The 55,945-nt window shown below is 72.7% G+C and carries 50 protein-coding genes, 1 pseudogene and 2 CRISPR repeat arrays (1 of these 53 cut by a window edge); of the genes and pseudogenes, 25 read left to right on the top strand and 26 right to left on the bottom strand.

The genetic code is table 11. The features are described from left to right. The 7 genes from BGM09_RS29355 to BGM09_RS29385 all read left to right on the top strand — a co-directional run. On the top strand, positions 1–1,612 hold a 1,612-nt coding region (locus BGM09_RS29355), incomplete at its 5' end, for an FtsX-like permease family protein (RefSeq protein WP_188284745.1). A 172-nt stretch (positions 1,613–1,784) separates the two neighbouring features. Then, positions 1,785–2,597, top strand: a complete 813-nt coding sequence (locus BGM09_RS29360; protein ID WP_188284746.1) for a response regulator transcription factor — start codon at positions 1,785–1,787, stop codon at positions 2,595–2,597. An 84-nt stretch (positions 2,598–2,681) separates the two neighbouring features. After that, complete coding sequence (locus BGM09_RS29365; protein WP_188284747.1) at positions 2,682–4,565, top strand: serine/threonine-protein kinase; 1,884 nt, start codon at positions 2,682–2,684, stop codon at positions 4,563–4,565. Positions 4,566–4,599: 34 nt separating this feature from the next. Then, positions 4,600–5,382 carry a hypothetical protein gene (locus BGM09_RS29370; protein WP_188284748.1) on the top strand — a complete coding sequence of 261 codons (783 nt, stop codon included), beginning with the start codon at positions 4,600–4,602 and terminating at the stop codon, positions 5,380–5,382. Between the two features lie 268 nt (positions 5,383–5,650). Then, on the top strand, positions 5,651–6,364 hold the full coding sequence (locus BGM09_RS29375) for a peptidoglycan recognition family protein (protein ID WP_223187773.1): 714 nt from the start codon (positions 5,651–5,653) through the stop codon (positions 6,362–6,364). Positions 6,365–6,523: 159 nt separating this feature from the next. After that, complete coding sequence (locus BGM09_RS29380; protein ID WP_188284749.1) at positions 6,524–7,150, top strand: RraA family protein; 627 nt, start codon at positions 6,524–6,526, stop codon at positions 7,148–7,150. 207 nt (positions 7,151–7,357) lie between these two features. After that, positions 7,358–7,675: an SCO0607 family lipoprotein gene (locus tag BGM09_RS29385; protein WP_411158379.1), complete on the top strand. Its 318-nt coding sequence runs from the start codon at positions 7,358–7,360 to the stop codon at positions 7,673–7,675. Positions 7,676–7,727: 52 nt separating this feature from the next. On the opposite strand, the gene BGM09_RS29390 is transcribed toward BGM09_RS29385, so the two are convergent. Next, positions 7,728–11,219, bottom strand: coding sequence for a phosphodiester glycosidase family protein (locus BGM09_RS29390; protein WP_188284750.1), 3,492 nt, complete (start codon positions 11,217–11,219; stop codon positions 7,728–7,730). A gap of 351 nt (positions 11,220–11,570) precedes the next feature. Here BGM09_RS29390 and BGM09_RS29395 point away from each other — a divergent pair, with 351 nt between their 5' ends. Next, a complete protein-coding gene (locus tag BGM09_RS29395; RefSeq protein ID WP_188284751.1) occupies positions 11,571–12,311 on the top strand; it encodes a hypothetical protein in 741 nt (246 codons plus the stop codon). 304 nt (positions 12,312–12,615) lie between these two features. Here BGM09_RS29395 and BGM09_RS29400 read toward each other — a convergent pair whose 3' ends face one another. Next, positions 12,616–13,749 carry an N-acetylmuramoyl-L-alanine amidase gene (locus BGM09_RS29400; protein ID WP_188284752.1) on the bottom strand — a complete coding sequence of 378 codons (1,134 nt, stop codon included), beginning with the start codon at positions 13,747–13,749 and terminating at the stop codon, positions 12,616–12,618. 377 nt (positions 13,750–14,126) lie between these two features. Here BGM09_RS29400 and BGM09_RS29405 point away from each other — a divergent pair, with 377 nt between their 5' ends. Continuing rightward, entirely contained in the window at positions 14,127–16,796 is a 2,670-nt protein-coding gene (locus BGM09_RS29405) for a lamin tail domain-containing protein (protein ID WP_188284753.1), read from the top strand. Positions 16,797–16,985: 189 nt separating this feature from the next. Continuing rightward, positions 16,986–17,503: direct repeats of the CRISPR family, unit length 29 nt; unit sequence CTGCTCCCCGCGCACGCGGGGATGACCCC. A gap of 435 nt (positions 17,504–17,938) precedes the next feature. Here the strand turns inward: BGM09_RS29405 and BGM09_RS29410 are convergent. After that, positions 17,939–18,604 (bottom strand): peroxiredoxin-like family protein, encoded by a 666-nt coding sequence (locus BGM09_RS29410; RefSeq protein ID WP_188284754.1) that lies wholly within the window; start codon positions 18,602–18,604, stop codon positions 17,939–17,941. Positions 18,605–18,726: 122 nt separating this feature from the next. Here BGM09_RS29410 and BGM09_RS29415 point away from each other — a divergent pair, with 122 nt between their 5' ends. Then, the gene (locus BGM09_RS29415) at positions 18,727–19,344 is read left to right on the top strand and encodes a TetR/AcrR family transcriptional regulator (RefSeq protein WP_188284755.1); all 618 of its coding nucleotides are present in this window, start codon (positions 18,727–18,729) and stop codon (positions 19,342–19,344) included. A gap of 177 nt (positions 19,345–19,521) precedes the next feature. Beyond that, a CRISPR array of direct repeats spans positions 19,522–20,101; the repeat unit is 29 nt; unit sequence CTGCTCCCCGCGCGAGCGGGGATGACCCC. Positions 20,102–20,698: 597 nt separating this feature from the next. On the opposite strand, the gene BGM09_RS29420 is transcribed toward BGM09_RS29415, so the two are convergent. The 4 genes from BGM09_RS29420 to BGM09_RS29430 are packed head-to-tail and all read right to left on the bottom strand — an operon-like array spanning position 20,699 to position 22,001. Continuing rightward, a complete protein-coding gene (locus BGM09_RS29420; protein WP_188284756.1) occupies positions 20,699–20,911 on the bottom strand; it encodes a DUF397 domain-containing protein in 213 nt (70 codons plus the stop codon). 25 nt (positions 20,912–20,936) lie between these two features. Continuing rightward, on the bottom strand, positions 20,937–21,149 hold the full coding sequence (locus BGM09_RS29425; protein ID WP_188284757.1) for a DUF397 domain-containing protein: 213 nt from the start codon (positions 21,147–21,149) through the stop codon (positions 20,937–20,939). Continuing rightward, positions 21,146–21,391 (bottom strand): Scr1 family TA system antitoxin-like transcriptional regulator, encoded by a 246-nt coding sequence (locus BGM09_RS38610; RefSeq protein ID WP_317452942.1) that lies wholly within the window; start codon positions 21,389–21,391, stop codon positions 21,146–21,148. The genes BGM09_RS29425 and BGM09_RS38610 overlap by 4 nt, the downstream gene beginning before the upstream one ends. Then, positions 21,306–22,001, bottom strand: a complete 696-nt coding sequence (locus BGM09_RS29430; RefSeq protein WP_262928426.1) for a helix-turn-helix domain-containing protein — start codon at positions 21,999–22,001, stop codon at positions 21,306–21,308. Before BGM09_RS29430 ends, BGM09_RS38610 begins: the two co-directional genes overlap by 86 nt. A 125-nt stretch (positions 22,002–22,126) precedes the next feature. Between BGM09_RS29430 and BGM09_RS29435 the strand changes: the two genes are divergently transcribed. Continuing rightward, entirely contained in the window at positions 22,127–22,618 is a 492-nt protein-coding gene (locus tag BGM09_RS29435; RefSeq protein ID WP_223187775.1) for an ATP-binding protein, read from the top strand. 263 nt (positions 22,619–22,881) lie between these two features. Here BGM09_RS29435 and BGM09_RS29440 read toward each other — a convergent pair whose 3' ends face one another. Continuing rightward, complete coding sequence (locus BGM09_RS29440) at positions 22,882–23,562, bottom strand: formylglycine-generating enzyme family protein (RefSeq protein WP_188284905.1); 681 nt, start codon at positions 23,560–23,562, stop codon at positions 22,882–22,884. Between the two features lie 196 nt (positions 23,563–23,758). Here BGM09_RS29440 and BGM09_RS29445 point away from each other — a divergent pair, with 196 nt between their 5' ends. Beyond that, positions 23,759–24,460 (top strand): cytidylate kinase family protein, encoded by a 702-nt coding sequence (locus BGM09_RS29445; protein ID WP_188284759.1) that lies wholly within the window; start codon positions 23,759–23,761, stop codon positions 24,458–24,460. A gap of 15 nt (positions 24,461–24,475) precedes the next feature. Here BGM09_RS29445 and BGM09_RS29450 read toward each other — a convergent pair whose 3' ends face one another. Then, positions 24,476–25,327, bottom strand: a complete 852-nt coding sequence (locus BGM09_RS29450; protein ID WP_188284760.1) for an SDR family oxidoreductase — start codon at positions 25,325–25,327, stop codon at positions 24,476–24,478. Between the two features lie 129 nt (positions 25,328–25,456). On the opposite strand from BGM09_RS29450, the gene BGM09_RS29455 reads away from it, so the two are divergent. Next, positions 25,457–25,819 carry a winged helix-turn-helix transcriptional regulator gene (locus BGM09_RS29455; protein ID WP_188284761.1) on the top strand — a complete coding sequence of 121 codons (363 nt, stop codon included), beginning with the start codon at positions 25,457–25,459 and terminating at the stop codon, positions 25,817–25,819. A 268-nt stretch (positions 25,820–26,087) separates the two neighbouring features. On the opposite strand, the gene BGM09_RS29460 is transcribed toward BGM09_RS29455, so the two are convergent. The 3 genes from BGM09_RS29460 to BGM09_RS29470 form a co-directional block, all read right to left on the bottom strand. Further along, positions 26,088–26,312, bottom strand: coding sequence for a helix-turn-helix domain-containing protein (locus BGM09_RS29460; RefSeq protein WP_188284762.1), 225 nt, complete (start codon positions 26,310–26,312; stop codon positions 26,088–26,090). Beyond that, the gene (locus BGM09_RS29465; RefSeq protein ID WP_188284763.1) at positions 26,312–26,896 is read right to left on the bottom strand and encodes a DUF2975 domain-containing protein; all 585 of its coding nucleotides are present in this window, start codon (positions 26,894–26,896) and stop codon (positions 26,312–26,314) included. The genes BGM09_RS29460 and BGM09_RS29465 overlap by 1 nt, the downstream gene beginning before the upstream one ends. A gap of 103 nt (positions 26,897–26,999) precedes the next feature. Further along, positions 27,000–27,467, bottom strand: a complete 468-nt coding sequence (locus tag BGM09_RS29470) for a DUF1772 domain-containing protein (RefSeq protein WP_188284764.1) — start codon at positions 27,465–27,467, stop codon at positions 27,000–27,002. A 91-nt stretch (positions 27,468–27,558) separates the two neighbouring features. Here BGM09_RS29470 and BGM09_RS29475 point away from each other — a divergent pair, with 91 nt between their 5' ends. Both BGM09_RS29475 and BGM09_RS29480 read left to right on the top strand, forming a co-directional pair. Continuing rightward, complete coding sequence (locus BGM09_RS29475; RefSeq protein WP_188284765.1) at positions 27,559–28,164, top strand: TetR/AcrR family transcriptional regulator; 606 nt, start codon at positions 27,559–27,561, stop codon at positions 28,162–28,164. A gap of 1,439 nt (positions 28,165–29,603) precedes the next feature. Continuing rightward, entirely contained in the window at positions 29,604–30,104 is a 501-nt protein-coding gene (locus tag BGM09_RS29480) for a GNAT family N-acetyltransferase (protein WP_188284766.1), read from the top strand. Between the two features lie 904 nt (positions 30,105–31,008). Here BGM09_RS29480 and BGM09_RS29485 read toward each other — a convergent pair. The 4 genes and pseudogenes from BGM09_RS29485 to BGM09_RS38085 form a co-directional block, all read right to left on the bottom strand. Further along, complete coding sequence (locus BGM09_RS29485; protein ID WP_188284767.1) at positions 31,009–31,821, bottom strand: maleylpyruvate isomerase family mycothiol-dependent enzyme; 813 nt, start codon at positions 31,819–31,821, stop codon at positions 31,009–31,011. A gap of 270 nt (positions 31,822–32,091) precedes the next feature. Continuing rightward, positions 32,092–32,580, bottom strand: coding sequence for a molybdopterin-dependent oxidoreductase (locus BGM09_RS29490; RefSeq protein WP_188284768.1), 489 nt, complete (start codon positions 32,578–32,580; stop codon positions 32,092–32,094). Between the two features lie 210 nt (positions 32,581–32,790). Continuing rightward, a complete protein-coding gene (locus tag BGM09_RS29495; protein WP_188284769.1) occupies positions 32,791–33,255 on the bottom strand; it encodes a type II toxin-antitoxin system VapC family toxin in 465 nt (154 codons plus the stop codon). Beyond that, positions 33,245–33,382: pseudogene (locus tag BGM09_RS38085) on the bottom strand (prevent-host-death protein); the annotation flags it as partial. The pseudogene BGM09_RS38085 and the gene BGM09_RS29495, both read right to left, overlap by 11 nt. 231 nt (positions 33,383–33,613) lie before the next feature. Here BGM09_RS38085 and BGM09_RS29500 point away from each other — a divergent pair. Then, positions 33,614–34,381, top strand: a complete 768-nt coding sequence (locus tag BGM09_RS29500; protein ID WP_188284770.1) for a GNAT family N-acetyltransferase — start codon at positions 33,614–33,616, stop codon at positions 34,379–34,381. Next, complete coding sequence (locus BGM09_RS29505; RefSeq protein ID WP_317452943.1) at positions 34,378–35,184, top strand: lysophospholipid acyltransferase family protein; 807 nt, start codon at positions 34,378–34,380, stop codon at positions 35,182–35,184. Before BGM09_RS29500 ends, BGM09_RS29505 begins: the two co-directional genes overlap by 4 nt. 10 nt (positions 35,185–35,194) lie before the next feature. On the opposite strand, the gene BGM09_RS29510 is transcribed toward BGM09_RS29505, so the two are convergent. The 4 genes from BGM09_RS29510 to BGM09_RS29525 all read right to left on the bottom strand — a co-directional run bounded on the left by BGM09_RS29510 (position 35,195) and on the right by BGM09_RS29525 (position 43,899). Continuing rightward, on the bottom strand, positions 35,195–36,379 hold the full coding sequence (locus BGM09_RS29510) for an LPXTG cell wall anchor domain-containing protein (protein WP_188284771.1): 1,185 nt from the start codon (positions 36,377–36,379) through the stop codon (positions 35,195–35,197). Positions 36,380–36,606: 227 nt separating this feature from the next. Continuing rightward, entirely contained in the window at positions 36,607–37,959 is a 1,353-nt protein-coding gene (locus BGM09_RS29515; protein WP_223187776.1) for a M1 family metallopeptidase, read from the bottom strand. A gap of 366 nt (positions 37,960–38,325) precedes the next feature. After that, positions 38,326–42,411: a Pls/PosA family non-ribosomal peptide synthetase gene (locus BGM09_RS29520; RefSeq protein WP_188284772.1), complete on the bottom strand. Its 4,086-nt coding sequence runs from the start codon at positions 42,409–42,411 to the stop codon at positions 38,326–38,328. A gap of 522 nt (positions 42,412–42,933) precedes the next feature. Then, a complete protein-coding gene (locus tag BGM09_RS29525) occupies positions 42,934–43,899 on the bottom strand; it encodes a helix-turn-helix transcriptional regulator (RefSeq protein ID WP_188284773.1) in 966 nt (321 codons plus the stop codon). 121 nt (positions 43,900–44,020) lie between these two features. Between BGM09_RS29525 and BGM09_RS29530 the strand changes: the two genes are divergently transcribed. Next, the gene (locus BGM09_RS29530) at positions 44,021–44,440 is read left to right on the top strand and encodes a VOC family protein (RefSeq protein WP_188284774.1); all 420 of its coding nucleotides are present in this window, start codon (positions 44,021–44,023) and stop codon (positions 44,438–44,440) included. Next, on the top strand, positions 44,437–45,543 hold the full coding sequence (locus BGM09_RS29535; protein WP_188284775.1) for a winged helix DNA-binding domain-containing protein: 1,107 nt from the start codon (positions 44,437–44,439) through the stop codon (positions 45,541–45,543). The genes BGM09_RS29530 and BGM09_RS29535 overlap by 4 nt, the downstream gene beginning before the upstream one ends. Here the strand turns inward: BGM09_RS29535 and BGM09_RS29540 are convergent. The 4 genes from BGM09_RS29540 to BGM09_RS29555 form a co-directional block, all read right to left on the bottom strand. Continuing rightward, positions 45,527–46,099, bottom strand: a complete 573-nt coding sequence (locus BGM09_RS29540; protein ID WP_188284776.1) for a 3'-5' exonuclease — start codon at positions 46,097–46,099, stop codon at positions 45,527–45,529. The genes BGM09_RS29535 and BGM09_RS29540 overlap by 17 nt on opposite strands. Positions 46,100–46,349: 250 nt before the next feature. After that, positions 46,350–47,549, bottom strand: a complete 1,200-nt coding sequence (gene tgmC / locus BGM09_RS29545) for an ATP-grasp peptide maturase system methyltransferase (protein ID WP_188284777.1) — start codon at positions 47,547–47,549, stop codon at positions 46,350–46,352. A gap of 259 nt (positions 47,550–47,808) precedes the next feature. After that, the gene (locus BGM09_RS29550; protein ID WP_188284778.1) at positions 47,809–48,042 is read right to left on the bottom strand and encodes a hypothetical protein; all 234 of its coding nucleotides are present in this window, start codon (positions 48,040–48,042) and stop codon (positions 47,809–47,811) included. Between the two features lie 29 nt (positions 48,043–48,071). Then, entirely contained in the window at positions 48,072–48,608 is a 537-nt protein-coding gene (locus BGM09_RS29555; RefSeq protein WP_188284779.1) for an ATP-binding protein, read from the bottom strand. A 219-nt stretch (positions 48,609–48,827) separates the two neighbouring features. Here BGM09_RS29555 and BGM09_RS29560 point away from each other — a divergent pair, with 219 nt between their 5' ends. Together BGM09_RS29560 and BGM09_RS29565 are read left to right on the top strand one after the other, a co-directional pair. Next, positions 48,828–49,670, top strand: coding sequence for a helix-turn-helix domain-containing protein (locus BGM09_RS29560; RefSeq protein WP_223187777.1), 843 nt, complete (start codon positions 48,828–48,830; stop codon positions 49,668–49,670). A gap of 23 nt (positions 49,671–49,693) precedes the next feature. Then, complete coding sequence (locus BGM09_RS29565) at positions 49,694–49,894, top strand: DUF397 domain-containing protein (RefSeq protein WP_188284780.1); 201 nt, start codon at positions 49,694–49,696, stop codon at positions 49,892–49,894. Between the two features lie 85 nt (positions 49,895–49,979). Here BGM09_RS29565 and BGM09_RS38090 read toward each other — a convergent pair whose 3' ends face one another. Next, a complete protein-coding gene (locus BGM09_RS38090; protein WP_223187796.1) occupies positions 49,980–50,870 on the bottom strand; it encodes a cysteine/serine endopeptidase inhibitor in 891 nt (296 codons plus the stop codon). Between the two features lie 105 nt (positions 50,871–50,975). Beyond that, a complete protein-coding gene (locus BGM09_RS29575) occupies positions 50,976–51,677 on the bottom strand; it encodes a TetR/AcrR family transcriptional regulator (protein WP_188284781.1) in 702 nt (233 codons plus the stop codon). A 258-nt stretch (positions 51,678–51,935) separates the two neighbouring features. Here BGM09_RS29575 and BGM09_RS29580 point away from each other — a divergent pair, with 258 nt between their 5' ends. From BGM09_RS29580 to BGM09_RS29595, 4 genes are all read left to right on the top strand, one after another. Next, a complete protein-coding gene (locus BGM09_RS29580; RefSeq protein ID WP_188284782.1) occupies positions 51,936–53,453 on the top strand; it encodes an MFS transporter in 1,518 nt (505 codons plus the stop codon). A gap of 184 nt (positions 53,454–53,637) precedes the next feature. Beyond that, a complete protein-coding gene (locus BGM09_RS29585; RefSeq protein ID WP_188284783.1) occupies positions 53,638–54,663 on the top strand; it encodes a hypothetical protein in 1,026 nt (341 codons plus the stop codon). A 78-nt stretch (positions 54,664–54,741) separates the two neighbouring features. Further along, positions 54,742–55,173 (top strand): VOC family protein, encoded by a 432-nt coding sequence (locus BGM09_RS29590; protein ID WP_188284784.1) that lies wholly within the window; start codon positions 54,742–54,744, stop codon positions 55,171–55,173. A 447-nt stretch (positions 55,174–55,620) separates the two neighbouring features. Continuing rightward, on the top strand, positions 55,621–55,945 hold the 5' portion of the coding sequence (locus BGM09_RS29595) for an ABC transporter permease subunit (RefSeq protein ID WP_188284785.1). Its footprint extends 1,454 nt past the window's final position; only the first 325 of its 1,779 coding nucleotides appear in the window; the start codon lies at positions 55,621–55,623; its stop codon lies off the right edge, out of view.

A 55,945-nucleotide genomic window follows, 5' to 3' on the forward strand; every position in this document is an offset into this window, starting at 1 on the left:
GGCGGTGGGCCAATGGGCCTTCGGCACGGCCTCGTTCGGGGCGACGGCAGGCGCGGCGGCGGGCTGGTTCGTGGCCGCACCGCTGCTGGGGCTGCTCGTCGCGGCGGCGGCCGTGCTCGTACCCGCCGTGCGTGACGTACGCGGCGGCACGGTCGCCCAGGCCCGCCGTGTCGTCGGCCGCGCCCGCTCCCCGTGGTGGACGCGCTTCGGCCTGGACCTGGTGCTGCTCGCCGCGTCGCTGCTGGTGTTCCGCGCGTCCAGCGGCAACCAGTACGCGCTGGTGCTGGCGCCCGAGGGCGTGGCGAGCATCTCCGTGTCGTACTGGGCGTTCCTCGGCCCGGCTCTGCTGTGGCTCGGCGCCGCACTGCTGCTGTGGCGGTGCGCGACGCTCGTGATGGCGTACGGGCAACGGCCGTTGACCCGGCTGGTCCGGCCGCTGACCGGGACGCTGGCCCGTACCACCGCCGCCGGTATGTCCCGCAGGCGCCGTCCGCTCGCCAGGTCCGTCGTCCTGCTGGCGCTCGCGGTGTCCTTCGCGATCTCGACGGCGACCTTCAACAGCACGTACAGGCAACAGGCCGAGGTCGACGCGCGGCTCACCAACGGCGCCGACGTCACCGTCACGCAGTCGCCCGGCACGAGCGTCGGCCCCGGCGCGGCCCGCGCGCTGTCGTCCGTCCACGGCGTACGGCACGTCGAACCCGTACAGCACCGCTTCGCCTACGTTGGGGCCGATCTCCAGGATCTCTACGGCGTGCGGCCGGGCACGATCACCTCCGCGACCTCCCTCCAGGACGCCTACTTCGCGGGCGGCACCGCCAAGAGCCTGATGGCCGGGCTCGCGGCGCGCCCCGACTCGGTCCTCGTCAGCGACGAGACGGTCAAGGACTTCCAGCTCTCGCCCGGCGACACCCTCAACCTGCGGCTCCAGGACAGCCGTACCAAGGCCCTGAAGACCGTGCGCTTCCACTACGCGGGCATCGTCAAGGAGTTCCCGACCGCGCCGAAGGACAGCTTCTTCGTCGCCAACGCCGACTACGTGGCGGAGGCGACCGGCAGCAACGCGGTCGGCGCCTTCCTCGTCGACACCGGCGGTACGGGGCAGGCGGGCGTCGCGGCGCGGCTGCGCGGGCAGTTGGGCACATCGGCGACCGTCACTGACATCAACGGCGCGCGCTCGTCGGTCGGTTCCAGCCTCACCTCGGTCGACCTGGCCGGACTCACCCGTATCGAGCTGGCGTTCGCCGTCGTGCTCGCCGCGGCGGCCGGCGGCATCGTCCTCGCACTGGGCCTGGCCGAGCGCCGCCGCACCTTCGCCATCGCGACCGTCCTGGGCGCCGGGCGCCGCCAGTTGCGCGGCCTCGTCCTCAGCGAGGCCGCCGCCGTCACCCTCGGCGGCCTCGGCGGCGGCGCTCTCATCGGCTGGGCCCTCTCCGAGATGCTGGTCAAGGTCCTCACCGGCGTCTTCGACCCGCCGCCGTCCGTCATCTCCGTACCGTGGCCGTACCTCGCCCTCACCGCCGTGGCCGCCGTCACGGCCATCACCGCCGCGGCCCTGAACGCCGCCCGCCGCTCGTCCCGCCCCGCGGTGGAGGAGCTGCGGGAGCTGTGAGGCGCTGGGGGCCGCGGACCGCCCCACGCGGTACGTCCCCGGCCCCCCGGCGGGTGGCGCGCCGCGTGGTGGCGGGCGGTGGCGTGCCGGGCGGCGTAGTGCTGGGCGGCGTGGTGGCGGGCGGTGTCGTGGCGCGCCGCGTCGTGGCGGGCGACGGCCTACGCTGCACGGCATGAGCACACCGGCACCCGCACCGGGCCAGGGTCCGGGACCCGCGCCCGGCCCGCCGGACGGCACGACCGTCCTGGTCATCGAGGACGACGCGACCATCGGGCGCCACCTGGACGCGGGTCTGCGCGGGCACGGCTACCGCAGCACGTGGTGCAGGACCGGGACCAGCGGCATCGCGCAGGCGCGGGCGGTGCGGCCGGACGCGGTGCTGCTCGACCTCGGGCTGCCGGACATGGACGGCATCGACGTGGCGCGGGCGCTGCGCGCGGAGTTCCCGGGCCTGCTCGTCGTCGTGCTGACCGCGCGCGGCGACGACATCGACGTGGTGGCGGGGCTGGACGCGGGAGCGGACGACTATCTGACGAAACCGTTCACGCTGACGGTGCTGCTGGCCCGGCTCAGGGCCCACCTCCGCCGCCGCCCGCCGGACCGGGACCGGCGGCGGGAGCCGGTCCGCCTCGGCGACCTGACCGTGGACCTCTCGGCGCGCCGCTGCCTGCTCGGGGAGGCCGAAATCCCGCTGCGGCCAAAGGAGTTCGAGCTGCTGGCGGTCCTGGCCCGGCACGCGGGCGCCGCGCTGTCGCGCGAGACGCTGATGGCACGGGTGTGGGACGAGAACTGGTTCGGCCCGACCAAGACCCTGGACGTCACCCTCGCCTCCCTCCGCCAGCGTCTCCAGCAGGCCGCCGCGACCGCCCCCACCGTCCCCCGCATGCCCACCGTCACCACCCTGCGCGGCCACGGCTACCGCCTCGACCCGCCGCCGCCCTCGCGCCGTCCGCCAGGGGGTGCCGGGGAACCCCGGCCGCAGTAATCTGCGTCGACGCCTACGAGCGCGCGTGAGCGCGGCGACAGCCGCCGGGGGGCGGGCAGGGGCGGATGAGGGGGACGGCACGCGATGGACGGAAACGACGGCTCCGGCAGACCGGCGTACGACCCGGCCAAGGGGTACGGCGGCACGCCCGCGAGCGGCGGCGGCACGGGTCAGGGCGCTACGGGCCACAGCGGTACGGGCGGTACGGGCGGCACCGGCGGCACCGGGCAGTGGACCGTGCCCGGCTACACCCACGAACGCGACCTCGGCGCGGGCGCGTCCGGCCGGGTCGTGCTGGCCACGCACCTCGCCACGGGAACGGCGGTCGCCGTCAAATACCTCGCGGGACCGCTCGGCGGCGACCCGCGCTTCAGAACCGCCTTCCGCGCCGAGGCGGAACTCCTCGGCGGCCTGCACTCGCCGTACATCGCGCGCTTCTACGAGTACGTGGAGGACGGCGGGAACGCCGCGATCGTGATGGAGCTGGTCGACGGCATCGCGCTGCACGCGCTGCTGCGGCAGGAGGGCGCGACCGGTCCTGAACCGGCGCTCGCGGTGCTGAAGGGCTCGCTGCTCGGCCTGGCCGCCGCGCACGCGGCGGGGGTGGTGCACCGCGACTACAAACCCGCGAACGTGCTGGTCACCACGGACGGCGTCTCCAAGCTGGTGGACTTCGGCGTCGCGGTGCGCAGCGGCGAGACGGGCGCGGTCGCGGGCACGCCGTCGTACATGGCGCCCGAGCAGTGGGCGGGCGGCCCCGCGACCCCGGCGACCGACGTGTACGCGGCCACCGCGACCTTCTACGAGTGCCTGACCGGCAGCAAGCCGTACTCCGGCTCGACGATGTTCGAACTGGCCGTGCAGCACGCCGAAGCGCCCATCCCCGACGAGCGGGTGCCGGAGCCGGTGCGCGGTCTGGTCACCCGCGGCCTGGGCAAGACACCGCAGGAACGCCCGCAGAGCGCGGCCGAATTCGTCGAGGAACTCCAGGCGGTGGCGGGCGCCGCGTACGGCGAGGACTGGGAGGAGCGCGGGCAGCGCAAACTCGCCGCCCTCGTGGCCCTGCTGCCGCTGCTGCTGCCGTTCGGCGGCGGCAGCGGCGCCTCGGGTACGACGGCCTTCGCGCACACGCGGCTCGGGCAGGGGCCGGGCGTCACCTCCGGCGCGGCCCCCGCGCCGGCTCCGGGCGCGGCGGCCCCGGGTGAGGCCCTGGTCGCGCTGGAGCGGCACCGCGCGGTGCGCCCGGCCCGCTTCGGGCGGCGCGCCAAACTGGTCGCGGGCGCGGTCGCGGCCGTCCTGATATCCACCGGGCTCGTCGTGACCGCGGTGGCCACAGGCGGCGGCGGCCCCTCCGACGAGGTCACCACCGCCTCGACCCCCTCGGCCCTGACCTCCCTGACCTCCGGCCACCCCGTCGCCCCCGCGACCGGCTCCCCGACGTCCGGCTCCCCGTCCGCATCCCCTTCGACGCCGGCGTCCGCGTCCCCGTCCCCGTCCGCCTCGGACAGCGCCAGCGCCTCACCGAGCGGTACGACGACGACGGCGCCGGTCGCTCCCCCGACGGCGTCGGCGCCGACGGCGACACCCTCCACGACGGCGCCCACGACGCCGCCGACGACACCGCCGACGACGACGGCGCCACCAGCGCTGGTCGTGGACTCGGTCGCCATCGTGCGGTTCATATGCGGCGCGGGCGCCGCGCACACGGCGGTCGCGGCGGTCACCGTGCGGGGCAACGGAGCCGACGACGGCACCTTGGTCCTCACCTGGGCGCACACCACGGCGTCGGGACTCGTGTCGGGAGCGGTCACCGAGTCGTACCCGATCCCCAAGGGGCAGACGTCCTCCACCCAGTCCTCCACGCACGCGTTCGGCGTCAGCCGCCTCCCCGGCTGGACGCTCACCGTCTCCTCGACGCCCGCCGCGGGCAAGGGGAACGGCTCCTCACAGACGATCGACGCCTGCTGACCCGCACTTCGGCCCTCCGCCAAGGAACCCGCCCATGCCGCACGACCGTGACCGCGACCAGAGCCGTGACCCGCGCCTGCACTTCAGCACCCGGCCGCAGGCCGCCCCCGCCCCCGCCCCCGCCGCGCCGGACGACGGCACCTTCCGGCTGAGCGACCTCGGCTTCGGCGGCGCGAGCGCCGGGGGCGGCTTCGGCGCTACGGACGGCACCGGGGAGCCGGACGGGGCGACCGTGCTCGACCCCGGCTCCTGGTCCAGCGAGGTCCCGGGGACGGAGCCCTTCGCACCCGGGCTGCGCCGCTTCGGGCCCGGGGTGCCGGAAGGGCCCGAGCCTTCCGTCGGCACGGAGCGGACCGCCGCCGTGTGGCACGGCACCGTGCGGCCGGGGGAGGAGCCGGTGCTGCCGCCCGAACAGCCGCGTAGAAAAGGGGCGTTGGGCGGGTGGCTGCTCGCGCTGCTGGTGCTGCTCGGGGTGGTGGCGTATCTGCTGTGGCAGCACTGGCCGGGCTCGGTGAAGGTCGAAGGGGTCAGCGTCCGCAACGACACCGCCGTCCAGGGCTGCCACAGTACGGCGAAGGTGGTGGGCACGCTGCGGACCAGCGGGGACGCGGGGACGGTCCGCTACCGGTGGCGGCGCAGCGACGGCACGCTCTCCGACGAGCTGCGGCAGCGGGTGGCGAAGGGGCGGCGCAGTACGGACGTCGTGCTGCTGTGGTCCTTCGACGGCCGCGGCACGCTCCAGGCGACCGCGACCCTCGAAGTGCTCTCCCCGCAGCGGCAGTCGGGGTCGTACACCTTCACCTACCGCTGCTCCTGACGCCGTCGACGCGCGCGGTCGGCCGATCCGCGCCGATCCGCCGCACGCGTCCGGTCCACAGGTCCAGCAGGTACGGGACGTGTCGGGCGCCGGCTGGCCCCGCGTCCGCCCCGCGCTGGCCCCGCGCCGGACTCCGCGTCACGCTCCGCCGTATGGAGGAAAGTTTCATCCGCACTCTGTTCTGCGGTGGTCACTTGGCATTAAGTTCCAACGGCAGTCGCCCGCACGGAATTTGACGCTCTCCCTCACCCCCACCACGGGAGCACACATGTCGGTCCCTGAGCACTTCGCCATGCCCCGCACCGCCCAGTCCCGTACCGCCGAGTCCCGCACCGCCCTGTCCCGCCGCCGCTTCCTCGCCTCGGCCGCCGTGCTCGGCGCGAGCGCGGGAGCCGTGATCGTCGGCGCCGCGCCCGCCTCCGCCGCGCGGATCGTGCCCGAGCCGAACATGTTCGACACCACGGCGTGGAGCGCCCGCCCGCCGTCCTCCCCGGTCAGCCTGGCCGGGAACAACCCCAACAAGATCGTCGTGCACCACACCGCGTTCGCGAACACCGCCGACTCCGGCACGTCCGGCTCGTTCGCCATCGCGCACGAGATCCAGGACCTGCACATGGACACCAACGGCTGGATCGACACCGGCAACCACTTCACCATCAGCCGGACCGGCATCATCATGGAGGGCCGCCACCGCAGCCTGGAACGGCTGCTCGCGGGCAGCAACATGGTCGTCGGCGCCCATACCGTCGGCCAGAACACGCAGGGCATCGGCATCGAGAACAACGGCACGTACACCTCCGTCGCGCCGCCGTCGATCCTCTACGCCAGCCTCGTCAGCCTCTGCTCGTACATCTGCTACAAGTACGGCCTCGCGCCGACGCAGATCTTCGGACACCGGGACTTCAACGTCACCGAGTGCCCAGGCGACAAGCTCTACGCGATGCTGCCGCAGCTCCGTACGGACGTGGCGTCCCGGATGTAGCGGCGGCTCCGCCCGGTGCGGTGCCGGTCCCGCGCGGACCCGGTGCGGCGCCGGGCCCGCGCGGGCCCCCGCGGGCCCCCGCGTACTGTCGGCCGGACAGGCCCTGCCCTGACCGCCGCCGCGACCCCTGCGCGGGGGACGTCCGTACGGAGGAGCACCATGCCCGACGCCGCCGCCGGATTCGCCGAGATCCCGCCGACCACGCTCGCCGACCTGCTCGGCCGCGAGCAGGTCATGGACATCGGCGTCCGCCCCCTGTGGACCCCGGTCCCGCGCGTCGCGGGCCCCGCGTACACCGTCCGCTGCGCCCCCGGCGACAACCTGATGCTGCACGCCGCCATCCACCGGGCCGAGCCCGGCTCGGTCGTCGTCGTCCAGTCCGGCGACCTCGGCCACGCCGTCGCGGGCGGCAACGTCTGCGCAGTCGCCAGACGTCGGGGCATCGCCGCCTTCGTCGTCGACGGCGTCATCCGCGATCTCGCCGAGGTCCGCGCGCTGGGCTTCCCCGTCTTCGCGCGCGGTGTCATCCCCGTCCCCGGCGCCAAGGCCGCCGTCCACCCCCTCAACACCCCCGTCACCTGCGGCGGAGTCCTCGTCCACCCCGGCGACATCGTCGTGGCCGACGAAGAGGGCGTCGTCGTCACCCCCGCCGCGCGCGCCCCCGAGATCCTCGGCTCCGCGAGGGCGGTCCTGGCCAAGGAGGCGGCCGAGTCCCTCGACACCTGGCAGTCCGCCCACGAGTCCCGCATCGCGGCCCTGCTGACGAAGCACGGCTACGAGGACTGAGCCCGGCTACGGCACGCCTCCCACGTTTCCGTCCGTACTCACCCCCGCCCGCCGCCCCCGCCCGCCGCCCCCGCACTCCGTACGCACGCTCCGTACCCACACGCCGTACCCACCGCGACCTGAGTACGAGCACGGATGATTCGGACACATCCGTCCGGCGACACTGATCCCGGAGCGAAGATCACCTACGCGAGAGGCGGCAGCGCCGTGCAGAGCAACCATCCCCGTCGGCCCCGGATTCCCGCCGGCCCCCGGCTCACCCTGATCGGCCTGTCGCTGGCGGGCGTCGCCTTCATGGGGCTCTGCTCGGCGTGCAGCATGCAGGACGCGATGTGCTCGGGCGGGGAGTACCCGGTGGCGTCGGTCGGGTCCCCGGCGGGCGGGGCTTGCGTGTCGGACAAGGAGGAGCCCCCGAAGGGCTTCGTGCGCTACCCGAAGGGCAAGGTCCCCCGGCACGTGGACGACACGTGGGACAAGTACTGGCAGGAGCACTCCCTGGACGCCGACGGCAACGAGGTGAAGTGAGGCCCCGCCGCAGGGGCGGGACCTCACCGGGACCTCACCGGAGCCGTACCGGCTACTTCAGCGTCACCGTCACCGACGCCGTCAGCCCGCCCGAGGCGACCGTCACCGTGACCGTCCCGCGCCGCAGCGCGGTGAGCGTGGCGGTCGTCGGGTCCAGGACCGCGAGGGTCCTGGGACGGCGCCTGGCGGCCTTGGCCTCGGCGGGCGAGTCGGTGACCAGGACGCCCGCGTCCCCCGACCAGACCACCGTGGCGGGGAAGCGCAGCGGAAAGCGCAGTCCGAACTCGCTGGTGATGCCGGTGGCCGCCAGCGCGGCCGACGTGCCGACCGGCACGGGACCGTCCACCGCCAGCTCGATCCCGTCGATGACGGGGCGGCTCTCGGCCCGAAGCCACTCACGGGTCTGCGGGCTCGGCTGCCCGGCCCGGACGCGCGCGGGCCTGGGATCGACGCCGACATGCATCCAGCCGAAGAAGCCGCCCTGGTCGGGCGAGCTGTACGGCGTCTTGCCCACGGCCGGGGTGGTGACCTCCAGGACGCCGTCGGTCCGCGTGACCGACGCGGTGTGCGCGTGGCCGGTGAAGAGCGCGACCGGTTTGCCGGAGGTCTCCCGGAAGTCGGCCAGCCACCGCTGGAGGAGCCCGGCCTCAAGCTGGTCGGCGAGCTGTGAGGCGCCCGCGCCCGAGGGGTCGACCAGCGGGTGGTGGAAGGACAGCACGACACCGGTCACCGACCTGTCCCTGGCCGCCTTCGCCAACTCGGCCTGGAGCAGCGGCACTTGGTCCCAGTCCGAGGTCCGCATGTCGCCGGTGTGCGAGTCCAGCAGGATGAAACGGGTCCCCTTGTGGTCGAAGACCTGCCGGTTGGGGCGGCCGGTCACGGCGAGGAACGCGTCGAGCCCGCCGGTCGCGGACAGCCCCGCCTCGTGGTTGCCGGGCGTCCAGTAGACGGGCAGCCCGGCCGGTACGTGGTCGCGCAGCAGCCCGTTGGCGAGTTCGAAGTCCTCGGGGTTGTTGTTGTCCACGAAGTCGCCGTTGACCAGCAGGAAGTCGGGCTTGCTCGCGACGGCCTGGCCGAGCGCGATGACCGCCTGGCGCCCGGAGAAGGAGTCGAGCCCGGCCGCCGCGCTGACGTGCAGGTCGGACAGGACCGCGAAGGTCCACCGCCGGTCCGGCAGCCCGCCCTGCTCGACCACGTACGGATCGGGCTGCGGGGCCTGCGAGGTGTCCGGCCGCTGCCCGACCTGCGCGGCGAGCCCGTCGAAGTCGAGTTGTCCCGCGTTCTTGTTGGTCTGCGAGGTCTCCGCGATGTAGATCCGCAGCAGCGTGACCGGCTCCGAGTACCCGGCCGGGAGGTCCCCCACGACCCGCCGCCACCCCGTCCAGTCCACGGTCAGCGCGAGCGTGAACGGCACATTGGTGGTGCCCTGCGAGTACATCATGCAGCGCAGCCAGTGGTTGTTGCCGTCCCCGTTGACCCACAGCGCGAGCCGCTTCGTGCCCGTGGGCAGCGTGATCGGACCGCCCCCGGCCACCGCGTACGCCGCCGACGTACTGGTCTGCCCGGTGAAGTCGTACGTGAGCCGCAGCGCGTGGTTGTCGGCCGCCGCGCCCGGCCGGTCGGGGGCGGCGACGAAGGCGACCGACGCCGTGCCGCGCGCGGCGAGCGCCGTCCAGTTCTCGGCCGGCTCGAACTCGGCCAGCGACACGTCGACCAGGCCGACCGTCACCGGCAGCCGCGCCGTCACACCCCCCACCGTCGCGGTGAGGACGGTGGCCTTGCCCACCGCGCCCGCGTCACCGGTGATCCGGAGGCTGCCGTCGGCCTGCGCGGCCACCGTGATCAGGCCCTTGTCGTAGGCGAGTTGGACGTCACGCGGCGCGACGGGCGCGTCGAAGCCGTCCGCGTCGTATCCGGTCAGGCTGACCGACGCGGTCGCGCCGGGGTCGATGGTGACGGTCCGCTCGGTGAACGCCAGCCGGTGCAGGTCGCCGAGGACCCGCAACTCGTGCTCGCCGTCCGCGCCGCCGGTACGGGCCCGCAGCGTCCCGGCGCCGGGCCTCCTGGCGCGGAAGACGCCGTCACGCGCGGTGCCGAGTGAGTCGGGGGAGGCCGACCACCGTACGGGGTCGCGGTGTTCGTCGATCGGCACCGGCGCCCACGTCTCGTCGTAACCCGCCGCCGCGACGTCCACGGTCAGCCCCGGCACGACGCGGTCGGCGCGTGGGCGTACGTCGAGGCCGCGCAGCCGCCCCGAGCCCTTGCGGGCGGCGAAGAGGCCGACGCCGTTGGGCACGGGCCGCTCGCCGCCGTCCGAGGGGGTGTTGACGACCCCGGCCTCGGTGTCGCCCGGCCTGCGGGCGACGATCTCGGTGGAGCCGCCGCCGTCGAGCATGAACGCCTCGGTGGCGCCGAGCCGCACCAGCAGCTTCGCGGTGTCGTCGAAGCTCAGCCCGGCGGAGAAGTTGGCCGAGCCGTCGATCGCGACGAGCAGCAGGCGGTGCCCGCCGTCCAGCCATGCGATGGCGGTGCGCGGCTTGGCCGCGTCGTTGCCGGTGCTCGGCGGGAAGTCGACCGCCGTGCCGCCGCGTACCAGCACCTCGCCGCTGCCGAGCGCGGTACGCAGCGCGACGGGCGCGTCCGTCTGCGGCGCGAAATCGACGGTGACGGCGTCACCGGGCGCGGCGGTGGCCAGTTGGGCCGCCGCCGCGCCCCGGCCGAGCACGACGAGGCCGCCGTCCGGCACCGCGGTGTCGGTGAGTTGGGCGTTGACGGCGGTGATCTTCCCGCCCGCGACGACGAGTTCGGTGTACGGGCCCGCGTCCTGGATCAGCGTGCGGCGCCCGGCGCCCCACCGTGGGGTGTACGCGGCGACGCCGTCGGCGGGCACCGAGGGCGAGTTGAGGGCGGTGAGCGGCCGTCGTGTCCCGGCGACCGTGACCGTACCGGTGAGCACCAGATCGGCCAGCCGGGCCACCCGGTCGGCGCCGATCGCCGCGACGGTCGCCGTCTTGTTCGTGCCTTTGCGGAGTGTGCCGTCCTGGATCTCCGGGCCCTCGGCCGCGAAGGTCTCGGTGATGTCGAAATAGTCGCCGTTGACGGCGGCCACGGCGTGCTGCGCGTTCGCGGCCCCGGCGAGCGGACGCGGGTCGCTCACCTTGTCCGCGACGAGGTCCACGCCGACCGACGCGTTGCCGAGATCGGCGTTGAGCACATGGACCCGCGTCCAGCCGGTGCGGCCGAATGTGTCGAAGGAGGTGAGGACGATACCGGGCGCGACCGGGTAGTCCGCGCGGCCCGCCACGAGGGATTCCCCCGGAACGGCCAACTGGTAATTCGGCGGCTTGTATTCGGCGTAACCGGGGTATTTCGCCGATTCCGGCGGAGTGAACGCCGGTGTGCTCCCGGCCTGTCCCGATGTGCCCTGTCGGCTCGTTTGCGCGCTCGCGGTTCCGGCGGTCGCGGTGAGCCCGGCGGCGACGGCGCCGACGATGAGGCCGCGCCGCGTTATCCCCGAGGCACTGCTGGTTTGCTGATTCTCCATGACGCATCACGCTATTGGTTTTCGCCGTCGATGAGATGAACGAAAACGTAGGTAAGGACATCGGGTTGCCCGTGCGCGGGCGCATTGCGCCCGGACGGCGTCGCGGGCGGTGCCGTGGATGGCGTCGCGGGCGGCACTTCGCGGGGGTGACGCGGGTGGGGTACGTCCGCATTTGGCGGGCACGTCGGGATATTGCCGCCCAGGAGGCGGTGCGGCTTTTCAAAAAACACACAGGTCGCTTGCAACCTCTCCTGTTACGGCTGTTAGTTTCGGTCGGCTGCCCCTTCGCGGGGGACGTGGACATCCCTGCGGCCCACCCTCGGCCGCGAAGCCAGCGGAGAAAGACCACGAATGGATTACTGCTACACATGCCGACGCTCCGTCAACGGGGCGCTGGTGTGCCCGGGTTGCGGTGCCTACGCCCCGGAGACGGACGAGCCCGTCGCGTACATACCGGCGCCCCCCGTCCTCCCGGCGGCGGCCCCTGAGGAGGACGTCCTCGGGCCCTCCTCGCTCGCACCCCGCTCGCAGGGCGGACGCGCCGCCCGGCGGCGGCAGTTGGAGCGGTGGAAGAAGAACCGGCGCCGTGCGGGCGTTGCCACGGCGGTGGCCCTCTTCGGCGGCGGCGTGACCGTCGCGTCCATGCAGAACCACGGCTCCGGCCGGGGCACGACGGCGTCCTCGTCGTACGACACCGTGACGCCGGTGACGCTGCGCACCGGCAACGCGCCTGCGGCTGCCCCCGCATCGGCCCCTGCTTCGGTCCCGCACGCCGCCGCGCCCGCCGCGCAGCGGCACACTCGCGCCGGCGCTCCGGCCCTCCCCGCGGCCGAGGCGACCCAACCGGTCACCACCAGCGCCGGTACGGCCCCGCTGCCCGTCACTTCCCCGGCCGCCCGGCCCGCCCCGTCCACCTCGACGGCCCCCTCGACCGGTACGCAGGCCGCCAAGACGGGCACGGCGACGACGGCGCCTCCCGCCACGACCGCGCCCGTCACCACCACGCCTGTCACCACCGCGCCCGCGACCTCGGACCCGACGACCCCGCCCGCCCACCAGGGCCTGTGCATCCTGATCCTCTGCCTGCCGTAAGCCTCCGGCCAGGACGGGCCCCGTCAGGGGCGCGAGGAACTGCGCGACAAGCCCCCACCGGGCCTGCGGCCCGAAAACCCACGGCGACTGCCCCGCTGGGGCCGGTTCTTCACCCGCGCCACCGCGCGGGCTGGCCGCGCAGTTCCCCGCGCCCCTGAAAAGATCGGCCCACGGCCCGGACGAAAGACGGTGGGCCCCGTCAGGGGCGCGAGGAACTGCGCGGCCAGCCCCCACCGGCCGGTGGTCCGGAGACAACCGAACTGTCCCTACGGGGCTCGGGCGCAGCGCGCCCGTAAGGGGCTGGTTAGCAGAACGCCTCGCGGACGGACCCGCCGACCGCAGCACACCACGTACTCAGGTCGACCTTGCCGTTGGGGTGCAGGCCGTGCAGCCGCTGGAGGTCCTGGACGGCCTTCTGGGTGGCGTGGTCGAAGGCGCCGTTGACCGTGACACCGGCGAAGCCCTTGAGGGCCAGGATCGACTGGAGGCCGCTCACCGGCAGCCCGGTGGCGTGCTTGTCCAGCACGGGGGCCAGCGCCTCCCAGGTGGCGGTGTCGAAGGTGGCGTCGGGCGTGACCGGAATGCCGTGCGTGGTCTGGAAGTCGGCGACCACGGCGTTCATGTCGGTGCCGAAGACGCCGTCGGGCGTGAGCGCGGTGTACCCGGCGTTGTTGAGCAGGTACTGCGCGACCCCGACGACCTGGCTGTCCACGAACCGCCAGATGTCCGGCCACCGCCGCGCGGGGATGTCCCTGCGCGGGGTGCGCATCTCGGAGAGCACGCGCGAGCGGATCGTCGGGAACTGCGCGTAGAAGGCGGCGCCGGGACACTCGGTGCCGAGCCGGAAGTCCCAGTGTCCGAAGATGTCCCAGGCGTGCAGGTCGAACTGCCGGCACACCGCGACGCACAGCTCCACCAGGGAGTTGAGCAGCGCGCGCGGCGGTGTCTCCGTGATGTACGTGCCTTCGTTCTCGATGCCGATCGCGTTGCCGTTCTCACCGGGGCAGTGCGCGGCGGTGACCTGGTGCTCCCCGGTGACCAGCGTCTCCAGGCTGCGGTGCCTGCCCTCCATGACGTAGCCGCCGCGGCTGACGGTGAAGTGCTGGCCGGTGTCGGCCCAGCCGTTGGTGTCCATGTGCAGGTCCTGGCAGTCCTTGGCGAGCTGGACCGCGTGGGCGCGCGAGTAGTCCGTGACGTTGGGGAACGCCATGTGGTGCAGGATGATCTTGTTCGTGGTGTTGCCCGTGATCTGGACCGGGCTGGACGGCGGCCGGGCGCCCCACGTGTCGCAGTCGATGATCCACGGGAATTGCGGCGACGGCGCGGCAACGGCCGCCCCGGGCAAGGCCAGTTCGGTACCGACGACGGCGGCGACCGCTCCGCCCAGGCCGACTCTGAACAACGTGCGACGGTCGACCTCGTGCTCGTGTATGGCCAATGCATGCTCCCCGAGGAACGTGGCAGTCACTGTTAACTGCCGTGCACACGGAGACTATTGAGCCTTCTGATGTCTGACCAGAATTGTTTCAAGATCGTGATGAGCGAAGACGCGCGCGCTGTTCGCCCGCAGTTTGCCCGCCATTCGCCGGGCTGCCGGAAGCTTCGCAGGACCCCTGCTCGTTTTCCTGCCGCTTCGACAGAAGAGGGACACCAGCCTTGCAAACCTTGCATAAGAGATGGCGTGCGTCAATCACTCTGGTCGTCGCGTTCCTGACCGCGATTCCCTTCTTCGTCGCGGCCTCACCCGCCGCCTCGGCGGCTTCCTCGGCGGCTTCCTCGGCTGCTTCCTCCGCTGCCGAAGTCCCGCCTTCCACCGTGAAAATCAATGAGGTCGAGTCCAATGGCGGAACGCCTGGCGACTGGGTCGAGTTGGTCAATTCGGGTGCGATTGCTGTTGATGTGTCGGGTTGGCTCGTCAAGGACAATGACGACTCCCATGTGTTCACGATTGCGGCCGGTACGTCGCTCGCGCCCGGCGGTTTTCTCGCGCTCGACGTCGACCCCGTCTTCGGGCTGGGAAGCGCGGATTCCGCGCGGCTTTTCCTGCCCGACGGTGTGACCTTGGTGGACGCGTACTCCTGGACCGCCCACGCGGCGACCACGTACGGCCGTTGCCCCGACGGCACCGGCGGTTTCGTCACCACGACCGCCTCCACCAAGGGCGCCGCGAACGACTGCGGAGCGCCCTCGTCGGCCGTGAAGATCAATGAGGTCGAGTCCAATGGCGGAACGCCCGGCGACTGGGTCGAGTTGACCAACACAAGTCCCGCGTCCGTGGACATATCGGGCTGGCTCGTCAAGGACAACGACGACTCCCACGTCTTCACGGTCCCCGCCGGTACGTCGGTCGCGCCCGGCGGTTTCCTCGCCCTCGACGTCGAGTCGGCCTTCGGTCTCGGCAGCGCCGACTCCGCCCGCCTCTTCCTGCCGGACGGCACGACGCTCGTCGACGCGTACTCCTGGACCGCCCACGCGGCGACCACGTACGGGCGTTGCCCCGACGGCACCGGCGACTTCGAGACGACGGCCGCCTCCACGAAGGGCGCGGCCAACGCCTGCGCCGGTCAGGTCGCGGCCTCCCCGTGGCCGGGCGGCTCCTCGGTGACCACGGTCGACGGCGCGAACGTCTTCGGTACGAATCTGAGCGGCCTGGCGTACGAGGGTTCCGGCGGGCCGACTCCCGGTGTGCTGTGGGCGGTCAAGAACGGCCCCTCCACGCTGTACCGGCTGGAGTGGGACGGCGCCAAGTGGGCGCCCGACACCGCCGACGGGTGGAGCGCGGGCAAGGCGTTGCACTACCCGGACGGGACCGGTGACCCCGACGCCGAGGGGGTCGCCCTGACGGGCGCGGGACCTTCGGGCGGCGTCTTCGTCTCGACCGAGCGCGACAACTCCCACAGCGGCGTGAGCCGCCCCGAGGTGCTGCGCTTCGACCCGCCGGGTCCGTCGTCGGGCACGAGCCTGAATGCCACCCGCGAGTGGAATCTGACCTCGGACCTGCCGCCGGTCGGCGCCAACAGCGGTCTTGAGGGCATCACTTGGGTCCCCGACAGCTACCTGACCTCACACGGCTTCCGCGACCAGCACACGGGCGCCGCGTACTCCCCGGCCGTCTACCCCGGCCACGGCGACGGCCTCTTCTTCGTCGGCCTCGAAGGCAACGGCAGCGTCTACGCGTACGCCCTCGACCAGTCCGGCAGCGGCTTCACCCGCGTCGCCGCCTTCGCCAGCGGCTTCCCGAGCGTCATGGAGCTCCAGTTCGACGCCGGGGCCGACCGGCTGTGGGTCGTGTGCGACGACACCTGCAACGGGCGTACGGCGACGTTCGCCGTGGGCGCCGACGGTGACTTCGCCGCCACCGACCTCTACGAGCGCCCCGCCTCGATGCCCAACCTCAACAACGAGGGCTTCGTCTTCGCCCCGCAGTCGGAGTGCGTGTCCGGCCGCAAGCCGGTCTTCTGGTCCGACGACAGCGACGACGACGGGCACGCGCTGCGGGCCGGGACAATCAACTGCCCTGCGGGCAGCGGAACTTACCTGCCGGACGCGTTCTCCGACGTGGCCGCCGGCGGCACCACCTCGGGCCGTGTCGTCGTACGCGGCGGCCGTACGGTCCTGGTCTCCGACGCCCGCGACCCCGCGGGCGTGCTGGTGTACGTCGGCCCCGGATCCTCCCCCGCCCAGGTTCAGTTGACCGGCAGCGCCGTCACGCTCTCCCTCGGGCGCGGCTCCTACGAGATCACCGGCTCCGGCCGCACGACCACCGTGCGTACGGTCGACGGCGAGCCCGCCGTCCTCACGGCCCCGGTCGCGGTGACCGTCGCCCGCGGCGCCTCCCTCACCTACACCGAGACCCCCTCGGGCCTTTCGGGTGTCCGCCACACCGGGTCCGTCACCTTCGGCCCCTGCACCGGCATCGACATCGACAACGTCATCGTCGGCACCCCCGGCAACGACCGCCTCACCGGCACCCCCGCCAACGACCTCATCCTCGGCCGCGGCGGCAACGACACCGTCGACGGCGGCGGCGGAAGCGACTGCGTCGTCACCGGCACCGGCAACGACCGCATCTCCCTGACGGGCAACGGCCCTTCCTACATCGACGCGGGCGGCGGCAACAACGTCGTCTCCGCGGGCGGCGGTGCCAATGTCGTCCTCGCGGGCAGCGGCAACGACCAGATCACGACGGGTGGCGGCGACGACCGCATTGACGCCGGCGGCGGCAACAACGTGGTGAACGCGGGCGACGGTGCGAATGTGGTCCTCACGGGCAGCGGCAACGACCGCATCACGACTGGTGGAGGCGCCGACACCATCGACGCGGGCGCTGGCAACAACGTCGTGAGCGCCGGCGACGGCCCCGACACCGTCCGCTCGGCGAGCGGCAACGACTCGATCGACTGCGGCCCCGGCCTCGACACCGCCCACCCGGGCCCCGGCAACAACACCAACGTCGGCGCCCGTTGCGAAACCTTCTCCGGCTGACCGCCTCGCGTCGCGTCGCGGCACGCGACGAGGTAAAGGGTGGACGGGACAACGGAGTGTGTCGTCCCGCCCACCCTTACTCTGTATGCGACCCGCCACGATGCCTTGGCGCTTTCGCCCCATTGGCCCGATCCTCGACAACTCCTAAAATCGCGGCCCTCCGGCCGGCATCCCCGCAGGTCAACTAGTCTGCACCCCGCGCACGCGGGGATGACCCCGTCCCTGAGATCGGCATCTCAGGTCGCCTTACCTGCTCCCCGCGCACGCGGGGATGACCCCTCCAAGGCCCCCTTGAACCGCCACCTCGTGTACTGCTCCCCGCGCACGCGGGGATGACCCCGATGTCGAAACGTCGGCGCAACTCGTGAATAACTGCTCCCCGCGCACGCGGGGATGACCCCAGCACGGGCCCGAACACGGCTTCGTCGTCCATCTGCTCCCCGCGCACGCGGGGATGACCCCTTGTCCATCATGTCCCGCGCCTCTTGGGACTGCTGCTCCCCGCGCAGGCGGGGATGACCCCGTCCTGCACGTCCTCGGCAAGGGCGACCGAGACTGCTCCCCGCGCACGCGGGGATGACCCCTACCGGCCCGACACGTCCACCGCCGACTCCGCCTGCTCCCCGCGCACGCGGGGATGACCCCGTCCAGGCCGAATTCGACGTTGGTGGTCATCGCTGCTCCCCGCGCACGCGGGGATGACCCCTGCGCCATCTGCACACGGCGGCGGCCCAACGCCTGCTCCCCGCGCGCGGGGATGCCCCTGGGGGCTACGCGGCACTGTGCCCCGCGCATAGCGGCTCCCCGCGCGCCGCGGGGATGCCCCCGCGTTGTGCGGCACGCCGCGCTCGCGCTCCAACTGCTCCCCGCGCGAGCGGGGATGACCCCCGCCTGCGGATGCTGCGGGAGACCGGCCTGCTCTGCTCCCCGCGCAAGCGGGCTCCTCGTGCGGCCGCCGCCGTCTGCTCCCCGCCCGCGCGGGGATGCCCCCTGGACCGCGTACTCGTTGAAGGTGTCCAACAACCGCTCCCCGCGCGTGCGGGGATGGCCCCGGGGGCTATCTGGCGCTGTGCCCCGCGCATAGCGGCTCCCCGCGCGCCGCGGGGATGACGCGTCCGCTCAGGGCACGGCCCCGCCGAGGGTTATTCGAGGGCCGCCACGGCGGCGAGGATGGCGGCGGGTTCCGACCGCGTCGTGTAATCGGGGTGGACGTCGATCCAGCGGATCGCACCGTCGGCGTCGACGAGGACGGTCGTGGCGAGCGGGAGCGCAGCGGAACCGTCGGCGTTGACGTCGGTGAGGCGGACACCGACCGACGCCTGGGCGTCCTGCGCGCTCTCGGCGAGGGTGAAGACGATGCCGAGCTTGGCGGCGATCTGGTTGCCCGGGTCAGAGAGGACGGCGTACGAGAGGCCGAGCTTCTCGGTCATGCTCAGCGAACCGTCCGGCTTTTGCGGGCTGAGGGCGACGAACGCGACCCCCCGAGCGCGGAGTTGGTCGACCAGGGTCTCCTGGTACGTGCGCAGGGTCAGGTTGCAGTACGGGCACCAGGCGCCGCGGTAGAAGACGACGACGGCCGGGCGCCCGGCCCGTACAGCGGAAAGGCTCGTCGGCCGACCCGCCGCGTCGAGCAGGTCACCGTCGGGCATGGCGGTGCCGGGAGCGGCGACACCGTCCGGGACACCGGCGGCCATCAGCCGCCGCCGCTCGTTCTCGAAGGCGGCCCCGACCTCGGCGGGGAGCCGCCCGGCGACCTGCGCCTGGACCGCGGCGGCCCGGTCGGCGATCGGGGTTGCGATGTCGTTCATGAGAGCGCCCCTTGCGTGCTGCGATTCGTGCTGCGATTCGCCCAGTGGTTTCTGGGTCACAGATTCCACTCTCGCGCCGAAAAAATGGGTTCTCAAGTCCAAAACGGTGTTAGCGTGACGTCATGGCTACCGATACGCGCCCCACGGCCAAGCTGACGCCCAAGGGGCGGCGGACCCGGGCCCGTATCGTGGACGCCGCCGCCGAACTCGTTCATGAACGCGGCGTCGCGGGCGCCACCCTCGAAGACGTCAAGGCTGCCGCCCAGGTCAGCGGCTCGCAGCTCTACCACTACTTCGCCGACAAGGAAGCGCTCGTGCAGGCGGTGATCGACCGCCGGGCCGACGCCATCGTCACCACCACCGAGCAGGCGGGGCTCGATACGGTCGAAGGGCTGCGCGCCTGGCGCGACCTCGTCGTCGCCGAGGCCGGGCGCCTCGACGGCCGGGGCGGCTGCCCCCTCGGGTCCCTCGGCGGTCAACTCGCCGAGAGCGACGCGCGGGCGCGGGCGCGGGTCTCGGTCGGGTTCGGCCGCTGGTCCACCGTCATCGGCCAAGGGCTGGCCGCCCTGCACGCCGCCGGGCGCCTCCGGCCCGGCATCGATCCTGACGACCTGGCCGTCACCCTCCTCTGCGCCTTGCAGGGCGCGCTTCTGCTCGCGCAGATCCAGCGGGACAGCCTTCCGCTGGAGACCGCACTCGACACCGTCCTGGCCCTGAGCCTCAGCCCAACCCCGGCTTGACGCCCGACGGTTCACTGCCCACCGCTTGAACGTCCCCCACCCCGCCATCCCCGCCTGGCCCTACCCTGGACGTGAGCCCTCCGGACCGCCCCCACAGACGGCTCGCCCGATATGCCCGATCCTCGCAAGTTGGTTCATCCGGCCCCTGTCCGCGCCCAAACCCGCACGTCAGCAAGACTGCTCCCCGCGCGAGCGGGGATGACCCCTTCAGCATCAGATCCGGCCGTGTCCGGAAGCTCTGCTCCCCGCGCGAGCGGGGATGACCCCGCGATTACGACCTCTCCGCCCGCGGCGGCGGTCTGCTCCCCGCGCGAGCGGGGATGACCCCAACACCCCGCGCGGCGACGCAGGGCAGATGTCCTGCTCCCCGGGCGAGCGGGGATGACCCCGGCACCCAGCAGCCGCGCGAAGTCTTCTCCGGCTGCTCCCCGGGCGAGCGGGGATGACCCCACCGGCGCGAACGTCTACGGGACCGTGCCCACCTGCTCCCCGCGCGAGCGGGGATGACCCTCCGGTCACGGCTGCGGAGTAGACGCGGGCGCCCTGCTCCCCGCGCGAGCGGGGATGACCCCTCGAACGCCTCATGGGACAGCCCACCGTGACCACTGCTCCCCGCGCGAGCGGGGATGTCCCCCCTACCGACAAATCCGGCTCGCCGCTCTGCTTCTGCTCCCCGCGCGTGCGGGGATGACCCCCAAGCCCGCATGGTGTTCGATGCTGCTAAGCACTGCTCCCCGCGTATGCGGGGATGACCCCAGCCACGAGACGCCGACGCCGGAGAGCGCCGAGCGCCCCCCGCGACAGCGGGGATGGCCCCTGAGTCGCGCGGGCGGCGTCCCCGCACGCGCGCTGCTCCCCGCGTCCGTGCCGTGGGGATGACCCCTCCATGAAGATGGGGCCAGCGGGGGCCACGTCCTGCTCCCCGCGCGAGCGGGGATGACCCCGCCCACGGGATGGCCGTGGTCCTATCGTCGTACTGCTCCCCCCCGCGAGCGGGGATGACCCGAAACACTCGGGCACGGCACCTCGCCGCGCCCCTGCTCCCCACACACATGCCGTGGGGATGACCCCATGCGGGCGCTGATGGCCTCGCCCGCCGTGGACTGCTCCCCGCGCGAGCGGGGATGACCCCTCGATCGAGTCCGCCTCGGAGTCGACCTGTCCCTGCTCCCCGCGCGAGCGGGGATGACCCCAGCCGCCGCGTGACCTGCACGCCGTGTGCTCCCCGCTCCCCGCGTATGCGGGGATGAACCCTGGTGCTGGTTGACGTCCGCGTCGTAGACGCGCTGCTCCCCGCGTCCGTGCGGGCGCGGATGGCCTTGCCCGGTGCGGACTGGTCCCCGCGCGGGAGGGGTCAGGAGGTGGGGAGGTGGTGGGACTTGAGGGTGGTGAGGAAGGCGGTCCAGGCGGTGGGGGTGAAGGTGAGGGTGGGGCCGTGGGGGTCTTTGGAGTCGCGGACCGGGACGGCGTTGGGGCAGTTGGTGGCGACCTCTACGCAGTCGCCACCGTTGGAGCTGCTGTAACTGGACTTGTGCCACGTCAGGGCGGGCGAGCCGTATGAAGGCATCGATTCGGCTCCTTGCGGGAGGGGGTCAGGAGGTGGGGAGTTGGCCGGACTTGAGGGTGGTGAGGAAGGCGGTCCAGGCGGTGGGGGTGAAGGTGAGGGTGGGGCCGTGGGGGTCTTTGGAGTCGCGGACCGGGACGGTGCCGGGGCAGTTGTCGGCGACCTCTACGCAATCGCCCCCGTTGTCGCTGCTGTAGGTGGACTTGCGCCAGGCCAGGGCGGACGAGCCGTGTGTAGTCATCGGTTCAGTTCCTTCATGGTGATCCGGATCATGTCGAGCGATACGGATGGAGACAGTGCTACTGCGGTGAGCAGATCGTATGCCCGTTCAGCCGCCTTCACCTCGGCCGGATCGGCCAGGATCTGTCCTTGGGCGAAGCTCTCCGCGTAGACCACATCAGGTCCCTCGTCCATCGACAACAGGGTGAAGGGTCCTGCCATCCCGGCATGACCTCCGGCCGCGTACGGCACAACCTGGATCACCGTGCTCGGAGCCTCGGAAGCCTGCAACAACTTGCTCAACTGCGCTCAACTGCGCGCCGAACACCTGCGCAGAGCCGACGCGTACACGTAGCACGCTCTCATGAAGGATCACCCACAGGTCAGGCGGATCGGGCCGGGCGAGGATGCGTTGGCGCTCCATACGAGCCGTCAGCAGATCGTCCACCCGCCGGGTACCCAAACGCAGCCGACCGGCCTCCATCACGGCCCGCGCGTACTCGGGGGTCTGGAGCAGGCCGGGGACGACCTGTACTTGGAACGACCGGATGGTTGCCGCCGCAGCCTCAAGCTCTACGAACGGCCGGAACCAGCTCGGATAGGCGTACTTGATGACCAGCGGCCACAGGCGGCCGAAGCGGCCGTTGGCGTCGGGGAAGGCGCGGTCGCACGCCTCTGCGAAGTCGAACGCGGGCATACGTTCACCGGCCTCGATCTTCGCGACTAACGAGTAGCCGCAGCTCGCCTCCTTGCCCAACTCGGCGCGAGAGAGGCGCGTTCGCTCGCGCTCCAGCTTCACCTCGCGCCCGAAGTGCTTGAGAGGTGAGGCCGAGGGGTCGTCTTCCGGCTCGGTGGACTCCGGTTCGATGTTCATGCGAATTTTCCCGGTGGCTTTGGACAGTCGGGGCTGTCTCAGCGGTCGCTCTATCACTCTGTGATGCCGGTCATCAGGCTATGAGTAATCAAGCCTCTACGTGACCGAATCCGGAAGGTCAGCACATGCCGACAGGTTCTTCACCCGCACGGGAACTCCCACTCGGAGAGCCTGCGTATCCCTTACGGCTGTGGCCTCCCACCAAGCGGTCCGTGCACCGCGCACGGCATTTGCTCGTCGAAACCCTCCACGAGTGGAAACTGGGCGACCTCGCCGACTCCGCCTCCCTCGTCATCGCTGAGCTGATGACCAACTCGGTTCAGCACGGGAGGCCGTGCGGCGGCCCCGGACTGGCCGGTCACCAGATCGGCGTCCGCCTCTCCCGCCTCGACCACGGCGTCCGTATCGAGGTCCACGACGGCTCTGACCTGGCACCGAAGGGACGTTCCTCGGACCCCGAGCTGCTTGACGAGCACGGCCGGGGCCTGGCCCTGGTCGACGCCATCACCGATGGGTGCTGGGGTGTCGGCCCACGGGGCGGAATCGGGAAGGTGGTGTGGGCGGAGGTCAGGGGGGAGGGTGCCGAATGCGGTGTACCGCTCACGGATAATTCCTAAGGTGACTTCTGCATACGTGCGAACGTGCTCCGCGCACTTTCGCGAATTGCGCTGCCGGGGTGTGTGGCAACGCCCGAATACATGCGGGCGTTGTGCATTGCGCGTCGCGCGTTACGCATCACCGGTAGACGCGTCTGCGGATTCGCCTAAATCCGCTCTCCGCACGTGCGGGGATAACCCCGGCCCGCAGGCGGTGCGTTGCAGGAACAGCGATGCGACCGTGGCGGTCGAGAGTCCTGCGGCCCTCACGGCCCTCACGGTCCTTACGGCCGGGGCGGCGTCGGCGGCGTCGGCGGCGGCACCGTAGAACGTACGACGCGGAAACCGACGTCGTCGATCCGGTAGGTGGGGTGGCTGCGCCGCCGTACGGAGGCCCGGCAGCTCCAGTGCTCGTCGGCCCAGCCGCCGCCCCGCAGTACCCGGTAGGTCCCGTAGACCTCGGCGTCGTAGAGGTCCCAGCACCAGTTCCAGACGTTGCCCAACATGTCGTACAGACCGAATGCGTTGGGCTGCTTGCCGCCGACCGAATGGACCCGGTCGTCGGAGTTGCCCCGGTGCCAGGCGACCTCGTCGAGTTGGCCGTACCTCGGCCCCGTCGTGCCCGCCCGGCAGGCGTACTCCCACTCGGCCTCCGTCGGCAGCCGGTAACCGTCCGCCGACGCGTCCCACTCCGCCCGCTCTTCCTCAACGCCCAGTCGATACGCGGGCGTCAGCCCTTCCCGCCGGGACAGGGCGTTGCAGAACTCCGCCGCGTCCCACCACGAAACCCCCTCCACCGGCAGCCGCCCGCCCTGCACGCTGCTCGGCCTCCGGTCGGTGACCTCCGCGTACGCCGCCTGCGTCACCGGCACCGCCGCCATCTCGAACGCCGCGACCTCGACCTGCCAGGTCTTCTGCGTCCGCCGGTCCGACACCGTCACCCGTCCCGCCGGGACCCCCACCATGTCCTCCACAGCAGGCCACCCTACCGACGGCCTCGGACCGCTGGCCGGGGGCAGCGCCGGCGCGGAACGAGGTGCATTCTGGGACGCGGGACGCGGGACGCGGGACGCGGGACGCGGGACGCGGGACGCGGGGTGCGGGGCGGGGCGGGTCGGACGCTGGTGTGTCCTGGGCGCGGAGGCCGGGAGAGGGGCGGCAATGGGTCAAGGTACGCGCGGCGAGCTGGTCGGTCGGCTGGCGGAGGCGGTCGGGGCGGTTGGGGCGGTCAGGGCAGTCGGGGCCGTCGCGGGCGGGCATCCGGTGCGGGTCGCGGTCGACGGGCCGCCGGCGGCGGGGAAGACGACGCTGGCCGACGAACTCGCCGTCGTGCTGCGGGCGCGGGGCCGCGAGGTCATCCGGGCGACCGTGGACGACTTCCTCTTCCCCCGGGCGCGGCGTTACCGACGCGGCCGGTACTCCGCCGAAGGCTGCTACTTCGACGCGCACGACCGCGCCGCGCTGTGCCGGTTCCTGCTCGACCCGCTGGGACCGGGCGGAGACCGAACGTTCCGAACGGCGGCCTACGACGCGGACACCGACACCGTACGGTCGCCACCGGCCGCGACCGCCCCGGCGGACGCCGTACTCCTCTTCGACGGCGTCTTCCTCCTCCGTCCCGAACTCCTCGACCGGTGGGACCTGCGCGTCTTCGTGTCCGTCCCCTTCGAGCAGACCGTGGACCGGGCTCGGAGCCGAGACGCGGCGCTGGCGGCCACCGCCGAGATCGAACGGTCCTGGCACGACCGTTACATCCCCGCCCAGCGGCTCTACGCCGCCACGGCCCACCCGACCGACCACGCCGACGTCATCGTGTACAACGCCCTTCCACAGCAGCCGACTTGGGAGGTCCGGCCGCGCTGACCGGGACTCAGCGCCTCAGCGGAAGGCGGCGATGTTACGGGTGACCCAGTCGTGGAAGGGGCGCGGGGCGCGGCCGAGGACGCGCTGGACGTCCGGGCTGACGGCCAACTCGGCCGGTTTCGGGGCGGAGAGGATGTCGAGGGTGTCGTCGGCGAGTTCCAGCGGAACGAAGCGGGTCATCGCCAACCGGGCCTCGTCGCGGGTGAGTTCGTGGAACCGTATAGGCGAGTCGAGCGCGGCGGCGATGGCCGCGGCCTGCTGACGTGGGGTGATGACCTCGGGCCCGGTCAGTTCGTACACCCCGCCGCTGTGCCGGTCGTCCAGGAGGCAGGCCGCCGCGACCTCGGCGATGTCGGCCGGGTCGACGACCGGAACCCCCACGTCGCCGAAGGGCGCGGCGACCGTCCTTTCCGTACGGACGGACTCCGCCCAGGCGAGGGCGTTGGAGGCGAAGCCGCCCGGTCGTACGATCGCCCAGTCCAGGCCGGAGCCCCGCAACGCGTCCTCCACCGCGCGCATCGCGACCCGCGACGGGTCGAGCGGCCTGGTCGACACGCCCTGCGAGGACAGCAGGACGACCCGGCGGACGCCGTGGGCGGCGGCGAGGCCGATGAGGTCGGCGGGCCTGGCCTCGGGGGCGTGCAGGTCGCCGGACAGGAGGAGGAACAGGGCCTTCGCTCCGTCCAACGCCGTTGTGAGGCTGGCCGGTTCGGCCAGGTCGGCGGACAAGTGACGTACGCCGTCCGGCAGTTGCGCCGGGTCGGCCGGGTGGCGCCGCGACACCGCCGTCACCTGCTCGCCCGCCTCGGCCAGGGCCTGCGTCAAAGGTCGGCCCACATTTCCGGTAGCACCGGTCACCACGATCATGTTCGGCTCCTCGTTCCTGCTGCGGTTCCTGCTGCTGCTTCTGCTGCGTTGTCCCTTGTGGGTGCGGGGATTGACGCTAGGAGCCGGGCTTACTTTCCGTAAGGACATACCCAGAGGTAAGCTCCGAACATGGAGGAAGGCGCGCAGCTGAAGCCGGTCGCGACGGACCATCGGTATGAGGTGTTTCACACCGACTGCCCCGCGCGCGACATGGTTGACCACGTCACGAGCCGGTGGGGCATCTGGGTGCTGATCTCCTTGCGGGCCAACGACCTTCGCTTCTACGAGCTGCGCGACAGCATCCGGGGCATCAGCGAGAAGATGCTGGCGCAGACCTTGCGCGCCCTGGTCCAGGACGGCCTGCTCCGGCGCGAGGTCGAGCCGACGACGCCGCCCCAAGTCACGTACGGCCTCACCGAGTTCGGCCGTGACCTCGGTGAGCCCCTCACCGACCTGTTCGACCGCATCACCCGGCAACTACCACCGCGATAGCCCGTGCGGGCGGCCAGCACTGGCCCTTGCGGCTGGCCGCCGTGGCTTTACCCTGTGCCGTACGGCCGTGCGGCCCGCGTTCACAAGCCGCCTGCCCCGTATGCCCGTTCCCCGGCAGCCGGTCGAATCCGGCATCGGCTGCCGAGGAACCCGCTGGTTAGCAAGACTGCTCCTGGCGCGTGCGGGGATGACCCCGCGGTGCCAGGCGGTGGAGACGCTGATTCCCACTGCCCCCGCGCACGCGGGATGGTGCGCGCTCGGCTGGGGCTCAGGCGGGGTCGTGGGTGATGAGGTCACCCGGCTGGCAGTGGAGGACGTCGCAGATCCTCGACAGGGTTGAGAAGCGGATGGCCTTGGCTCTGTCGTTCTTGAGGACGGACAGGTTGACGACGGTGATGCCGACCTGTGCGGACAGTTCGGTGAGCGTCATGCCGCGCTCGGCGAGCAGCCGGTCGAGGTGGATCCGGATCGAGTGGAGTTCCTCTTCGGGCATCAGATGGTCCCTTCGAGGTCCTCTCGCATGCGCACGCCCTCGCGCATGATCTTCCCCATGATCACCGCGGTGAGCCCCGCGAGGATGAGCACCATCGGCCCGGAGAGCTCCGGCCCTGAGCCCACGACGGGGGCCATGCTCGCGACGAGCCAGGACCGCGACCAGCCGACGACGAGGCCGGTCAGCGGCGTGCCCACGGTGACGAACCAGCCGAGTACGGAGAGCCGTTGCGACACCGCGTCGGTGAACGGCCCCTCCAGCAGCACCGACTTCAGCAGCCGGGAGAAGATCAGCAGCGCGAGCGCGCCGAACAGGAGCCAGGGCAGTCCTCCTCCGAGGTCGGCGGCGCGCTGCCCGGTGGAGGGGCTGTCCTGACACAGGCGCGTCGCATTGCTGCCGGCGTCCACGCCCTGGCTTATCGGCAGGTGGTCCGTGAGCGAGGCGTTCGCCCAGAAGCCCGTCTGCGCGCAGACCGCACCGTCGTCGAGCATGTGGCTGAGTCCCTTGCCGAGGAAGGCGAGCCCGCAGAGCACTGCCAGGGCGAAGGTGATCGAGGACAGGGTCTTGACGAGCCGCGTGTTCATCGCGTGCCTCCATATCGAAGTTCGATATGGAGAGGCTAGCGACCATATCGATATTCGACAAGCTCGTGATCGTCGGCGAGGCGGTGAGTCTGGTTTCGGGGCCTCAGGCGAGGGCGGTGGCCAGGAAGGCGAAGGCGGCGACGATGACGGCGACGCGGACGTAGTGGAAGCGGTCCCAGCGGTTCGTCTGCCGCTTCCAGTCGGCGGGCCGGTTCTCGGGGGTCCAGGTCTTGCTCCGGTTGTTGATCGGCACGAGCAGCAGGATCGACATGATCACGCTGACGATCAGCAGCGCGGCGCCGGTGACGACGAGGCCGACGCTGTCACCGGCGCCGTCACCGTCGCCGTGCCGTCCGGCGGCGACAGCCCAGATGGCGGCGAGGACGAGTGAGCCGACGTACCAGAACGGCATCACGGCGCCGAGCATCCGGCCCCCGTGGGCGCGGGCGAGCTGGCCGCTGTCGTCGGGGAGCGCGTTGAAGATCCGGTTCATGACGAAGGCGACGGAGAACTCCACCCCCACCATCACGCCGACGACCACGGTGGTGATGACCCCAAGTGCGTTGAGCATGGTGACCCTCCCGAGGATCTAGCGTTGCTAGCCGTTGATGCAACGCTAGACCTGCTGTCGCTCGATTGTCTAGCGGTGCTAGAATCGAGTCATGTCGGTACAGGAACGCAAGGAGCGCGAACGGGCGGGCCGCGAACGCCTCATCGTGGCGACGGCCCGCGAACTCGCCGAGCGGCAGGGCTGGGACGCGGTCACCACGCGTCGGCTCGCCGAGCGCATCGAGTACAGCCAGCCCGTCCTCTACAGCCACTTTCGCGGCAAGCGCGAGATCATCGGCGCCGTCGCTCTCCAGGGCGCCGCCGAGATGGCCGCCGCGATACGGGCCGCGGCTTCTGCGGCTTCCGCGGCTTCCGCGGCTTCTGCCGTGGACGACCCGCGTGCCCGGGTCACCGCCCTCGCCCGCGCCTACCTGAACTTCGCCGAACGCAACCCGGCGGTCTACGACGCCATGTTCAACCTCGACGGCGGCCTCGCCTTCGCGCACGAGGACACGCCGGAGCCGCTGAAGGACGCGTTCGCCGCCCTGCTGGAGACACTCGGCGAGGTCGCCGGGGACGGCGTCCCCCCGGGCCTGTTCACCGAACTCTTCTGGGCGTCCCTCCACGGACTCGCCACCCTGACCCGGGCCGGGCGGCTCCCGCCGGGGGACACCGACCGTAGGACGGCGCTGCTGGTCGACCGCCTCGCCGTCCTCTGACGCGCCGCCGGTCGGTGGCCGGTGGTCGGTGGCGAAGGGCAGGGCGGGGCCCTCGGCGCAACTGTCCGGCTCCACCCCGCCGCTGTAGGACGACTCGCGCCACCCGGGGTCGCGCGCCCGGGTGCCTGCTCCCGCCTTCGCGGGGATGACCCCACCCACACCACGAACCTCCGCGACGACCTCGACCTCGCCTTCGCCGCGAGCACGCTGGCTGGCCATGAGGGCCCTACGCTGTCCCCGTGCCGCCCCGGCCTTGGCGCAATCCGGTTCGCCCCATTCCCCCGATCCTCGCCAACGCGCCCACCCCGCCCTCTCCGGCCGGCAACCCCCCACGTCAGCAAGCCTGCTCCCCGCGTACGCGGGGATGACCCCAGGGCGGGGCGGCCCTTGCCGATGTCGAGTGCCTGCTCCCCGCCCACGCGGGGATGATCCCTTCCGCCACGCGGTGGAGACGTCAGGTTGGGCCTGCTCCCCGCGCACGCGGGGATGACCCCCCGAGGGTCTGGAGCGGCACACGCTCGTACGCTGCTCCTCGCCATGCGGGGATGACCCCTCGTCCATCGTGTCGCCCTCGATCCGAGCCGCCTGCTCCCCGCCCATGCGGGGATGGCCCCTACAGCGACCAGTGCGAGTTGCCCGCCGGACACTGCTCCCCGCCCGCGCAGGGATGACCCCACCCGCCCGGCGTCTGTGCCCGTGCTCTGCCCCTGCTTCCCGCGTACGCGGGGATGACCCCAGCGAGCCCCGCTCCAGCGGGTTGGTGATGCCCTGCTCCCCGACCTCGCGGGGATGGCCCCGCCTCATCCACGTACACGTCCGTGATCAGGTGCTGCTCCCCGCGCACGCGGGGATGACCCCGTGCACGGGGCGATCATCGACGAGCTGCACGACTGCTCCCCGCACGCGGGGATGACCCTGGTGTGGTCGTCCACCACACCGTTACCCAGGGCTGGTCCCCGCACTTGCGGGGACGACCCCGCCTGCCCGCGTCGGCGTGGTCCTTGCGCTGCTGCTCCCTGCGCACGCGGGGATGAACCCGACGTGGAGACCGCCCTGGCCAAAGGCACCGACTGCTTCTCGCCCCCGCGGGGATGATCCCCCGGACGTGAACGGCTCCATCCGCATGAGCGGCTGCTGCCCGCACACGCGGGGATGACCCCAAAACGGCACCCGGCACCTACGGCGGTGACGCCTGCTCCCCGCCCTCGCGGGGATGAACCTGGGGTGGTCGTCCACCACACCGTTACCCAGGGCTGGGCCCTGCACATGCGGGGATGACTCACCGACGCTGGACGGGGGAGCGGGCCTCCCGTTTCTCTGCACGGGCGGGGCGGGCGGACGGCGGGAGTTGTGGTCGCAGAGGGGAGCGGGGCGCTGGGCCGCTGACGTCGATACGGGGTGGGGGCGGACGAACGGTCGCCTCGTGTGATGCTGGCGGGATGAGCGATCAACCTGAGGTTGCCGTGGTTCGGTGGCCGGACCGGGCGCCTCCGGTCGGGGACGGGCTGGCCGGGCTGTTGGCGGCCTACCATCTGCGGACCGAGGCCGAGAAGGGGGCGCCGGTCGCGGGGGTGGACGGGCTGCCGGACCGGTACCGGGCGGAGATCACCGACCCTCGGAGCGCGTTCGCCGACGATGTCGTGCTGGTGGCGCTCGTGGGGGACGCAGCCGTGGGCTGTGTGGTGGCGACGCGCCCTGACCACGGGCACTCCGAGGTCAAGAGGCTCTGGACCGACCCCGAGTCGCGAGGCCGGGGCGTCGCGTCCGCCTTGCTCAGCGCGGCGTTCGCGCAGGCGGCGGAGAACGGCGCGGACACGGTCCGGCTCTCGGTGTGGACGTGGCGGACCGGGGCCATCACGCTGTACGAACGGCTCGGCTTCACCGTCACCGAGTCGTGGGACGAGCGGGACCAACTGGTCTGCATGCAGCGCGCCTTGTGAACGGTCGCCGTCATCCGTTGACGTCCGCACAATCGCGTATCGCGCGGCGACGGCACGGCGCGTCGTGGCCCCCGCGTCAGCCGGGATGGCCCAGCCGTCTGGACGGCCGTCGTGCCGCGCGTCGCACTGGTGCCCACCCACGCCACGAGCCTCGTGACGACCTCAGCCGCTCCTGCCCGTGCCCTCGGGGCGGCTCTACGCTGTACGCGGGCCGTCTCCATCCGCGCCGGTTCGCCGCCTTTGCCCGATCCTCGCCACCTGATGAAATCCGGCCCCAACCGCCGGCAAACCCCGACGTCAGCAAGCCTGCTCCCCGCGCACGCGGGGATGATCCCTTCGCGGTCTCGTTCTCCGCGATGTCCGACGGCTGCTCCCCGCGCACGCGGGGATGATCCCGGGTCGTGCCCGGCGCTCTCCATCCAGCCGTGCTGCTTCCCGCGCGAGCGGGGATGATCCCGCCGCCTACCTCGCGGCGGCCGGTGTCGCCAACTGCTTCCCGCGCACGCGGGGATGATCCCGCCACGGACCTGAGGGGCAACAGCAACAGCACCTCCTCCCCGCGCACGCGGGGATGATCCCTTGGCGAAGGCATACGCCGAGCACCAGACCCACTGCTCCCCGCGCACGCGGGGATGATCCCTGTCCACGCGTTCCGGGCAGACGGATACCCCCCTGCTCCCCGCGCACGCGGGGATATGGATGTGTGGCACGCGCCGCAGGTGGCCGCGAGGCTCATGGCGGGTGGGGCGATTGCGGTCCTCGGCGCCCTGGTCCTGGCCCGGTCGGCGGGCCGGATGGCCATCGCCTTGGTGCTGTACACCGAGTAGATCATCCGGCGGCACCAGCATCTGGAACCGGCCCGAGGCAGCCGACGGCACCCCTGCGGGCGGCTCAGGGCTCCGGCTCAGGGGGCCGTGAAGAGCGTCGGGAAGCGGGGCGCGAGCCAGGGCCTGCGGCCCCAGGCCAGGATCGCGCCGCGCGCGAGCGCGCTCGTGGTGGTGCGGCGGCCGAGGGCGATGAGGAGGAAGGTGACGGGCTCGGTGACGATCGTGCAGTCGGGGCGGCGGGGCGGGGCGTCGGTGACGGCGAGGGCCCCGTCGGTGAAGGTGGCGGTGAAGCGGGGGCCGCCGCGCAGGCGGAGGTCGTAGCAGGCGGTGTGCCCGGCGGTGGCGCGGGGCTCGACGACGCGGGGCATGGCGGTGATGAGGAACGGGACGGTGAGCAGGGCCCGTTGGGGGCTGATCATGTGGGGGCGGCGGAGGGCGACGGCGATGTCGTAGCCGTGTCCGAGCATGTGGGCGAGGAGGTACGCGCCGAGGTGGCCGAGGTCCATGGGGCCCATCGGGGTGGCCAGTTGGGCGCCCGGCTCCATGGACGGCGCCGTGTCCGTGAACGCCCGCGCGTGCCGGACGATCCCGGCCGCCAGGATCGCCGGGTCGCGCTCCGTAAAGGCGTTCAGGGAAGCGGTGTTGGCGGCGGCCAGGCCGCCCGGCGTGCCGTCGCCGTACGACCGCTCGCGTCCGGCGGCGAGGTCCGCCATCAGGGCGTTGGCCAGCATCAGATGCGCCGCCGCCTCCCCAACTGTCCACTGCGCACCGGGAATCGGCACGGCCATGTCCTCGGGCGACCGCAGCAGCGCCGCGATCCGCTCGGCGACGGCCGGGACGGCCACGGACAGCGGCGAGTCCGCGCTGATCAGGGGGCGGGGTACCGTCATGCTGCAGAAGAGTGACCGAGCCCGCCGCTTCTGTCCAGGGTGCGCGTCGCGCGACGGGTGGTCATACGCCGGGCGCGGCCCCGTACAGCCGTACGGCCGCCGGCCGCCGCGTCGTACGAACGGGCTCACGCCGTACGCGTGCCGCCGCGCCGCGACAGCCGGGCCCGGAGGACGACGAGGGCGCCGATGCGGCGCGCGAGACGGTCAAGGGCGCGCTGGGATGAGGGGCTCCTCCGTTCGTGAGCCGCATGGAGGAGCCGCTCACTCGTCCTACTCGTATCGCGGCACGTCGCACGCGCTCAGCCACACGGCGGTGATCGCGCTGACGTAGCGCGCCCCGCAGCGGTCCGAGGGCACGACGAGCTGGCTCCCCTCGCCGTCCAGCGGGCGGCCGTCCATGGCGGCGGCCAGCAGGATCGGCGCGTTGCCGAAGTCGGAGTCGATCTCGGCCCAGGACAGGACGGTGTGGTGGCCGTCGCCGCCGGTCACCGCGAGCAGGAAGCGGGAGCGCTCCTTGCGGCGCCCGGCGTCGAAGGCCGGTTCGGCCGCCATGACGACCTGCCGCAGCAGCGGGCCCTCGAAGGTGTGGCGCCGCGGCCCGCTCGTCGCGCAGTCGAAGACGACCTCGGCGCGCTGCTGCTCCCACCCCTGCCGCAACTGCGCGACGCTCAGCCGCATGGGCCTGCGCACCTCGCCGTGCAGCACGAAGCCGGCCGCCGTCGCCGTGCCGTTTCCCCCGCGCGCCGCGAGATGAGTCATCGGCTGCTCCCGTGAACGAACGATCCGCCACGCCACGTGCGTCCGTGCCCCGATGTCATGCCCGCCCCGCACCCCGCGGAACCTCACAAGCGAGGAAAAGCCCGAATCCGGCTGGCATGTGCGGCAACTGCTGTCCGTGCGCCTGGCAGGTGCCGCGCGGCGACGCGCTGTGGCTGCGCGGCAGCCGTACGCGCCTACCGGCCTACCGGCCTACCGGTCGTGGAGCACGACGGGCCGGGTGACGGGGACGACGGTGAGGAGGGCGTCGAGGTCCTCGTAGTCGTCGGGGTCGGTGGTGAAGAGCGGCAGCCGCTCGGCGATGGCGATGGCGGCGATCATGAGACCGGCGATCCGCCGCCGCGGCGTGCGTCCGGCGCCGATCACGGCCGCGCAGACCCTGCCGTAGACGCGGGCGGCTTCGGCGTCGAAGGGGATGGGGTCGAACTCGTTCTCGGCGCGTTGCAGGATGTCGATGCGACGCGCCCGCTCGGCGTACTCGTCGTAGTCGTCCTGCTCCTCATCGCGGCCTACCTGGTGCGGCCCCGCGGAGAGTTCGGCCAGGGTGACCGCGGTGATCGCCACTTCGGCGGGAAGCTCCGCCGGGTCGATCCACTCGCGCAGGATGACGATGTTGGTGTCGAGCAGCCCTTGTGCCCAGGCGGCTTCAGCGGGCATACGGATCGTTCGTCTCCTGGTCGGCCGCACTGTCCTGGTCGGCCCGGAACGCCTCCAGGGAGACGCCTGACGCGGTACGGGACATGGCCGCGAACTCGGAGCGCGGTACGAACCGCCTCCGCCCCCGCTGTCACGGGGATCAGGGTAGTGCTTCACAGCACAGCGTGCCACCAGGTGCTACATGGGGGTGCGGGCACCGGGTTTGTGAGATTCATCGGGGGGACACCGGGAGGTCGGCGGGGTGGCACCGGAGGGCGGGTCAATGGGCGGCGCGGGTTCCACCTGCGGGTTTCGTCACGTCGGCCGCGTCCCCACGTCGCCACCACGGCACGGCGGCCTCGACAGAGGGTAGATTGTCATGACCACGCCACTGTCTGTTCGTTCCTACGTCACTTCCATCGCCTCCACTGCGGAGGAGATCCGCGCGGCGCAGCGCCTGCGCTACCAGGTCTTCGCCGAGGAGAAGGGCGCGGTGCTGCACACCCCGCTCGCGGGGCACGACATCGACGAGTTCGACGCGTACGTCGACCACCTGATCGTCACCGACCGCGCCAACGGCGACGTCGTGGGCACGTACCGGCTGCTTCCGCCCGGCCGCTCGGCGCGGCTGTACTCCGACGGCGAGTTCGACCTCACGGCGCTGGACGGGCTGCGCGGGTCGCTGGTCGAGACGGGCCGGGCGTGCGTGCACCCCGACCACCGCGACGGCACCGTCATCAACCTGATGTGGTCCGGGCTCGCCCGCTATGTGCTGCTGTCCGGGCACCGCTACCTCGCGGGCTGCGCCTCGGTGCCGCTGGCCGACGGCGGTCGGAGTGCGGCCGACGCGATGCTGCTCGGCGCCACCAAGTACGCCTGCCCGCCGGAATACCGCGTCCGCCCGCGCGAACCCTGGACGCCCGCAGGGCAGTTGACCGGCCGCCCGGCCCCGGCCCCGCTCCCGGCCCCCGCCCCGGCCCTGGCCTCGCTGCCGCCGCTGCTGCGCGGGTACCTGCGGGTCGGCGCGTGGATGTGTGGAACGCCCGCGCACGACCGGGACTTCGGGGACGCCGACTTCTTCGTCCTGCTCGACCTGGAGCGGATGAACGAGCGCTACCGGAGGTACTACCTGGGCGAAGAGAGGTGAACGGCCCTGTTCCGGGCGGCCCTTGGGCCGCCTTCTCGCCCTGCACGGAGGCGTGCGTCACCGACCGACTGCCGCCGGTCGGCGCGGGTCCCGTCACGACCGTACGGCGGTGCGCCGCCTTCCTCGCGACCCTCGCGGGGACGGCGGCCGTCGGCAGGCGGCTCGGCGCCGGGCCCGAACTCCAGCGGCAGGCGGGCCTGTTGCTGGCGGACCTCGGCGTCGCCGTCGTACCCGAGGGCGGGGGACTGAGGGTGCCGGGCACCGGCGCGGGCACCCTCGTCGTCGCCAACCACATCTCCTGGCTGGACGTCCTCGTCCTGCTGGCCGTCCAGCCCGCCACCCTGCTCGCCAAGCGCGAGGTGGGCCGGTGGCCGGTGGTCGGAACGCTCGTCCGGCGGGCCGGAACCCGCTTCATCGACCGCGAGAACGTACGCCGACTGCCCGACACTGTGAGGGAGTTGGCCGGACTGCTGCGCTCGGGGGAGTCGGTGGTCGTCTTCCCCGAGGGCACCACCTGGTGCTCGGTGCCGGGCGGCGCCTTCCGCCGCGCGACCTTCCAGGCGGCCCTCGACGCGGGCGCCCCGGTCCGGCCCGTCACCCTCTCCTACACCTGCCACGGCGCCCCCACCACGCTTCCCGCCTTCGTCGGCGAGGGCGCCTTCCTGCCGTCCTTCCGCCGCGTCGCCGCCGCCCACGGGCTCACGGCCCACGTCACCGCGCACCCCGCGCTCAGCCCCGTGGGCCACGACCGCCGCACCCTGGCGGCCCTGGCCCACGCTGCCGTGACGTCCGCGCGCGGATGACGGAAGACCGTCAGCGGTGGCTGTTGCGGTGGCGAGTGGCGGCCGTCACGACCGCGCCGCCCGCCAGGAGGAGGGCGGCGGCGCCGACGGCCATGGCCGAGGAGTCGTCGCCGGTCTTGGCGAGCTGGGCGGCGGTGTCGGGGCCCGCTCCCGAAGCGCTCGCAGTCGGAGTGCCGGACGGGGTGCCGGACGGGGTGCCGGACGGGGTCGAGGAGGCGGTGGCGGACGGAGCCGAGGAGGCCGGGGACTTGACGGTGATCGAGATCTGCCGGCTGCAGAAGGTGCTGCCGGACAGGGGGTTGGCGCCCGCGTTGACCAGGACGCAGTCGCTCACCGTGCTCGTGGTGCCGCCCGCGTTCCTGGCGTACGCGAGGCGCACCTTGGTGACCGTGTCGGTGTGCGCGCCGACCGAGGAGTCCTTGCCGCCCAGGGCGAAGACGGCGTATCCGTCGGTGGTCTCCGGCGTCAGCTTGACCCAGCCGCCGGAGCGGCGCACCTCGACGGTGGCGAAGGTGTTGGTGACCAGGACGTGGGAGAGGTTCTTGTAGTCCGACGCGGTGGCGTTGGACAGTTCGGCGTCGAAGGCGGCCGGGGCGCCGCCCGCGGTCATGGAGGAGGGCACGCCCGTCAGCGCGGAGGCCGGGGCGTCCACCGCGATGGTGTGGTCGTCCTTGACGGCGGCGGCGCCCCCGGCCGAACGCGACACGCTCGTACGCACCTTCAGGGCGTCGGTGCCGCCGTTGCTGTCGCCGTGGTGGGCCGTGCCCATGGGCAGGCCGATGCGCAGGTGGACGCTGCGCGAGGCGCCGGGCGCGAGCGTGAAGGTGCCTGGCAGGGTGCCGGAGAAGACGGCGTCGGCGTAGTGCAGCGGTACCGGCTGCCAACTGCCGCCCTCGGCGCGGTACTCCAGGCTCGCCGCGTTGGGCGGCAGGCCCGCGCCGCCGTCGAGGAGGAAGCGCATCGCCAGCCCGTCGGTGGCGTCCGCGCCGGTGTTGGTGACGGTGTCGGTGTACTCCACCGGCTGTCCCGCCAGGCCGATCTCCGCGGGAGCGGGGGCGGACAACGAGATGCTGAGCGGGCGCGGCGCGGTGTCGGCGAGCGCCGCCGGTGCGAGGCCGAAGCCCGCGACGGACAGCAGCAGGGCGATTCCCCCGGCCGCCGCGGACGACCTGATCTTGTGTGCGGTGCGGTTCAACGTATCCCCCCAGGATGCGTGGCCCGCGCGGCTCTCGGCCGCGCCGGGTGACAGGGGCGCTTTCGTGCTCCCCGCCTGGCTTGACCGTAATGCGGGGTGAAGGGTTGTCCGGCGGTGACACGCTGTTCCCCGCCTGTGACAGGGACGCGACGGCTCCGTGTCCCGGCGCGTGTCCCGGCGCGCGCCCGGCCCGCGCCCGGCCCCCGTATCCCGGCCTGCGGCGCGCCCTAGAAGCGGGGCAGCGGCGTGCGGTGGACCCAGGCCGTGAAGAGGGGGTCGAGCGGGTCGGAGGTGTACCGCGCCGCGTGCGCGGCGAGGTCGGCCGTGACCACCGTCGAGTGGCGGTTTATGGTCGCCCACGCCTTGAGCATCCGGAAGAACGCGCCTTCGCCGAGGGCCAGTCGCAGGGCGTGGACGGTGAGGCCGCCGCGCTGGTAGAGGCGGTCGTCGAACATCAGACGGCGTCCCGGGTCGCCCAGGCGCAGGTCCTGCGGGAGCCGGGACAGCCGGTCGTGGGCGGTGGCGGCGTGCGCGGCGGCGAGCGGGCCGCCGGTGTGCTCCGACCACAGCCACTCGGCGTATTTGGCGAAGCCCTCGTTGAGCCATATGTGCCGCCAGTCGCCGATGGACAGGCTGTTGCCGAACCACTGGTGGGCCAGCTCGTGAGCGACCAGCCGTTCCGAACGCCGCCTGCCCCCCAGGTGGTTGGTGCCGAAGGTGGCCAGACCCTGCGCCTCCACCGGCACGTCCAGCTCCTCGTCGGCGACGACCACCGCGTACTCGCCGAACGGATACGGACCGAAGACGTCCTCGAAGAAGTCCATCATGCGGGTCTGCCGCTCGAAGTCGACGGCGAATTCGCCGCGCAGCCGGGCCGGTACGTAACCGGTCTGCGGTACGGGGCGGCGCGGGGCGAACAGCGAGGAGCCGCCGGTGAGTTGGACGGTCTCGTAGCGGCCGATCGACACCGTCGTCAGGTAGCTGGAGGTGGGCGCCGCCTGCTCGTACACCCACGTGGTGCCGCTGGCCTTGGTGGTCCTGGACAGCAGCCGCCCGCCGACGACCACGGTGTACGCGGACGGCGCGGTGACCGCGATCTGGTACGACGCCTTGTCCGCCGGCCGGTCGTTGCACGGGTACCAGGACGGCGCGCCGACCGGCTGGCTCGCCACCAGCGCGCCGTCGGTCAACTCCTCCCAGCCCAGGCCGCCCCACTGGCTGTTGATGGGCTGCGGGTTGCCGGTGTAGGCCACCTCGACGGTGAAGGCCGCGCCCGCCTCCACCGGCTTCGCGGGCCGTACGCGCAGCCGTCCCGCCCGGTGCGTGTAGTGCGCGGGCCGCCCGTCGACCACGACCCGCTGGAGCCTGAAGTCGGCCAGGTCCAGGGCGAATTCACGCAGCGGCGCGCCGCCCGCGACCGCGCTGAGGCGCGCCGTGCCGCGCAGTCGGTTGGACGCGGGCCGGTAGTCCAGGGCCAGTTCGTACCGGTGGACGCCGTAACGGCTGTCGCCGTGTCCCGGGAAGTACGGGTCCGCCTCCGGCGCGGCGGCTCGTTTCTGGCTCAACGGTTCCTCGCTCATCGTTCCCACCGGGCCGCACCACCGTACGATCCGGTCGTTCCCCCGGGCGGGCCGGGCATGCGTGCCGGCGCACCACCGCTCGCGCTTGGCGTGCGGGCCGACGCGTCTGGCGTGCGGGCCGACGCGTCTGGCGTGCGCGCCGCCGGACCGCGTCCGCCCGTGGACCGCCGCAGGCCCGAGGCCGGTGGTCCGAGGACCACCGAACCGCCCCGCCGGGCCCGGTGGTGACGTGCGAGCCGCTGACGGCTGGCCGCGCAGTTCCCCGCGCCCCTACGGGGCGCAGGCACTCCGCCGGGGAGCCACCCGCCCCGCCACGCCGTGACCACGTTACGCCCAGTCAAGCGCACCCCCGCGCCGGGCGGCCCCTCACGCCTCGCCCCGCCGCGCGGGCGGCTCCTCCTCGAACCACACCTCGGCCGGATTCCCCAGCCAGCGGCTGTCCGCCGGGATGGACTCGGCGCGCATCACCAGGGACGCGGGCCCCAGGGTGCTGCGGGCGCCGATCTCGCTGCCGGGCAGCACGATGCCGCCGGGACCGAGGGTCGCGCCCGTACGGAGCACGACCGTGTCCATGCGCATGATCCGGTCGTGGAAGAGGTGGGTCTGGAGGACGCAGCCGCGGTTGACGCTGACGCCGTCCTCCAGGGTGACGAGGTCGGCCTCGGGCAGCCAGTAGCTCTCGCACCACACACCCCGGCCGACCCGCGCGCCGAGCCCGCGCAGCCACAGGCTCATCACGGCGGTGCCGGGCACCGCGCCGACCAGCCACGGCACGGCCAGCACCTCCACGAAGGTGTCGGCCAGCTCGTTGCGCCACACGAAACCGCTCCACAGCGGGCGCTCGACCGCCCGGAAGCGGCCGACCAGCAGCCACTTCGCGGCGATCGACACCACGCAGGCGGCGCCGCCCGCGGCGAGCAGCACGGGCCCCGACAGCAGCGCCACCGCAAGAGTCCCGGCCTCCGAGAGCCGGGCCAGCACCGCCAGGACGACTATCGCCAGCGCGGCGGACGCCAGCACCGGCACCAGGCGGCAGACCTCGACCAGCCCGCGCGCCCACACCAGCCGTACCGGCGGCGCGTACGTCAGGCTCTGGTCGGCCTCGTCGGCCGTGCGCGGCAGCCGTACCGGCGGCATGCCCAGGTACGAGCGGCCCTCCTTGGCCTTCTTCGGCGTCGCCGACAGCACCCCGACCAGGCCGCGGTCCGGGACGGCGCGCCCCGGCGCCGTCATCCCCGAATTGCCGAGGAACGCGCGCTCGCCGATCTCGGCCGCGCCGATCCGCAGCCAGCCGCCGCCGAGCTGGTACGGGGCGACGAGGACGTCGTCGGCGAGGAACGCGCCGTCGCCGACGGTGGTCAGGCTCGGCATCGCCAGCACCGTGGAGACCTCGGCGCCGCTGCCGACCTTCATGCCGAGCGCCCGCAGCCACACGGGCGTGATGAGGCCCGCGTACAGCGGGAAGAGCTTGTCGCGGGCGGCGTCCATGAGCTGGATGACCGTCCAGGACTGCCAGCCGACGCGGCTGTGCAGCGGGTGCCAGCCGGGCCGCAGGCCCAGGCTCAGCAGCCGTACGGCGGCGATCAGCAGCGCCGCGTACACCAGCGCGAAGGCGAGGGTGGCGGGGACGAGCGCGATGAGCGCGCCCTTCGCGGCGGCGCCGAGACCGCTGTGGGTGGGCACCAGGCAGGCCGCGACGGCCAGCGCCGCGAGTCCGGCGATCAGCGGCAGCAGCGTCACGCCGACGCCGCTCGCGCCGTACGCCGCCGCCCAGCGGGTCCGGCGCGCGGGCCGCTGCTTGGGCCAGCGCCGCTCGGCCTTGCCGACCTTGACGGCGGGCGCGCCCGCCCAGCTCTGCCCGGTCGGCACCTGCCCGGTGACGCTGGACCCGGCCGTGATCTGCGCGCGCTTGCCGATCCTGGCGCCCGGCAGCAGGGTGCTGCGGGTGCCGACGACGGCGCCCGAGCCGACCTTCACCGGGCCGACCTCAAGACGGTCGCCGTCCAGCCAGTACCCGGCGAGGTCCACCTCGGCCTCGACCGCGCAGCCCCGGCCGAGCTTGAGCATGCCGGTGACCGGCGGCAGCGAGTGCAGGTCCACGTCAGGGCCGATCCGCGCGCCGAGCGCCCGGCCGTACCGGATCAGCCAGGCCCCGGACAGCGAGGTCGCGCCGGTCGCCTCGGCCAGCCGCTCGGCCGCCCACAGCCGCAGGTGGACGCCGCCGCCGCGCGGGTAGCTGCCGGGGGTCAGCCCGCGCAGCAGCAGCCGGGCCCCGGCCGCGGCCAGCGCGAGGCGGCCCGGCGGGCTGAAGAGCAGGACGGCCCCGGCGCCGACCAGCCACCAGGACGCGGTGGGCGCCCACGGGTAGTGGCCGGTCCAGGCCAGCATGTTGCCCAGCGCCAGCAGGCCGGTCGTCCAGCGCAGCCCGGTCAGCGCGAACAGCGGCAGCAGCGCGAGCAGTTGGACGGCCTTGGCGCGGGCGGGCACCGGCGCGATCTCGCGGGCCGGGCGGTCGTCCCGTACGGAACGGTCCAGCATCCTGGCCAGCTTGCGGACGGTCGGCGCCTGGTAGATGTCGACGACGGCCACCGAGGGGAAGCGGGTCCGCAGCAGTGTCGTGAGCTGGGCCGCGGCCAGGCTGCCGCCGCCGATCGCGAAGAAGTCGTCGCGCGGCTCGACCACCGGCACGCCGAGGACCTCGGTCCACTGCTCGGCCACCCACGCCTCGGTGCCGCGCAGCGGTTCCGCTTCCTCCGGCGCGGGCCCCGCGGTCTCCGGCAGCGGCCAGGGCAGCGCCGCCCGGTCCACCTTCCCCGAGGTGCGGGTCGGCAGCTCGGGGACGGTCGCCAGCAGCGGTACGAGGGCGGCGGGCAGCTTCGTGGACAGCTCGGCGACGGCCGCGGCCCGGTCCCAGCCGCGTCCACCGGCTTCACCGGGCCCTGAGGGCCCACTGGCTTCACCAGCCGCACCGGCCTCCTCCGCGACCACCACGTAACCGACGAGCAGCTGATGGCCGCTCCTGGCCGTCCGTACGGCGGCCGCGGCCCCCGCGACGCCCGGCAGCGCCTGGAGCGCCGCGTCCACCTCGCCCAGTTCGATCCGGCGCCCGCCGAGTTTGACCTGCTCGTCGGCGCGGCCCAGGAACAGCAGCCCCTCGGGCTCGGCGCGTACGAGGTCGCCGCTGCGGTACGCGCGCGCCCAGCCCATCGACTCCAGCGGCGCGTACTTCTCCGCGTCCTTCGCGGCGTCCAGATACCGGGCCAGGCCGACGCCGCCGATGATGAGCTGGCCGCTGCCGCCCATCGGCACCGGCTCGCCCGCCTCGTCCACCACGGCCAACTCCCAGCCGTCCAGCGGCAGCCCGATCCGTACCGGGCCCTCGCCGGTCAGCAGCGCCGCGCAGGCGACGACGGTGGCCTCGGTCGGACCGTAGGTGTTCCAGACCTCGCGCCCCTCGGTGACCAGCCGCTCGACCAGTTCCGGCGGGCACGCCTCGCCGCCGAAGATCAGCAGCCGCACCTCGTTCAGCGCCTCGGCGGGCCACAGGGCCGCCAGCGTCGGCACCGTCGAGACCACCGTGATCTCCTGCTCGGCCAGCCACGGCCCGAGGTCGCTGCCGCCGCGCACCTGCGAGCGGGGGACCGGGACCAGGCAGGCGCCGTTGCGCCAGGCCAGCCACATCTCCTCGCACGACGCGTCGAAGGCCACCGACAGGCTCGCCATCACGCGGTCGCCGGGACCGATCGGCTCGTCCTGGAGGAACAGCGCGGCCTCGGCGTCCACGAACGCCGCCGCGTTGCGGTGCGTGACCGCGACGCCCTTGGGGCGGCCGGTCGATCCCGAGGTGAAGATGATCCAGGCGTCGTCGTCGGGGGAGGGGCGGCGCGCGGATTTCGCCTGGGGCGGGCCGGCCGGGGGGAGGGCGTGGGGGGTGCCGGTCGTGGTGAGGGCGCGGCCCGCGCCCAGCACGGCGGCCACCTCCGCCTCGCCGAAGACCAGCTCGGCCCGCTCGTCCGGGTCCTCGGCGTCCACCGGTACGTAGGCGGCGCCCGCCGCGAGCACGGCCAGGACGCTGACGTACAGGTCGTTGCTGCCCGAGGGCACCCGCACGCCGACCCGGTCGCCCGGCCCGATTCCGGCCGCCGCGAGCCCGCGCCGCAGCGTGTCGACCTCGGCGGCCAGCGCGCGGTATGTCAGCGCGGTGCGGCCGTCGTCCAGCGCGGGCTCCTGCGGGTGCGCGAGCACGGTCGCGTCGAGCACGTCCAGCAGCGTCCGCGCCCCGGCGGCCGTACCTCCCGAGAAGTGGGCGCCTCCCGCGAGGTGGGCACCTTCCGCGAGGTGGGCACCTCCCGCGAGGTGGGCGTACGGAACGTTCGGCCGTTCGGCCGCGTCCAGCACTCCCGGCAGCAGGTCCACATCCCGCAGCGGGCCGCTCTCCACGCTCAGATCCATGCGCTCCTCGTCCCTCGTCCCCCGTCCGGGGGCCCGGCACCCTGCTCAGGGCGTACAAAGCAAGACAAGCCGACCGATCTTACGGGCGGCCTTTCCGCGCCGCCTCCCGGGCGACCCCGCGCCCACCCGCGTTTCGAACGCGTTTCCGCCCCCTCCCGCGCCCCCTCTGACCTGCGCGGCGACCGCCCCTTCCACCCCGCCCGCCGACGCCCGGCCGACGCGGGCGAACGTGCCGCAACACACACGAGGAGCCGTGACGAGATGGCCGTGCGATGTCATCGCGGCGAATGTGCGGTGTACGGCGGATGTACGTTCGGGGTCGGGCCGTTTCTCGGGCCGCCGACGGCCGCGCGCATACGTCAACTCCAGCCGCGCGGAACGGTCGTTGACGTTTGCGAAGGGGCGGCGGGAGCAGGCCGCCTCCGGATGCGTACGAGCGGCGCGCGCGGCCAACGGCGGGCGGCGAGCGGCGGGCCCGCGACCGTGTCCGCCTCCGGTTGTCCGGCCGCCGCCGGGGGGGGGCTACTGACCGGCGGTGGCGGCGAAGCGCCGGGCGAGGGCCGCGAAGGCGTTCTTGAGCGCGGGCGGGCCGATGACCTCGACGGTGGTGTCGAACTGGGCGAGGGCGGCGGCGAGCGCGGGCCAGGACCAGGAGCCGAGGGTGAGGCGACAGCGGTCGGCGGTGAGGGGTTCGACGAGGCCGTCACGGGCGTAGGGGGCGACGGCGGAGGCGGGCAGGCCGAGGACGACGTCGCCGCGGCAGGGCCAGTCGGCCGCGCCCCGCGCGGGGGCTTCGGCGCCGCGGAAACGGGCGGTGACAAAGGCCGCCACGTCGTCGCCGGGCAGGTCGCGGGGGGTGAACCGAGGTCCCGTGGGGGTGCGCGGGCGCATCCGGTCGGCGCGGAAGGTGCGCCAGTCGGCGCGGTCGAGGTCCCAGGCCAGGAGGTACCAGCGCCCGCCGCGCGCGACGAGGTGGTGGGGCTCGACGCGGCGGGGCTCCTCGGCGTCCCCGTAGTCGAAGCGCAGCACCTCGCGGGCGTGGACGGCGGCGCCCAGCGCGGTCAGGACACCGCTGTCGGCGGTCGCGGCGCCGGGCGGCGGGACGGCCGTCACCTCCAGGGCGTCGATCCGGTGCCGCAGCCGCGCCGGCATCACCTGCCGTACGGTCGCCAGCGCGCGGGCCGCGGCCTCCTCGATGCCCGCGCCCGCCCCCGCCCCCGTGGCCATCCGCAGGGCGATGGCGAGGGCCACGGCCTGGTCGTCGTCGAAGAGCAGCGGCGGCAGCCGCGCCCCGGCGTCGAGCCGGTAGCCGCCGTCGGGGCCCTTGAAGGCCGCGATCGGATAGCCCAGCTCGCGCAGCCGGTCCACGTCCCGGCGGACCGTGCGGGCGCTGACGTCCAGGCGTTCCGCCAGCTCGCCGCCCGGCCAGTCCCTGCGGGTCTGGAGCAGGGACAGGAGGGAGAGCAGCCGGGCCGACGTATTCCGCATACGCCGGATTCTCTCCCGAGTAGCGGACAGAAACTGTCCTGTACGGGTGCGAGGGTGGGTCGCAGGCCGAGAAACACGCAGGTCACGAAGGTTCGACCCCCGACAGCGCAAGGAGCCGTCCATGTCCGTCACGACCGCCACCCACCTGAATTTCCGGGGCGACGCCCGCGCGGCGCTCGACTTCTACCGGTCCGTCTTCGGCGGACGCCTCACCGCCGTCACGTACAAGGACGCCGGTGCCGTACCGGCCGGAAGCGAGGCCGACTGGATCATGTGGGGCGAGGTCGTGTCCGACGACGGCTTCCACGTCATGGCGTACGACGTCCCGTCGCACCTGCCCTGGGACCAGGGCCGTAACGCCTTCTTCGTCTCGGTGCGCTGCGACAGCGCCGAGGAGATCACCGCGCTCTGGGAGAAGCTGGCGGACGGCTCGACGGTCGTGCAGCCGCTCGCGCCCGCGCAGTGGGCGCCGCTGTACGGCATGCTCACCGACCGCTTCGGGGTCGTGTGGGTGCTGGACGTCGCGGCCGTCGCACCGTGACCCCGCTCGACGCCCGCGCCCTGAACCGGGCGACCCTGGCCCGCCAACTCCTGCTGGAGCGTTCGGACTTGCCCGCCCTGGAGGCCGTCGCGCACCTCGGCGGCGTCCAGGCGCAGGAACCGCAGGAGCCGTTCACCGGCCTCTGGTCACGGCTGCGCGGCTTCCAACCCGCCTTTCTGGACGGCCTGTTGACCGGCCGCGAGGTGGTGCGCACCCATCTGATGCGCCGCACCGTCCATCTCGTCACCGCCGAGGACGCCCTCGCCTGGCGGGCCCGCCACGATCCGATGCTGCGGCAGCGCGTCCTGGGCACGTACCGCGACGAGCTGGCCGGGATCGACCTGGCCGACTTGGCGGCGGCGGGCCGCGCCGTCATGGCCGACGGCGAGGCCCGCACGATGGCCGAGATCGTCGCGGCGCTGTCCGACCGCTGGCCCGCACCGCCCCGGCGCGCCCTCGGCGAACTCCTCGTCGCCGCGCTCCTGCCGATGGCGCAGCGGCCCCCGCGCGGCCTGTGGCGTACGAAGGCGGGTGTCCGCAATGTCCTGCTGTCGTCCTGGCTGGGCCGCGACATCGACCCGCCGCCCGAGCGCCTGTCCGACGACGCGGCGGAAGACCTCGTCGGACAGGCGCTCGTACGCCGCTACCTCGCCGCGTACGGCCCCGCGGCCACCGCCGACCTGCGCGCCTGGTCCGGCCTCGCGGGACTCCCCGCCGCGGTCGCCGCCGTACGGCCCCAACTCGTCGCCTTCCGCGACACCTTGGGCCGTGAACTGCTCGACCTCCCCGACGCCCCGCGCCCCGACCCCGGCACGCCCGCGCCCGTACGCTTCCTGCCCGCCTTCGACAACGCCCTTCTCGGCTACGCCGACCGAACCAGGATCGTGGACGACGCCCACCGCGGCCTGTCCGTCGCGGGCCAGCGCGTCGTCCTGGTCGACGGCCGTGTCGCCGCCACGTGGACGGTGGAGGCGGAGGGCGTCACCGTCACCCCGTTGAGGCCGCTGCGGCGGGCGGAGCGCGACGCGGTCATGGACGAGGGCCGGGCCCTGGCGTCCTTCCTCACGGACGGGGCGAGCGACCGGGTCAGGACGGCGTCCTAGACGGCCAGGCGTCGGCGCGCGCGAGGTCGAGGACGAGGGCGGCGATGTTCCAGGCGTCGTCCTCACCCCGGTGGTGCCGCCCTTCGAGCGGCAGCCCGGCCACGCGCAGCGCCTCCGCCATCCCCGGCCGCTTGCGCAGCCCGTACGCCCGCGTGAACACCGCCTTCGCGTTCACATGCGACCTTCCGAAGGGGTACGTGACCCGCGTCGCCCGGCACTGCCGCGTGAACTGGTGCCGGTCGTAGTCCCCCCAACTCGCCCATACCCGCGCCCCCGCCAGGTGCTCCCGCGCCAACTCCCCACAGGCGTCGGCGAACGACACCCCGAGGTCCACCTTCGTCTGCGTCAGCCCCGTCAACTCCGTGCAGAACGCGCTCACCCGTGACCGCGCAGGCCGCACCACCCACCGGTGCCGCGCCACCCGCTCCCCGGCCGCCAGGTCCACCACGGTCAGCCCGATCTCGACGATCTCGCTCACCGCCCCCGGCGGCGGCTCCCCGTCCCAGCACGTCGCCTCGACATCCACGACATTCAGCAACTCCCCGCCCCACTCCATCCGCCGAGCATAGGCAGACGGCCGCCGTACGCCGAACGATTTGTCCGCCAGGACCGACCTCTCGAAAACGTGCGGCTCCCGCCTCTTCCCGTTCCCGGCCGTCTCCTACGCTGACGGTATGGATCGTCGTGAGCGCGCGGCCGGCGCCGTGGTGGGTTCAGCGGTGGGGGACGCGCCGCACATCGTCGAATCGCTCCTGGTGCGCGGCGGATTGGATCTGCCGGACGTCGTCGCCCGGTTCCGGCCCCGCTCAGGGCTTCGGCAGCGGAAGGCTGGGCATCTGGGGGTGGCGCAGGTGCTGCCCGGCGTCGTCTACGTCCAGCCGAAACGTCTCAGGGCCCGGACGACTCGCCGCGTCGTAGGCACTCAGGACCGCCTCAACGCGGTCCCACAGCTTGACCGGGCCGCCTTGTCTCACTTGCCATGCGCCGTCGCCCGGGGTGAGGGTAGCCGCTGATCCGGTGACGACGTCGATCAGATGAATGACCTCGCCGACCGTGGTCATCTGTGCGTCCGGTACAGCGCTTTGGGCGAGGAACCGCAGGTGGAAGGCTTCCTCGGTGGCTGCGGTGATCCGCTGAGGGCTGTACTTCGCCTTGTGGCCGCTCTCGGGGAGGCCCGCGGCCCAGTGGGAGGGGTTCCCGAACGCGGGGGCGGCGTGTGTCCGCGCGGACATGAAGGAGACGGTGCCGCTGAGCAGTTGGCCTCCGGCGGTGCCGTCGCCCTCGACGGTCAGCAAGACGCGAGCGTATCCGTAGAGCCAGCCGCTGAGGGTCAGCAGGATCTTCCCGCCGGGCCTGGTCTGGGAGATGAGCGCCGGAGGGACGGCGCGGAAGGAGCACGCGGCGACGATCCGGTCGAAGGGCGCCTCGGGCCAGTACCCGTAGAGCCCGTCGGCGACCGCGAGCGTGGGGGTATAGCCCAGGCCGAACAGTGCGTTCGCCGATGTCTCCAGGCGATGCGGGTCCACCTCGATGCTGGTGAGGTTGGCGGAACCGAGGCGTTCACACGCCAGCGCGGTGGAGTAGCCGGCCCCGGTGCCGATCTCCAGCACGGTGTGCCCCTCGGCGACCTCTGCGTCCGCCCACATCCGCAGCACGAGCGACGGCAGTGTGGACGATGAGGTCGGGGCCCCGCCGTGCCGAACGCCCTTGCTCTTCCAGTCCACTTCGTCGCCGTCGAACTGCGTGATCAGCGTGGTGTCGGAGTACGCGGCGGCCAGCCACCGGCCGTAGTCGAGTTCCGCGGTGACCGGCTCCCACACCGTCATCCCCTGCCCGTCGCGCTCGTCGGCGGGCAGGTAGAAGCCGGGCACGAACCGGTGACGTGGCACCGTCTCGACCGCTTGGCGCCACGTTGGATCGGCGAGAACGCCATCCGTGGCGAGGGCCTTCGTCATGGCCTCGCGCAGGCGGGCCGCGTCAGTCTCAAGGTCGGCGGGCAAGGTCATGGGGCGCCGCCTCCTTTCCGCTCAGGATGTCGGCGAACGCCTCGGTGATGGCCGGGGCTTCGGGCAGCCAGCCCCACTGCCCGTTCGGGTTGCACTCGATGGCCGTCCAGGATTCCGGCAGGCGTTCGTCTCCGGTGAGGGCGAAGTCGAAACAGCCGAAGGCCAGGCCGAACGAGGCCAGGTAGCTGTGCGGTTTTCGTCGCCCGCGTGATCCGGCCGAGGTCGCATGGTGTGGCGACCGGGCCGGCCGGTTGCGGGGCTAATCGGGTTCCGTGGCGTGCTCGGCCGCCCGTACCCGAATCCACTCCGCCAGCAGGCGGACCGTCTCGGCGGAGGCGCCGCCCAGTTGCACATGGGGCTTGTGGCCCGCCGCCGGGAAGTCGCCTTGGAGGGACGGCAGTTTGATACCGGCCAGGCCGAGTGCGGTGGCCAAGTCGTCGGCGGCGGCCTGGCCCTCGTTCAGGGCGTGGTTGTCGATGGTGGGGTGCGTCATGGCGTGGGCCTCTCGGAGCCGGTCAACGGTCAGGTGTGGACGAGCGGGCCGCTCATGGCGCGGACCCGCGCGAACGGGTCGGCGGCCGGTATCGGCGGTACGGGTCCTGCGTCCCAGCCGTTTTCCGCCGCACCAGGGGGCCTTTGCGCGAGGCGAAGTTCGGCCAGGACGGCCTTGCCCTCACCCTCCTCGGGGCGCGGGAAGCGGTAGCCCCAGCCGTCGCTCAACTCGCTCACGAGGAAGAGGCCGCGCCCGCCCGTGCCGTCATCGGTCGGTTCCCGCACGACCGGCGGCCGGGGGTCCTCGTCGGCCAGGCAGATCCGCAGTGTCGTCGGCAGACGGCACAACGTCAGTACGAAGTGGCTGCCGCCGCCTTCGGGCGACCTGACGTGCTGGACGGAGTTGGTCGCCAACTCCGAGACGATCAGCTCCGCGTCATCGATGACGTCGTCCTTCACCTCCCACGCACTCAAGGTGCGGCGCGTGTGCGCCCGCGCCGCATGGACGGCGGCGGGTTCGAGCGGTAATTCCAGACGGCTGATCCACAGCGGCGGTTCGGTGGTCACGGTCGCACCACCTGGCCGCTGGTGACGGGCGGGTGGTGCGCCAGGCGCGTGGCTGACACGGGTGGATGGTTCGGCACGATCAAGCCCCCAACGTCCGGGGTCGGCTGTTACGTTCTTTCCATGAGTGTGCGCTACTAGCGCGCTACTTCGCAATAGCATCGACTCATGCAATCCCACGGACAGTTGCTACGGCGACGGATTGTGGCGACACTGGTCCGCATGACGACAACCAGCCCCGTGGTGCGGCGCAGGCGGCTTGGCCTGGAGTTTCGCGCTCTCCGGGAGCGTGCTGGACTCAAGGGGGACGAAGCCGCGAAGCGGCTGAAGTGGTCCAACTCGAAGCTGTCACGCGTGGAGTTGGGGCGCAGCCCGGTGACACCGGCCGATATGGCCAAACTGCTGGACTTGTACGACGTCCACGACCAGGAGCGCCGCGACGAGCTGGCCAAACTCAACCGCGAGGCGAGGCGCAAGGGTTGGTGGCAGCTCTACAGCGACATCCCGTACTCGACGTACATCGGTCTTGAGGCGGAGGCGAAGACGTTGCTGACGTACCAGCACGTCATCCCCGGCCTGCTCCAGACGGAGGCGTACGCCGAAGCGATCAATCGGGAGACCCTGACCGATCCCCCGATCGAGGCGTTGGAACAGCAGCTTGAGGTCCGGATGCAGCGGCAAGGTTTGCTCACCCGGCCGGACCCGATGCAGGTACGCGCGGTTCTGGACGAAGCCGCGCTTCGACGTCTGGTCGGGGGCGAAGAGGTCATGAAGGCCCAACTTCAAAGACTCCTGGAGCTGAGCACCCGGCGGAACGTCATCATCCAGGTGATCCCGTTCTCCGCCGGGGCCTACCCGGGCACTCGGACAGGCCCGTTCCTCATCCTCCGATACGAGCACCCTGCCGACCCCGACGTGATCTACGTCGAAGGTGACAGCGATCCCTTTCCGGACCGCGAAGGCACCGCCCACCGCTACGGAGTCATCTTCGACAATCTGCGGGCCTGCGCCATGAGCGCGGCCGAGAGCCAGGCCCTCATCAAGAAACTCGTGGCAGAACTGTGAACCGTGAACTGGATGGAGCGGTCATGACCACAGACCTCACTCGTGCCCGGTGGCGCAAGTCCACCGCCAGCGTGGGCAACGGCGAATGCGTCGAGGTGGCGTTCGTCCCGAACGCCGTTGCCATGCGCGACAGCAAAGACCCCACCGGCCCGGCACTCCTCTTCACCCCCGGCGAGTGGTCGGCCTTCACGCGGGGCGTCCAGGACGGCGAGTTCGACCGGTAGAGCCGGAAAGCGGGCGAGGCCCCGACTGCCAGCAACGGTGGTCGGGGCCTCGCGTGTTGGGGCCGTACAGCCCGGCGCAGCCGGGTCAGCAGGGGCCGTTGTCGGTCCAGACGGCCCAGGAGGCGGGGTCGGTGGGGGCGGCGTTCGTGGAGTAGTACGTGGACGTGAATTTGTGGCCGCTGTAGGAGACGACGTTGCCGGGGACGTAGGAGGTGGCGGGGTTCCAGGGGGTGGGGCAGCCGCCGGGGTTGCCGGTGCCGCCGCCGGTCGTGGTGGCGGAGACGGGAGTTGAGGTGGGGCTGAGGGTGCCGGAGGCGGTGGCGGCGGCGACCGTGTAGGTGTAGGCGGTGCCCGCGGTGAGGCCGGTGTCGGTGAAGGACGTGCCGCCGGTGGTGCCGACCTGGGAGCCGCCGCGGTAGACGGTGTACGAGGCCGCGCCGGAGACGCCGGTCCAGGACAGGGCGACCGAGGTGCCGGTGGTTGCGGTCGCGTGCAGGCCGGTGGGCGCGGCGAGCGGCGGGGGAGTGCCGTTCGAGGAGACGAACTGCCAGGTGATGCCGGTGACGACACCCGTGCCGAGCGGTGCGAACTCCGCGAAGGCGGGCTGGCTCAGGTCGATGTGCGTCGCGTCGCACGTCGGGCACTTGTCGGCCACCGGCACCGTGAGCGTCTTGCCGTTGTACGTGACCTGGACCGAAATCCCGCTGCACAGAGGGTCGTTGTTGGGGTTGGCCGAGGTCCACCACTGGTACGACACCGCGACCAGATACTGCGTGGACGCGTCGATCTGCGTCCCGCACGCGCCGTACCCGACGTCGTTGTAGTACGTCATCGACCCGCTCATCGGCTGCCCGACCGGCACGGCGGCCGACGCGGGGCCGTTGGTGAGAAGGACGAGCGCCGAGGCGGCGGCGAGGGCGCCTGTCCAGCGGGCGATACGTCGGCTGCGTCGGGTGCGTCGGGTGCGTCGCGGCATGCGCACGGTACCTCTCCTCTACGTCTGTTCAGTGGGGGGCAGACGAGCTGGGCGGTGCGCCGCTGACAGTACGCGAACAAGGGGTCGTGTGGTGGCGGTGTGCCGTCACACCGAACGGTTCAGGACGCCGTCGCCCGGCGCGCCCCCGGCCAGCAACCCGTCCACGAACGTCCGCAGCCCGTCGCGATACGTGTCCCGTATGGCCAGTTCGTGCCACCGGCCGCTGACGGCCGCCAGATGCGGCACCTTCTCCGCGTCGAACGTCTCGCGGAACACGGGAGGTTCGCCGCCGCTCGGCCACCGTACGGAGTGCGCGCGCACCAGGATCTCGCCGACCGTGTAGTACCAGACGCTGCGGAAGACATGCACGGACTGCTCCTGCGTACAGCCGTGTTCGTCCGCCCCTGACACGATGCCCTCGACCATCCACAGCGCCGATTCGTCGAGCAGCCCGACGAAACCGTCCGTGGTCAGCACCTCCGCCGCCCACGGCCAGGCGGCGAGCGCGTCGTGCATCGCGGTGGCCGACGCCACGATGCGGTCGCGCGGGTCGCGGGGGAGTTCGGGGCGTTCGAGCTGGCTGATGTGGTGTTCGAGCAGCTGGACGAGGAGGTCTTCCTTGTCCCGGATGTGGTGGTAGAGCGTCGTCGCGCCGATGCCCAGCTCGGCGGCCAGCCGCCGGATCGTCAGCTTCTCCCAGCCGTCGCGGTCGATGAGCCGGCGGGTCGCCGTGAGGATTTCCGCGCGGGAGGTCACGGGCGGGCGGCCGGTGCGGCCTCGCCGTGCGGCGGGCGTGGGTGGGGGCATGGGCCCATCATGCCGCGCCGCCGCCCACGGACCGCGCCCCTGCCGCGTACGCGGCCCGCCGTGACCTGCGCGGCCCGCGTACGCCCGCCCGCTCCCGGCCCGCGTACGCCCGTCCGCCCCCGGTCCACCCCCTCCCGATTCCCATCCGGCGCATCCGGTGCTACTTTCGGAACACGTTCCTAAAGTCGGGGGCGGCAGAGAGAGGCGGCGCGCGCCGCCGCCGAGAACGGGGAGTCCGCGATGCGGAAGAGGATGAGGATGAGGAAGAGTCCGAGCAGCAGCCCGATCGAACCGGGGGGCCCGGACACCCCGGCGCCCCCGACAGCCCCGCCGAGCGGGGTCCCGGCGGCCGTCCGCCCGGGGCTGACCCTCGCGGTCGTCGCCGTCGTCCAGTTCATGGTGTCGCTCGACGTGTCCGTCGTGAACGTCGGACTGCCCCAGATCGCGTCCGGCCTCGGCTTCGGCCCGGTCGGCCTGACCTGGGTGATCCACGCGTACGCCCTCACGTACGGCGGCCTGCTCCTGCTCGGCGGCAAGGCGGCCGACCGCTACGGCCGCAAGCGGGTGCTGCTGCTCGGGCTCGCCCTGTTCGGCCTGGCCTCCCTCGGCGGCGGCCTCGCCCAGAGCCCCGCCCAACTCGTCGCCGCCCGCACGATCCAGGGCATCGGCGCCGCCGCACTCGCCCCCGCCGCGCTGGCGCTGCTGACCGGGACGTTCCCCGAAGGCCGGGCGCGCGTAAAGGCGTTCGGCATCTGGAGCGCGGTCAACGCGGCGGGCGGCGCCTTCGGCGTCGTGATCGGCGGTGTCCTGACGCAGTACGCGAGTTGGCGCTGGGTCATGCTGGTCAACGTGCCAATGGCCGCGTGTGCGCTGGCACTTGCCTGGCGCGGGGTCACCGCGACCGCGCCCAACGCGCGCGCCGGCCGCCCCGACGTACTCGGCGCCGTACTCGCCACCGCGGGCATGACGCTCCTGGTCTTCGGCGTCGTCCGCACCGACCGGCACGGCTGGACCTCGGCCGCCACCCTCTCGACGCTCGCCGTCGCCGTCGTCCTGCTGGCCGCCTTCCTCTACGTCGAGCGGACCACGGTCCGCGAACCCCTCATCCGGCTCGGCCTGTTCGCCAACCGCTCGGTCTCCGGCGCGAACGCGTTCAACCTCCTGGTCGGCGCCGCGATGACCCCGTCCTTCTACTTCGTGTCCCTCTACCTCCAGGACATCCTCGGCAAGGGGCCCGCGCTGACCGGCGCCATGTTCCTGCCCTTCACCTTCGGCCTGATCGGCGGCTCCGTGCTCGCCATCAAGCTGGGCTACCGCTTCCCGCCGCGCACCCTGCTCGTCACCGGCGGCATCCTGACGGCCGTCGGGCTCGGCTGGTTCGGCATGATCAGCGCCGACGGGTCCTTCGCCGCCGACATCCTCGGCCCCTCGATCGTCGCCAGCGTCGGCTTCGGACTCTGCCTCGGCCCGGTCGTCTCCACCGCCACGGCGGGCGTCGCGCCCCACGAGACCGGCACCGCCTCCGGCCTGCTCAACAGCTCCCGCCAGATCGGCGCCTCCCTCGGCCTCGCCGCACTGGGCACCGCCGCGCAGCACCGCACGGGCGGACGCGCGACGCTCGGTGCGCTTTGCGACGGTTACGGGTTCGGGCTGACGCTGGGCGCCGCGCTGCTGGTCGCGGCGGTAGCCGTCGCCCTGACCGTGCTGCGGCGGACCGGGGCGCCGGGGCGTGAAGCCCCGTCCGTGGAGCGGGACTTGGTGCCGGCGGGGGACTGAGGGGCGGGTGCGGCCGTACGGGGGCGGGCTCTTTCCCGCCACCGTACGGTCAACTACCGGCCGAAGACGGCTCTTTCGGGTCCGGCCAGGTTGTCATGGGCATGACCTCATGCGTAACGCGAGCCCCATGCACCACCCGGCCCTCCGAGAGGATCGCATCAGAGTGAGAAGTCCGAGAAGCCTCGTGAGCAGTCTGAAGCCGAAATCGACGGCGACCGTTTTCGTGACCGCGGCGGCGCTGGCCCTGGGCTGCGGCCTGGGAACGGCCGCGGCGGCCCCTTCGTCCCCCTCTCCGTCCGCCGTTGCCGTTGCCGCCGCCGCTCCCGCCTGCGGCTCTGCGGCGGTCTCCGGCCGTACCGTCAGCGGAGCGCTGTCCGCGGCTGAGGTCCACCGTCAGCTCAACTCCCTGACGCAGCAGCACCGTTCGCAGTACGGGACGCCGTCCGGGATCGCGGCCAAGGGCCCGCTCGGCGACACGGCCGCCACGGGCACGGCCACGGCCACGGCCACGGCCACGGGCACGGCCACGGGCACCGTCGTACGGCCGCTGCTCGACATCCACCCGGCGCAGGGCACGGCGTTCAAGTCGCTGTCCGGCTCGGACGGTTCGTGCGCCACCCAGTCCGTCTCGACCCAGCTCACGGTGCACGACAGCGGCACCACCATCTACACCCCGACGATGTACCCGGCGGGCGGCTCCTGCGTCGAACTCGTCACCGTCTACACGCGGACGGTCCGCTCGGTCTCCGCCTGGGACTGGTGCCGCAGCGTCAACTTCGCCGCCTCCGTCACCATCAACAGCTCCTTCCTCACCACCTACACCGGCGGCACCGGGGCCTACACCGGCCGCGTCGTGAAGACCTCCGCCGCCTCCAACACCTGGTCCGCGGACCTCTACAACTACTCGACCGGCCGGTGGGACACCCTCTTCGCCCAGTCCGGCACCAACCAGTCCGGCCGCACCGACGGCTGGGACATCGAAGAGCTCTACTCCACCGTCGGCGCCTCCGGGCAGGCGTCCTCCTGCACCGACATGGCCAACCTCACGTTCGAGTCCGCCAACATCGCCGTCCGCACCAACGGCACGTGGTCCCCCGCCTCCACCGCCAACGCCGACACCCACTACGACTCCCCCGCCGGCTCCTTCTACTGCCCCACCCGCACCTTCCAGATGCTCACCGCGTACACCCACTGGAAAGCCACCGGCTGACCTCGCCCCGTCCCCCCGGCCCCGACCGGCCTCGTCCCGCACGTGGGGGGCCGGGCGGGGCGGCACTAGGGTGGGGTGATGGCGGCGATTCGGCAGATCCAGGTGACCTTTGACTGCGCGGAGCCCGAGCGGGTCGCTCGGTTCTGGTGCGAGGTGCTGGGGTATGTGGTGCCGGCGCCGCCGGAGGGGTTCGGGACGTGGGGGGAGTACGACGCCGCGCAGGCTCCGGAGGAGCGGGGGTCGTGGTTCGCGTGTGTGGATCCCTCGGGGGCGGGGCCGCGGTTGTATTTCCAGCGGGTTCCCGAGGGGAAGGCCGTCAAGAACCGGGTGCACCTCGACGTGCGGGTGGGCACCGGTCTGGCGGGGGAGGAGCGGCTGGCCGCGCTGGAGGCGGAATGCGCGCGGCTGATCCCGCTCGGCGCGGTCCGCGTACGGCTGCTGTACGACGGCGGCAGCGACTCGTGCATCGCGATGCAGGACATCGAGGGCAACGAGTTCTGCCTCGACTGACCCGCCCGTGGGGACCCGCGCCGGAAGCTGCTATTTGCGTATCGACGCAATAAGCGGCACACTTCTCGGGTCGGACCCCGGCGGAGCCGTCACGGCGCCACGGGGGCGGAATGTGTCGTGGAAGGAGGCAGCTCATGGGTGCAGACCCTCCTAGTCCGCGCTGCCTCCGGGCCGCCGCGTAGCCCGGATCGCCTGAGCCGTACGCGCGCACGCCCGGCCCGTACGCCCGCACGCCAGGCCCGTACGCCCGGCCCGTATCCCCATGTGCCTGGCGCGTACCGCGTACCCCCGTACCCCGTATCCCCTCCCCGGCCGCCCCCGGCGACCCCCCTTCTGCCTGCCCGCACCCGCGAGCACCCCCGCTCCGTACCGCGAAACCGGCTGTCGGCATGTCCGGCGCGGTACGGGTGCGGTGGCGTGCGCACAGTGTGGGCGGAGGTCACTGTGATGTCGTTCCGCACGGACAAGACGGACAAGAGTGTGAGCCGCGCACCCCGAACGCCCCCGGGGCCGCTGCGGCGCGCGACGCGGCTGCCGGGCCGGATGTCGTGGGTGGATCTGGTGGTGGCGGCGGCCGTACTGGTGCTGCTGTACCTCGCGCTGCGCGTGGGCCAGGGGACGACGGTGTCGTTCAGCCCGAACCGCTCCGTGACGGTGGACACCGATCCGGCCCGGCTGCCGTACGACGCGGCGCGCAGCCTGCTGCGGATGTTCATCGCGCTGGCGGCGTCCACGGTCTTCACCTTCGGGTACGCGTACGCCGCCGCCAAGA

The sequence above is a fragment of the Streptomyces sp. CBMA29 genome (assembly GCF_014596445.1).
Lineage (GTDB): Bacteria > Actinomycetota > Actinomycetes > Streptomycetales > Streptomycetaceae > Actinacidiphila.

Excerpts from the sequence above, each read along its gene's own strand:
- BGM09_RS29360 (WP_188284746.1), top strand. The coding sequence starts at position 1,785 with ATGAGCACACCGGCACCCGCACCGGGCCAGGGTCCGGGACCCGCGCCC.
- BGM09_RS29365 (WP_188284747.1), top strand. The coding sequence starts at position 2,682 with ATGGACGGAAACGACGGCTCCGGCAGACCGGCGTACGACCCGGCCAAG.
- BGM09_RS29370 (WP_188284748.1), top strand. The coding sequence starts at position 4,600 with ATGCCGCACGACCGTGACCGCGACCAGAGCCGTGACCCGCGCCTGCAC.
- BGM09_RS29375 (WP_223187773.1), top strand. The coding sequence starts at position 5,651 with ATGTCGGTCCCTGAGCACTTCGCCATGCCCCGCACCGCCCAGTCCCGT.
- BGM09_RS29380 (WP_188284749.1), top strand. The coding sequence starts at position 6,524 with ATGCCCGACGCCGCCGCCGGATTCGCCGAGATCCCGCCGACCACGCTC.
- BGM09_RS29390 (WP_188284750.1), bottom strand. The coding sequence starts at position 11,219 with ATGGAGAATCAGCAAACCAGCAGTGCCTCGGGGATAACGCGGCGCGGC.
- BGM09_RS29395 (WP_188284751.1), top strand. The coding sequence starts at position 11,571 with ATGGATTACTGCTACACATGCCGACGCTCCGTCAACGGGGCGCTGGTG.
- BGM09_RS29410 (WP_188284754.1), bottom strand. The coding sequence starts at position 18,604 with ATGAACGACATCGCAACCCCGATCGCCGACCGGGCCGCCGCGGTCCAG.
- BGM09_RS29415 (WP_188284755.1), top strand. The coding sequence starts at position 18,727 with ATGGCTACCGATACGCGCCCCACGGCCAAGCTGACGCCCAAGGGGCGG.
- BGM09_RS29420 (WP_188284756.1), bottom strand. The coding sequence starts at position 20,911 with ATGCCTTCATACGGCTCGCCCGCCCTGACGTGGCACAAGTCCAGTTAC.
- BGM09_RS29425 (WP_188284757.1), bottom strand. The coding sequence starts at position 21,149 with ATGACTACACACGGCTCGTCCGCCCTGGCCTGGCGCAAGTCCACCTAC.
- BGM09_RS29430 (WP_262928426.1), bottom strand. The coding sequence starts at position 22,001 with ATGAACATCGAACCGGAGTCCACCGAGCCGGAAGACGACCCCTCGGCC.
- BGM09_RS29435 (WP_223187775.1), top strand. The coding sequence starts at position 22,127 with ATGCCGACAGGTTCTTCACCCGCACGGGAACTCCCACTCGGAGAGCCT.
- BGM09_RS29440 (WP_188284905.1), bottom strand. The coding sequence starts at position 23,562 with ATGGTGGGGGTCCCGGCGGGACGGGTGACGGTGTCGGACCGGCGGACG.
- BGM09_RS29445 (WP_188284759.1), top strand. The coding sequence starts at position 23,759 with ATGGGTCAAGGTACGCGCGGCGAGCTGGTCGGTCGGCTGGCGGAGGCG.
- BGM09_RS29450 (WP_188284760.1), bottom strand. The coding sequence starts at position 25,327 with ATGATCGTGGTGACCGGTGCTACCGGAAATGTGGGCCGACCTTTGACG.
- BGM09_RS29455 (WP_188284761.1), top strand. The coding sequence starts at position 25,457 with ATGGAGGAAGGCGCGCAGCTGAAGCCGGTCGCGACGGACCATCGGTAT.
- BGM09_RS29460 (WP_188284762.1), bottom strand. The coding sequence starts at position 26,312 with ATGCCCGAAGAGGAACTCCACTCGATCCGGATCCACCTCGACCGGCTG.
- BGM09_RS29465 (WP_188284763.1), bottom strand. The coding sequence starts at position 26,896 with ATGAACACGCGGCTCGTCAAGACCCTGTCCTCGATCACCTTCGCCCTG.
- BGM09_RS29470 (WP_188284764.1), bottom strand. The coding sequence starts at position 27,467 with ATGCTCAACGCACTTGGGGTCATCACCACCGTGGTCGTCGGCGTGATG.
- BGM09_RS29475 (WP_188284765.1), top strand. The coding sequence starts at position 27,559 with ATGTCGGTACAGGAACGCAAGGAGCGCGAACGGGCGGGCCGCGAACGC.
- BGM09_RS29480 (WP_188284766.1), top strand. The coding sequence starts at position 29,604 with ATGAGCGATCAACCTGAGGTTGCCGTGGTTCGGTGGCCGGACCGGGCG.
- BGM09_RS29485 (WP_188284767.1), bottom strand. The coding sequence starts at position 31,821 with ATGACGGTACCCCGCCCCCTGATCAGCGCGGACTCGCCGCTGTCCGTG.
- BGM09_RS29490 (WP_188284768.1), bottom strand. The coding sequence starts at position 32,580 with ATGACTCATCTCGCGGCGCGCGGGGGAAACGGCACGGCGACGGCGGCC.
- BGM09_RS29495 (WP_188284769.1), bottom strand. The coding sequence starts at position 33,255 with ATGCCCGCTGAAGCCGCCTGGGCACAAGGGCTGCTCGACACCAACATC.
- BGM09_RS29500 (WP_188284770.1), top strand. The coding sequence starts at position 33,614 with ATGACCACGCCACTGTCTGTTCGTTCCTACGTCACTTCCATCGCCTCC.
- BGM09_RS29515 (WP_223187776.1), bottom strand. The coding sequence starts at position 37,959 with ATGAGCGAGGAACCGTTGAGCCAGAAACGAGCCGCCGCGCCGGAGGCG.
- BGM09_RS29520 (WP_188284772.1), bottom strand. The coding sequence starts at position 42,411 with ATGGATCTGAGCGTGGAGAGCGGCCCGCTGCGGGATGTGGACCTGCTG.
- BGM09_RS29525 (WP_188284773.1), bottom strand. The coding sequence starts at position 43,899 with ATGCGGAATACGTCGGCCCGGCTGCTCTCCCTCCTGTCCCTGCTCCAG.
- BGM09_RS29530 (WP_188284774.1), top strand. The coding sequence starts at position 44,021 with ATGTCCGTCACGACCGCCACCCACCTGAATTTCCGGGGCGACGCCCGC.
- BGM09_RS29540 (WP_188284776.1), bottom strand. The coding sequence starts at position 46,099 with ATGGAGTGGGGCGGGGAGTTGCTGAATGTCGTGGATGTCGAGGCGACG.
- tgmC (WP_188284777.1), bottom strand. The coding sequence starts at position 47,549 with ATGACCTTGCCCGCCGACCTTGAGACTGACGCGGCCCGCCTGCGCGAG.
- BGM09_RS29550 (WP_188284778.1), bottom strand. The coding sequence starts at position 48,042 with ATGACGCACCCCACCATCGACAACCACGCCCTGAACGAGGGCCAGGCC.
- BGM09_RS29560 (WP_223187777.1), top strand. The coding sequence starts at position 48,828 with ATGACGACAACCAGCCCCGTGGTGCGGCGCAGGCGGCTTGGCCTGGAG.
- BGM09_RS29565 (WP_188284780.1), top strand. The coding sequence starts at position 49,694 with ATGACCACAGACCTCACTCGTGCCCGGTGGCGCAAGTCCACCGCCAGC.
- BGM09_RS38090 (WP_223187796.1), bottom strand. The coding sequence starts at position 50,870 with ATGCCGCGACGCACCCGACGCACCCGACGCAGCCGACGTATCGCCCGC.
- BGM09_RS29575 (WP_188284781.1), bottom strand. The coding sequence starts at position 51,677 with ATGCCCCCACCCACGCCCGCCGCACGGCGAGGCCGCACCGGCCGCCCG.
- BGM09_RS29580 (WP_188284782.1), top strand. The coding sequence starts at position 51,936 with ATGAGGAAGAGTCCGAGCAGCAGCCCGATCGAACCGGGGGGCCCGGAC.
- BGM09_RS29590 (WP_188284784.1), top strand. The coding sequence starts at position 54,742 with ATGGCGGCGATTCGGCAGATCCAGGTGACCTTTGACTGCGCGGAGCCC.